General features: G+C 65.9%; 54 protein-coding genes and 1 pseudogene (1 of these 55 only partly in view). 43 read left to right on the forward strand and 12 right to left on the reverse strand.

Going from position 1 to position 56,609, the window contains the following annotated elements; all coding sequences use genetic code 11:
- Positions 1-129 precede the first annotated feature (129 nt).
- Positions 130-504, reverse strand: coding sequence for a hypothetical protein (locus ABUA28_RS12475; protein WP_349904512.1), 375 nt, complete (start codon positions 502-504; stop codon positions 130-132).
- Between the two features lie 233 nt (positions 505-737).
- On the opposite strand from ABUA28_RS12475, the gene ABUA28_RS12480 reads away from it, so the two are divergent.
- Entirely contained in the window at positions 738-1,727 is a 990-nt protein-coding gene (locus ABUA28_RS12480) for an aldo/keto reductase (RefSeq protein ID WP_349904513.1), read from the forward strand.
- Between the two features lie 86 nt (positions 1,728-1,813).
- Here ABUA28_RS12480 and ABUA28_RS12485 read toward each other — a convergent pair whose 3' ends face one another.
- Positions 1,814-2,437: a TetR/AcrR family transcriptional regulator gene (locus tag ABUA28_RS12485; RefSeq protein ID WP_349904514.1), complete on the reverse strand. Its 624-nt coding sequence runs from the start codon at positions 2,435-2,437 to the stop codon at positions 1,814-1,816.
- Between the two features lie 366 nt (positions 2,438-2,803).
- Here ABUA28_RS12485 and ABUA28_RS12490 point away from each other — a divergent pair, with 366 nt between their 5' ends.
- The gene (locus ABUA28_RS12490; RefSeq protein ID WP_349904515.1) at positions 2,804-4,159 is read left to right on the forward strand and encodes a M16 family metallopeptidase; all 1,356 of its coding nucleotides are present in this window, start codon (positions 2,804-2,806) and stop codon (positions 4,157-4,159) included.
- A 62-nt stretch (positions 4,160-4,221) separates the two neighbouring features.
- A complete protein-coding gene (locus tag ABUA28_RS12495) occupies positions 4,222-4,824 on the forward strand; it encodes a histidine phosphatase family protein (RefSeq protein ID WP_349904516.1) in 603 nt (200 codons plus the stop codon).
- Between the two features lie 73 nt (positions 4,825-4,897).
- On the opposite strand, the gene ABUA28_RS12500 is transcribed toward ABUA28_RS12495, so the two are convergent.
- Positions 4,898-5,404: a GNAT family N-acetyltransferase gene (locus ABUA28_RS12500; RefSeq protein ID WP_349904517.1), complete on the reverse strand. Its 507-nt coding sequence runs from the start codon at positions 5,402-5,404 to the stop codon at positions 4,898-4,900.
- A gap of 51 nt (positions 5,405-5,455) precedes the next feature.
- Between ABUA28_RS12500 and dapB the strand changes: the two genes are divergently transcribed.
- A complete protein-coding gene (dapB, locus tag ABUA28_RS12505) occupies positions 5,456-6,202 on the forward strand; it encodes a 4-hydroxy-tetrahydrodipicolinate reductase (protein WP_349904518.1) in 747 nt (248 codons plus the stop codon).
- Positions 6,199-6,651 (forward strand): hypothetical protein, encoded by a 453-nt coding sequence (locus tag ABUA28_RS12510; protein WP_349904519.1) that lies wholly within the window; start codon positions 6,199-6,201, stop codon positions 6,649-6,651. Before dapB ends, ABUA28_RS12510 begins: the two co-directional genes overlap by 4 nt.
- A gap of 20 nt (positions 6,652-6,671) precedes the next feature.
- On the opposite strand, the gene ABUA28_RS12515 is transcribed toward ABUA28_RS12510, so the two are convergent.
- The 3 genes from ABUA28_RS12515 to ABUA28_RS12525 are packed head-to-tail and all read right to left on the reverse strand — an operon-like array spanning position 6,672 to position 8,693.
- The gene (locus tag ABUA28_RS12515; protein ID WP_349904520.1) at positions 6,672-7,586 is read right to left on the reverse strand and encodes a TIGR01777 family oxidoreductase; all 915 of its coding nucleotides are present in this window, start codon (positions 7,584-7,586) and stop codon (positions 6,672-6,674) included.
- A 59-nt stretch (positions 7,587-7,645) separates the two neighbouring features.
- Complete coding sequence (locus ABUA28_RS12520; protein ID WP_349904521.1) at positions 7,646-8,203, reverse strand: DUF4395 domain-containing protein; 558 nt, start codon at positions 8,201-8,203, stop codon at positions 7,646-7,648.
- Positions 8,204-8,246: 43 nt separating this feature from the next.
- Positions 8,247-8,693 carry a TlpA family protein disulfide reductase gene (locus ABUA28_RS12525; protein ID WP_349904522.1) on the reverse strand — a complete coding sequence of 149 codons (447 nt, stop codon included), beginning with the start codon at positions 8,691-8,693 and terminating at the stop codon, positions 8,247-8,249.
- A gap of 81 nt (positions 8,694-8,774) precedes the next feature.
- Between ABUA28_RS12525 and dapA the strand changes: the two genes are divergently transcribed.
- Positions 8,775-9,767 carry a 4-hydroxy-tetrahydrodipicolinate synthase gene (dapA, locus tag ABUA28_RS12530; RefSeq protein WP_349904523.1) on the forward strand — a complete coding sequence of 331 codons (993 nt, stop codon included), beginning with the start codon at positions 8,775-8,777 and terminating at the stop codon, positions 9,765-9,767.
- 82 nt (positions 9,768-9,849) lie between these two features.
- Positions 9,850-11,526, forward strand: a complete 1,677-nt coding sequence (locus ABUA28_RS12535) for a ribonuclease J (RefSeq protein WP_349904524.1) — start codon at positions 9,850-9,852, stop codon at positions 11,524-11,526.
- 239 nt (positions 11,527-11,765) lie between these two features.
- On the opposite strand, the gene ABUA28_RS12540 is transcribed toward ABUA28_RS12535, so the two are convergent.
- The 3 genes from ABUA28_RS12540 to ABUA28_RS12550 form a co-directional block, all read right to left on the reverse strand.
- Complete coding sequence (locus ABUA28_RS12540) at positions 11,766-14,273, reverse strand: family 78 glycoside hydrolase catalytic domain (protein WP_349904525.1); 2,508 nt, start codon at positions 14,271-14,273, stop codon at positions 11,766-11,768.
- Between the two features lie 41 nt (positions 14,274-14,314).
- The gene (locus tag ABUA28_RS12545; protein ID WP_349904587.1) at positions 14,315-16,600 is read right to left on the reverse strand and encodes a glycoside hydrolase family 3 C-terminal domain-containing protein; all 2,286 of its coding nucleotides are present in this window, start codon (positions 16,598-16,600) and stop codon (positions 14,315-14,317) included.
- Positions 16,601-16,734: 134 nt separating this feature from the next.
- Positions 16,735-17,898 (reverse strand): MFS transporter, encoded by a 1,164-nt coding sequence (locus tag ABUA28_RS12550; RefSeq protein ID WP_349904526.1) that lies wholly within the window; start codon positions 17,896-17,898, stop codon positions 16,735-16,737.
- A 223-nt stretch (positions 17,899-18,121) separates the two neighbouring features.
- Between ABUA28_RS12550 and ABUA28_RS12555 the strand changes: the two genes are divergently transcribed.
- From ABUA28_RS12555 to dapF, 11 genes are all read left to right on the forward strand, one after another.
- Positions 18,122-19,105, forward strand: a complete 984-nt coding sequence (locus ABUA28_RS12555) for a LacI family DNA-binding transcriptional regulator (protein ID WP_349904527.1) — start codon at positions 18,122-18,124, stop codon at positions 19,103-19,105.
- 229 nt (positions 19,106-19,334) lie between these two features.
- On the forward strand, positions 19,335-22,064 hold the full coding sequence (locus ABUA28_RS12560) for an FtsK/SpoIIIE family DNA translocase (protein WP_349904528.1): 2,730 nt from the start codon (positions 19,335-19,337) through the stop codon (positions 22,062-22,064).
- 105 nt (positions 22,065-22,169) lie between these two features.
- Complete coding sequence (gene pgsA / locus ABUA28_RS12565; RefSeq protein ID WP_349904588.1) at positions 22,170-22,769, forward strand: CDP-diacylglycerol--glycerol-3-phosphate 3-phosphatidyltransferase; 600 nt, start codon at positions 22,170-22,172, stop codon at positions 22,767-22,769.
- Positions 22,762-23,268: a CinA family protein gene (locus ABUA28_RS12570; RefSeq protein ID WP_349904529.1), complete on the forward strand. Its 507-nt coding sequence runs from the start codon at positions 22,762-22,764 to the stop codon at positions 23,266-23,268. The genes pgsA and ABUA28_RS12570 overlap by 8 nt, the downstream gene beginning before the upstream one ends.
- A 173-nt stretch (positions 23,269-23,441) precedes the next feature.
- Entirely contained in the window at positions 23,442-23,750 is a 309-nt protein-coding gene (locus ABUA28_RS12575) for a helix-turn-helix domain-containing protein (protein WP_325519247.1), read from the forward strand.
- A 113-nt stretch (positions 23,751-23,863) separates the two neighbouring features.
- Positions 23,864-24,085, forward strand: coding sequence for a DUF3046 domain-containing protein (locus tag ABUA28_RS12580; protein WP_349904530.1), 222 nt, complete (start codon positions 23,864-23,866; stop codon positions 24,083-24,085).
- A 264-nt stretch (positions 24,086-24,349) separates the two neighbouring features.
- A complete protein-coding gene (gene recA, locus ABUA28_RS12585; protein ID WP_349904531.1) occupies positions 24,350-25,444 on the forward strand; it encodes a recombinase RecA in 1,095 nt (364 codons plus the stop codon).
- 2 nt (positions 25,445-25,446) lie between these two features.
- Positions 25,447-26,070, forward strand: coding sequence for a regulatory protein RecX (locus ABUA28_RS12590; RefSeq protein ID WP_349904532.1), 624 nt, complete (start codon positions 25,447-25,449; stop codon positions 26,068-26,070).
- A gap of 47 nt (positions 26,071-26,117) precedes the next feature.
- Positions 26,118-27,647, forward strand: a complete 1,530-nt coding sequence (gene miaB, locus ABUA28_RS12595) for a tRNA (N6-isopentenyl adenosine(37)-C2)-methylthiotransferase MiaB (RefSeq protein WP_407075447.1) — start codon at positions 26,118-26,120, stop codon at positions 27,645-27,647.
- Positions 27,622-28,569: a tRNA (adenosine(37)-N6)-dimethylallyltransferase MiaA gene (gene miaA / locus ABUA28_RS12600; RefSeq protein WP_349904534.1), complete on the forward strand. Its 948-nt coding sequence runs from the start codon at positions 27,622-27,624 to the stop codon at positions 28,567-28,569. The genes miaB and miaA overlap by 26 nt, the downstream gene beginning before the upstream one ends.
- On the forward strand, positions 28,562-29,437 hold the full coding sequence (gene dapF, locus ABUA28_RS12605; protein ID WP_349904535.1) for a diaminopimelate epimerase: 876 nt from the start codon (positions 28,562-28,564) through the stop codon (positions 29,435-29,437). The genes miaA and dapF overlap by 8 nt, the downstream gene beginning before the upstream one ends.
- Before the next feature lie 13 nt (positions 29,438-29,450).
- On the opposite strand, the gene ABUA28_RS12610 is transcribed toward dapF, so the two are convergent.
- On the reverse strand, positions 29,451-30,059 hold the full coding sequence (locus ABUA28_RS12610; RefSeq protein WP_349904536.1) for a class I SAM-dependent methyltransferase: 609 nt from the start codon (positions 30,057-30,059) through the stop codon (positions 29,451-29,453).
- Positions 30,060-30,100: 41 nt separating this feature from the next.
- Here ABUA28_RS12610 and hflX point away from each other — a divergent pair, with 41 nt between their 5' ends.
- The 3 genes from hflX (at position 30,101) to metE (ending at position 35,193) form a co-directional block, all read left to right on the forward strand.
- Entirely contained in the window at positions 30,101-31,633 is a 1,533-nt protein-coding gene (hflX, locus tag ABUA28_RS12615) for a GTPase HflX (protein WP_349904537.1), read from the forward strand.
- A 261-nt stretch (positions 31,634-31,894) separates the two neighbouring features.
- Complete coding sequence (locus ABUA28_RS12620) at positions 31,895-32,860, forward strand: methylenetetrahydrofolate reductase (protein WP_349904538.1); 966 nt, start codon at positions 31,895-31,897, stop codon at positions 32,858-32,860.
- Entirely contained in the window at positions 32,857-35,193 is a 2,337-nt protein-coding gene (gene metE / locus ABUA28_RS12625) for a 5-methyltetrahydropteroyltriglutamate--homocysteine S-methyltransferase (protein WP_349904539.1), read from the forward strand. Before ABUA28_RS12620 ends, metE begins: the two co-directional genes overlap by 4 nt.
- A gap of 227 nt (positions 35,194-35,420) precedes the next feature.
- Here metE and lexA read toward each other — a convergent pair whose 3' ends face one another.
- Positions 35,421-36,122, reverse strand: coding sequence for a transcriptional repressor LexA (gene lexA, locus ABUA28_RS12630; protein ID WP_349904540.1), 702 nt, complete (start codon positions 36,120-36,122; stop codon positions 35,421-35,423).
- 306 nt (positions 36,123-36,428) lie between these two features.
- On the opposite strand from lexA, the gene ABUA28_RS12635 reads away from it, so the two are divergent.
- The 6 genes from ABUA28_RS12635 (at position 36,429) to ABUA28_RS12660 (ending at position 40,828) form a co-directional block, all read left to right on the forward strand.
- Complete coding sequence (locus ABUA28_RS12635; protein WP_349904541.1) at positions 36,429-36,812, forward strand: LysM peptidoglycan-binding domain-containing protein; 384 nt, start codon at positions 36,429-36,431, stop codon at positions 36,810-36,812.
- Between the two features lie 102 nt (positions 36,813-36,914).
- A complete protein-coding gene (locus ABUA28_RS12640; protein ID WP_349904542.1) occupies positions 36,915-37,991 on the forward strand; it encodes a histidinol-phosphate transaminase in 1,077 nt (358 codons plus the stop codon).
- Positions 37,988-38,593 carry an imidazoleglycerol-phosphate dehydratase HisB gene (gene hisB, locus ABUA28_RS12645; RefSeq protein WP_349904543.1) on the forward strand — a complete coding sequence of 202 codons (606 nt, stop codon included), beginning with the start codon at positions 37,988-37,990 and terminating at the stop codon, positions 38,591-38,593. Before ABUA28_RS12640 ends, hisB begins: the two co-directional genes overlap by 4 nt.
- Before the next feature lie 2 nt (positions 38,594-38,595).
- The gene (hisH, locus tag ABUA28_RS12650; protein WP_349904544.1) at positions 38,596-39,237 is read left to right on the forward strand and encodes an imidazole glycerol phosphate synthase subunit HisH; all 642 of its coding nucleotides are present in this window, start codon (positions 38,596-38,598) and stop codon (positions 39,235-39,237) included.
- 26 nt (positions 39,238-39,263) lie between these two features.
- Complete coding sequence (gene priA, locus ABUA28_RS12655) at positions 39,264-40,010, forward strand: bifunctional 1-(5-phosphoribosyl)-5-((5-phosphoribosylamino)methylideneamino)imidazole-4-carboxamide isomerase/phosphoribosylanthranilate isomerase PriA (RefSeq protein WP_349904545.1); 747 nt, start codon at positions 39,264-39,266, stop codon at positions 40,008-40,010.
- On the forward strand, positions 40,010-40,828 hold the full coding sequence (locus ABUA28_RS12660; protein WP_349904546.1) for an SseB family protein: 819 nt from the start codon (positions 40,010-40,012) through the stop codon (positions 40,826-40,828). The genes priA and ABUA28_RS12660 overlap by 1 nt, the downstream gene beginning before the upstream one ends.
- Here ABUA28_RS12660 and ABUA28_RS12665 read toward each other — a convergent pair.
- Positions 40,825-41,163 carry a DUF1844 domain-containing protein gene (locus ABUA28_RS12665; RefSeq protein WP_349904589.1) on the reverse strand — a complete coding sequence of 113 codons (339 nt, stop codon included), beginning with the start codon at positions 41,161-41,163 and terminating at the stop codon, positions 40,825-40,827. The two genes, ABUA28_RS12660 and ABUA28_RS12665, sit on opposite strands and share 4 nt — an antisense overlap.
- A gap of 347 nt (positions 41,164-41,510) precedes the next feature.
- On the opposite strand from ABUA28_RS12665, the pseudogene infC reads away from it, so the two are divergent.
- From infC to argH, 16 genes and pseudogenes are all read left to right on the forward strand, one after another.
- Positions 41,511-42,140 (forward strand): annotated as a pseudogene (infC, locus tag ABUA28_RS12670) (translation initiation factor IF-3); the annotation flags it as partial.
- Positions 42,141-42,331: 191 nt separating this feature from the next.
- On the forward strand, positions 42,332-42,526 hold the full coding sequence (rpmI, locus tag ABUA28_RS12675; protein WP_349904548.1) for a 50S ribosomal protein L35: 195 nt from the start codon (positions 42,332-42,334) through the stop codon (positions 42,524-42,526).
- 33 nt (positions 42,527-42,559) lie between these two features.
- On the forward strand, positions 42,560-42,949 hold the full coding sequence (gene rplT / locus ABUA28_RS12680) for a 50S ribosomal protein L20 (RefSeq protein ID WP_349904549.1): 390 nt from the start codon (positions 42,560-42,562) through the stop codon (positions 42,947-42,949).
- Positions 42,950-43,013: 64 nt separating this feature from the next.
- Complete coding sequence (locus ABUA28_RS12685) at positions 43,014-43,838, forward strand: TrmH family RNA methyltransferase (protein WP_349904550.1); 825 nt, start codon at positions 43,014-43,016, stop codon at positions 43,836-43,838.
- Positions 43,839-43,931: 93 nt separating this feature from the next.
- Entirely contained in the window at positions 43,932-44,687 is a 756-nt protein-coding gene (locus ABUA28_RS12690; protein WP_349904551.1) for an amino acid ABC transporter ATP-binding protein, read from the forward strand.
- A gap of 34 nt (positions 44,688-44,721) precedes the next feature.
- The gene (locus ABUA28_RS12695; RefSeq protein WP_349904552.1) at positions 44,722-45,600 is read left to right on the forward strand and encodes a glutamate ABC transporter substrate-binding protein; all 879 of its coding nucleotides are present in this window, start codon (positions 44,722-44,724) and stop codon (positions 45,598-45,600) included.
- 73 nt (positions 45,601-45,673) lie between these two features.
- Positions 45,674-46,321 carry an amino acid ABC transporter permease gene (locus ABUA28_RS12700; RefSeq protein WP_349904553.1) on the forward strand — a complete coding sequence of 216 codons (648 nt, stop codon included), beginning with the start codon at positions 45,674-45,676 and terminating at the stop codon, positions 46,319-46,321.
- Positions 46,318-47,229 (forward strand): amino acid ABC transporter permease, encoded by a 912-nt coding sequence (locus ABUA28_RS12705; RefSeq protein ID WP_349904554.1) that lies wholly within the window; start codon positions 46,318-46,320, stop codon positions 47,227-47,229. The genes ABUA28_RS12700 and ABUA28_RS12705 overlap by 4 nt, the downstream gene beginning before the upstream one ends.
- Complete coding sequence (gene pheS / locus ABUA28_RS12710) at positions 47,213-48,289, forward strand: phenylalanine--tRNA ligase subunit alpha (RefSeq protein WP_407075448.1); 1,077 nt, start codon at positions 47,213-47,215, stop codon at positions 48,287-48,289. Before ABUA28_RS12705 ends, pheS begins: the two co-directional genes overlap by 17 nt.
- Positions 48,289-50,832, forward strand: a complete 2,544-nt coding sequence (gene pheT, locus ABUA28_RS12715) for a phenylalanine--tRNA ligase subunit beta (RefSeq protein ID WP_349904556.1) — start codon at positions 48,289-48,291, stop codon at positions 50,830-50,832. Before pheS ends, pheT begins: the two co-directional genes overlap by 1 nt.
- Before the next feature lie 281 nt (positions 50,833-51,113).
- On the forward strand, positions 51,114-52,160 hold the full coding sequence (gene argC / locus ABUA28_RS12720) for an N-acetyl-gamma-glutamyl-phosphate reductase (protein ID WP_349904557.1): 1,047 nt from the start codon (positions 51,114-51,116) through the stop codon (positions 52,158-52,160).
- Positions 52,157-53,314, forward strand: a complete 1,158-nt coding sequence (argJ, locus tag ABUA28_RS12725; protein WP_349904558.1) for a bifunctional glutamate N-acetyltransferase/amino-acid acetyltransferase ArgJ — start codon at positions 52,157-52,159, stop codon at positions 53,312-53,314. Before argC ends, argJ begins: the two co-directional genes overlap by 4 nt.
- Positions 53,314-54,255 (forward strand): acetylglutamate kinase, encoded by a 942-nt coding sequence (argB, locus tag ABUA28_RS12730; RefSeq protein ID WP_349904559.1) that lies wholly within the window; start codon positions 53,314-53,316, stop codon positions 54,253-54,255. The genes argJ and argB overlap by 1 nt, the downstream gene beginning before the upstream one ends.
- Complete coding sequence (locus ABUA28_RS12735) at positions 54,252-55,475, forward strand: acetylornithine transaminase (protein WP_349904561.1); 1,224 nt, start codon at positions 54,252-54,254, stop codon at positions 55,473-55,475. The genes argB and ABUA28_RS12735 overlap by 4 nt, the downstream gene beginning before the upstream one ends.
- Positions 55,472-56,395 carry an ornithine carbamoyltransferase gene (gene argF, locus ABUA28_RS12740; RefSeq protein ID WP_349904562.1) on the forward strand — a complete coding sequence of 308 codons (924 nt, stop codon included), beginning with the start codon at positions 55,472-55,474 and terminating at the stop codon, positions 56,393-56,395. The genes ABUA28_RS12735 and argF overlap by 4 nt, the downstream gene beginning before the upstream one ends.
- A 34-nt stretch (positions 56,396-56,429) precedes the next feature.
- Positions 56,430-56,609 carry the 5' portion of an argininosuccinate lyase gene (argH, locus tag ABUA28_RS12745; protein ID WP_349904563.1) on the forward strand. The gene runs 1,275 nt beyond the window's last position, so the window shows 180 of its 1,455 coding nt (coding positions 1-180); its start codon is at positions 56,430-56,432; the stop codon falls past the right edge of the window.

Here is a 56,609-nt window from a genome sequence, read left to right on the forward strand (position 1 = left end):
GGAGTCCTCTCACCGATCCCGCCGCGCCACCTCACCGCAGCACCCCACAAACCCACACGGGCCCGCCCGGGGGGGGCGGGCACTTCTGCGTTTGTGCGTTGCTGCGTTTCGGTGCCGAGGCGTGATCGGTCAGAGGACTCCGGCAGCGCGCCACTCCGTTGCGGCAACGACCCCTCCGCACACAAAAAAGGTGATCACGAGCAGGATCGTGAGGGCCGCGAGCGTCCAGAGCCTTGCCCTGCCCGGCTGCACCACGATACGAGTCACGATCATCAACGCGTACAGGACGATCACGATCACCAGTCCGGTGGTGGCGACGGCGGCAGGTGTGAGCCACTGCATGGCGAAGAGCAGCCCGCCACAGATCACGGTGAGGCCGGCACCGATGACGAGCCAGTTGGTGCCGCTCGCGATGGTCAGCGCGCGCTGTTCCGTGACTTTCGTCGAACTCGACTCCCGCTGCGCGCGGGTACCCATGGTATTCCTGGGCCTGCGCAAAGCCATGATCCCCTCCTCGCCCGTACCGCCTGAGTCAACGCTTGCACGGTTTCGTGGGAAAGGCCTCCGAGGGAAGGGACGTGGCACTCTGCCCCCGAACTGGGTGCAGGCGCGAATGTAACGATTCGCGCACCCTCCCCGGTTTCCTTGCCCGCCTGAACTAATCTCGGTCTCAGACGCGCACGCACCCGAATCGAGCTCGTGAAGGGACGGACGCGAGTGCTCGGGGGTTGGAAGTGATGCAGTTGCTACCGGATGTCGTATCCGCGGGGGCCTGGGAACCTGAATGGACCGCCCCCACTGCACTCTCGCGCCTGCGCAGGCTCGGGGAGTCTGAACTTCGGGTGTTCCCCCTCGCGATCGGGGGCAACGTCTTCGGCTGGACGGCCGACGCGGAGACGACCGAGGGCATCCTGAACCGTTATGCGGAACTCGGCGGAAACTTCATCGACACGGCAGACTCCTACGCGAGCGGTCGCAGCGAGATCATGATCGGCAACTGGATGCGGGAGCGCCGCAACCGCGCAGAGATCGTCGTTGCCACCAAGGTCGGTAAGAGCGCGGACAACCCCGGGCTGTCTGCGACGATGATCATGCGTTCCGTGAATGCCTCGCTCGAGCGACTGCAGACCTCGTACATCGACCTGCTCTACCTGCACATCGATGACACCGCCGTCGATTTCGCGGAGACCCTGCTCGCGGTCGACTGGCTCATCCGCTCCGGCAAAGTGCGGTACTTCGGTGTGTCGCACCACTCGGGCAACCGCCTGATCGAGGCGCGAGTCATCGCGGCACAACTGGGGATCACTCCGCTCGTCGCGGTCCAGAACCACTACAACCTGATGCACCGTGCGGAATACGAGGGAACACTTGCCTCGGTGGCCCACCAGCAGGGGCTCGGCGTCATGCCGCGATTCGCGCTGGCTGGCGGGTTCCTCACGGGCAAATATCGCACGAGGGCAGACGTCGTCCGGGGTGCGCGTGGCGTCAAGCCGACCGAGTACCTGGGCAAGCGAGGGCTGCGCGTTCTGGCCTGTCTGGATGGCGTCGCGGCCGTGCAGCAGTCGACCCCGGCCACGATCGCGCTGGCGTGGCTGCTGGCCAAGCCCGGCGTCGTTGCTCCCGTCGCGAGCGCGAGTCTGCCGGAGCAGGTCGATGAGCTCATGGCGGCGTCGGCCGTTCAGCTCACCAGACACCAGCTGGCTGCATTGGATCGTGCTTCCGCCTGACCCCGCGCACGCGCGATGCGAAGCATTGCCTCAGCGCTGTACCCCGCAGAAGGCCGTGCCATCGAGGACAGACGAGACTGTCTGGTCTAAGAATCGTCCTGCGCGCCGATTTCGGCCATGATCCTGGCCAGTGCGCGAGCGAGAGCGGCTCCGACCGCGACGAAGTCGCCGGCGTAGGCGCCGGCCATGGCGCCGTCCCTGATCAGCATGAGATCGTCTGCAGCGTCGCCGGGCAGCGGATGCTTGAGGTCCTTGAGTAGTGAGGCGAGCGTTGCCGTGTACCAGTCTCGATGTTCAGCGACGACCGCGCGCACGGGATGGCGGGGATCCGGGTATTCAGTCGCGGCATTGACGAACGGGCAGCCGCGGAATCCGTCTCGCTGGGTCTCGCGCTCGACCATGGCGAAGAGTTCCCTGAGTGCTGCTTCGGGATCGGTCGCGCCGGAGACGATGGGCTCGACGTTGGACTTCACGCTCTCGTGCCGGTGCTTGACGTACTCGAGGATGAGCTTGTCTTTGGCCCCGTAATGCTTATAGAACGTGGCCTTGGTGACACCGGACTCGCTGATGAGCCTGTCGATGCCCACGGTGTGGATGCCCTCATCGGAGAACAGTCGATCGGCTGTTTCGAGGATGCGCTGCTTGGCCCAGGGGCTTGAGCCAGCCGAGGGGGCACGCTGAGCGGTCGGATCGGACTCTACAACCGTCACAGCGTGGCTCCCTTCGGCAATTCGGCTAGGAATCCTCAAAGCCGTTTGGCAGCAAACCGGGCTGGAGGTGGGCCCGGCGTTCATACTCAACGCGAGAACGGGGGTGAACTCACGGTCGTGCGTGTTGCGCTCCGCCTTCGGGTGGCCGAGCACGCAAGCGGATTTCGGGGTGAATCCTTTTGCGTGTCTTTCGCGGATCACTCCGCTCAAAACTCCAACGTTTGGAGGCTAGCACAGAAAGTGCGACAGACAAATCTGTTTGTCCTCTTTTTATCCGACATTGATGTACCCCAATACGGGGGAGTGCTTTTCCACAGCCGGACTGCGCGGGCCACGCCGACACCTTCGGTGACGTAGGCTCGACACGTGAACGGCGCAGCCCAGCTTCCCCTCGGCGTGGCCGAACTCTCTTTCACCGCCTCGGGCGATTCGCTCGTGCGGCGCACGATCCTCCCGAGTGGCGTGCGTATCCTCAGCGAACAGGTGCCTGGGGCGAGGAGCGCGACCGTCGGCTACTGGGTTGCCGTCGGTTCGAGGGACGAACTGCCCGCGAGCTACGGAAGCACTCACTTCCTTGAGCACCTGCTCTTCAAGGGCACGGCCACGCGCAGCGCGCTCGACATCGCCGTGAGTTTCGATTCCGTCGGTGGCGAACACAACGCGATGACGGCGAAGGAATACACCTGCTACTACGCGAAGGTGCAGGATCGCGATCTCGAGATGGCCGTCGAGGTCCTCTCCGACATGCTCACCTCGTCCCTCCTCGACCCGCTCGAGTTCGAGAACGAGCGCGGCGTCATCCTCGAGGAACTCGCGATGGCCGATGACGATCCGGCGGATGTCACGAGCGAGCGATTCTTCGAGGCCGTGTTCGGCGAGCATCCGCTGGGGCGCCCGATCGGGGGCAACCCGGACACGATCCAGGCGGCCACGCGGGACTCCGTGTGGGAGCATTACCGGGCCAACTATGGCCCACGCGACCTCGTGATCACCGTCGCGGGCGCTGTCGATCACGACGCTCTCGTCGCCGGAGTGCAGAAGGCGCTCGTTGCCGCGGGATGGAACCTCGAGCGGGAGGCGACGCCGGTCGAGCGCCGCACCTCGAACGAGCAGCTCATCGAGCGCGGCAGCCCTCTCGTCGTGGTGCAGCGCCCGATAGAGCAGGCAAACATCCTGCTCGGCGTTCCCGGCATCTCGGCGACGGACGACCGCAGGAGCACCATGGCCGTGCTCAACTCGATCCTCGGCGGCGGGATGTCCTCCCGGCTGTTCCAGGAGATCCGCGAGAAGCGCGGACTGGCGTACTCGGTCTATTCCTTCTCGCCGAGCTATGCCGACGCAGGGCTCTTCGGGCTCTACGCGGGGTGCTCGCCGAGCAAGGCCGGCCAGGTCGCCGAACTGCTCCTCGGGGAGTTCAGGCGACTCGCCGACGGCGGGGTCACAGATGAGGAGATGCGGCGCGCCTCCGGGCAACTGAGCGGGGCGTCCGCGCTCGCGCTGGAGGACTCGGACACGAGGATGTCCAGGCTCGGCCGCTCGGAGCTCACCCACGGAGAATTCACCGACCTCGACGAGGCGTTGCGCAGGCTCTCGCTCGTGACCGCCACTGACGTCCGCGAGCTCGCCGGTGAACTCGCGTCCAGGCCGCTGTCGATCGCCTCGGTCGGCACGGTCGAGGAGTCGGCCTTCGCGGGGCTCAGCGACGAACCCGTCGCGGTCTGACCCGAACAGAACATCCACAAGAACACCCACACAGAACACGCACGACCGAAACAGGAACAACGATGTCCCACTTCATTTACCTGGTCCGCCATGGCGAGCAGCAGGACGCGGAGCACGGTCTGCCCGACGGGCCGCTGTCCGCCCGCGGCACGCGCCAGGCGCGGCTCATCGCCGAACGCCTGAGCGGGGTGCCCTTCACTGGCGCGTGGCACTCCCCGCTGCAGCGCGCGGAGGAGACGGCGTCCATCATGACCGCGCGCATGCCGGATCTTCGCGCCGAGCCATCCGCTCTCCTGTTCGACTGCATCCCCTCTGGCCCGACGCCCGACATGCCGCACGCGTTCCAGCCCTTCTTCGGCTCGGTCACCGAGGCTCAGATCGATGCGGGGCAGGCGCAGATGACGGATGCCGTGGCCGAGTGGCTCACGCCGTCACGCGAGGATCGCCACACCCTGCTCATCACCCACAACTTCGTGATCGCGTGGTTCGTGCGCGAGGTGTTCGAGGCGCCGGCCTGGCGCTGGATGGGGACCAACCAGGCCAATTGCGGTCTCACCATCATCCGCGTGCGCTCGGTGAAGTCGCCGGAGCTCATCACTCACAACGACCTCGGTCACCTGCCGCCCGAGCTGCGCACGGGCCTGCCCGTCGACCAGCCGTACTGACGTTCCGCCGGTCGAGTAGCGCGCGAGGAACGATCGCTCGATACGGCCGCAGGCGGCCTGCTCGGCCACCGCGTCAGTCGAGCGTCTTCGCGTACCAGGTCGTCGCGTTGGGGTTGTTGTTGTACGGCGCGATCGTGACGAAACCGCTGGAGCGATAGAGCCCGCCCGCGGCCGCGAGACTGTCGTTGGTGTCGAGCACGAGCTCGCGCGCGCCGAAGCCGCGCGCACGTCGCTCCAGCTCCTGCAGCAGGGCGCGGCCATAGCCGTGTCCGCGGGTGTGTGGCTCGAGCCAGAGGTGCTTCACCTCGAAGCGCACGAGGTCAATGTGCGCAGGGTCGCCCTCGGCGGTCTCGAGCCGTCGGATGCCGCCGCAGCCCACATCCGCCGCCTCGCCATCCGCCCCGGCGCCCTCGACCACGAGAAAGACGCCGCGCGGGGGCGTGAAGGCCTCCGCCGAGGGAAACACCGGGCGATACCGGCCCTGCGCCTCGGGAAAGCTGAGTTCGCGCGAGGCGAAGTACTCGGTCAGCAGGGTGTGTGCGGCGCCGCTCGTCACGAGCGTCTCCCTGAAGCCGACCATGGGTCAAGCCTAGGGGGATCGAAGCCGACGGCCGCTTGGTAGATTGAACGGATGACAACCAAGGTCGCCGTGATCGGCGCAACCGGCAAGATGGGCCAGCTCGTCTCGCAGATCATCCGCAGCACAGACGACTTCGAGCTCGTCGCCGAGATCGACTCCAAGGGCGAGCTCTCGGACATGCTCGGTGCCGACATCGCGGTCGATGTGACCCTCCCCGCGGTGAGCCAGTCCGTGGTGGAGTTCGCGGTCGCACACGGAATCAGCGTGCTGGTGGGCACCAGCGGCTGGTCGGCGGAGAGGATCGCGGGCCTTGAGCGGACCATCACCGGCAACCTCGCCCTCGGCGTCATCATCGTGCCCAACTTCTCGATCGGCTCCGTGCTCGCCACCGCGTTCGCGACCATGGCCGCGCGGTTCTACGACTCGATCGAGATCATCGAGGCGCACCACGCGTCCAAGATCGATTCGCCCTCGGGCACTGCTGTGCGCACGGCGGAGCTGATCGGCGCGGCGCGGACCGGGCTCGGTCCGGTCGCGGCCCCACACACCGACCAGAGGGCGCGCGGCCAGCAGGTCGCGAGCGTTCCGATCCACAGCCTGCGCATGCACGGCGTGGTCGCGAAGCAGGACGTGATCTTCGGCGGAAACGGTGAGACGCTCACCCTCAGCCACGAGACCCTCGCACCGAGCGCCTATGAGCAGGGCATCCTCATCGCGCTGCGCGCAACCGTCACCGCACGCGGCGTGATCGTCGGACTCGACCGGCTGATCGACCTGGGCGGGGCTGCATCCGAATGAAGGGTCGCATCGCGGTCGGCATCATGTCGCTGCTGCTCCTGCTCTATCTCGTCGTCGTCGTGCAACTGGCCTTCCGCCTGCTCGCCGTGGATGTCGTCGTCTCCAAGCTGATCGGCGTCGCGCTCCTGGTGCTTCCGCTGCTCGGGGCCTGGGCGCTCGTGGCAGAGCTGCTGTTCGGCATCCGCTGCGAACGGCTCATCGGCGTGCTGCGGTCGAGCGGTGGCCTGCCATCGGATTCCCTCCCCACTCGCGCGAGCGGCAGGCCGGAGCGTGCCGCAGCCGATGCGGCATTCCCGCGGTACCAGGCCGCCGTCGAGTCCGCTCCGGGGAGCTGGCAGGCGTGGTTCAGGCTCGGCCTCGCCTATGACGCCTGTGGTGATCGCAGGCGCGGCAGGCGCTCGATCGGGCACGCCATCCGGCTCGAGCGGGCCGAGCGCAAGGCCGCCTGAGCGCCCGAACACCTGACTGCTCAGCCATCGGCGAGCAGGGCGTCGATCGCCTGCTGGCTCGTCTCGTCGCGGAAGCTGAAACCGTCCGCGAGAAGCTTCTGCGGGAGCACCTTCTGGCTGACCAGCAGAAGCTCGGGTCCCGCCTCCTGCAGCGCAAGCGAGATCGCCCAGGACGGCACCGTGAACGGATACCAGCGGCGCATGCTGCGGGACAGCTGCGAGGTGATACGGTCCGAGCTCGTGGGGGTCGGCCCGGTGAGATTGACGACGCCGCTCAGTGTCGAGGTCAGGAGATGACGGATGGCCGCGGCCTCGTCGTAGAGGCTGATCCACGGCCAGATGTCGCCGCCGGTGCCGAGCCGGGAGCCGAGCCTGAGCTTCGTGAGCGTCATGAGCGGACCGAGCGCACCCCCGCGGCCGAGCACGAGGCCGGTGCGGAAGGTGACGAGTCTGGTCTTCGCCGGCCGGATCTGAGCTGCCTGTTCCCACGCGTCGACGAGGTCCGCGAGGAATCCCTCTCCCTTGGGCGACTCCTCGGTGAGGCGCTCACCCGGCCGATCGCCGTAGAAACCCACGGCCGAGGCGTTGAGGAACACCTCCGGCGGCCTGGCCGCCATGTTCATCGCCTCCGCGAGCGCTCGCGTGGTCTGCAGCCTCGAGTCGACGAGTTCCTTCTTGTATCTCGGGGTCCACGGCAGATGGCCGAGCGGTGCGCCCGCGAGGTTCACGACGGCGTCTGCCGAGTCGATCAGGCTGGAGTCGAGGATGCGCGCGGTCGGCGCCCAGTTGTGCTCGTGCTCCGCGGTGGGCTGCCGACGCACGAGCGTGTGGACCTCGTGGCCATCGGCACGCAGCCGCCTGCAGAGCTCCGTGCCGATCAGCCCGGATGCCCCGGCAACCAGAATTCGCATCGTGCGCTTGCCCTGCGCGGCCATCCTGCCCCCTCGAATCGACACTCCAGCCTAGGCCACCATCCTTGCCGGATTCTGCGCGGTCAGGAGACGGAGGTCGGGGCCCTGGCGAGGATTCGCGCGCGTACGAGCAGCAGGTAGATCTGGCAGCCGAAGCAGTAGTCGAAGACGGAGTTCAGGAAGGCCGCGACGAACGCGAGTGCCGCGGGAATGACGAGTCCGAACGGGACGCCGGCGAGGTGCAGTGCCACGCCCGCGATCGAGACGATGAACCCAACGCCCTGCGAGAAGGTCGGTGGCGTCGGGTCTTCGAGATGTGTGGGTGCCGCCAGGCGCGGGCGCACGACGGCGGCGAACAGGCGTCCGTACGGGTGCTTCTGCACTCCGGCGAACGCACCCCAGGCAAATAGAACGGTGATGATCGCCAACAGGATGAACCCCGGCTGCGTCGCTCGCCCGGCGACGTTCGGAGGGGCTGTCGCCGCGGTGCCGAGCGAGAGTCCGATCGTCACGAGCAGGAGCACGGAGGTGATGCCCGCGCCGAAGCGCGGGCCGCGCGGGTCGATGCCGGTGTGGCCGGGCCGCGCAAGGAGCGCAGCCTTCGATGCCGGAAGCGGTGTCGTGTGCTCGCGAGCGGTCATCGGGTCTCCCTTGGTGTGTGGCGGCGGATCGGGCGGCGGTGGATCAGGAGGTGACGGTGGTTCGCCCGAGGATTCTGCCCAGTTCCTCGGCGACCTCCGCCGGACGTGGCGCCCCTCCGATGCGGGCGCGGACGACACCCCGGCCGTCGAGAATGAGGGTGGTGGGGGACTGCAGAAGTCTGAACCTGCTGGCGAGGTCCGCCCGCCTGGTGATGTCGACATCCACGTGGGCGACCCCGCTGTGTCGCTCCGCAAGCGCGCCGAGCATGACGTGGGTGGCCCTGCACGGTGCGCAGACCTCGGTCGAGAACTGCAGCAGGGTCGCGCTGCTGCCGGCCACGGCGTCCGGCACGATGTCCGCGAGGTCGATCGTCCCTTCGCCGCTCGCGATCGCGCGCACGCGACCGGTTTGCGCGCGCCACAGCAGTCCGAGTGCCGTGGCGCAGGCCACGAGCCCGAACAGGGCGGAGAAGACGGCGAGAGCGTTCATGGTGGCAACACGCTATGCCCGTGCTCGACGAGGTGGAGGAGTATGACGTGAAATGACGGGTTCAACCGTTACCCTGTAAGCGTGCCAACACCTACAAGCGCAGTGCCCAATAATCCCTTCGGTCAGGTGCTCGTCGCACTCGTCACTCCGTTCACCCCGGACGGCGAAGTCGATTGGGCCGGCGTGGAGAAGCACATCGACGACGTCATCACCGCCGGTGCGGACGGTATCGTCGTCTCCGGTACGACCGGCGAGACGAGCACCCTCACCGACCCGGAGAAGATCCGTCTCGTCGAGGTGAGCAAGGCTGTTGCGGCCGGTCGGGCCAAGACCATCACGGGCGGCGGCTCGAACGAGACCGCGCACGCCATCGAGCTGTACAAGGCGAGCGAGAAGGCGGGCGCCGACGGCGTCATGATCGTCACGCCGTACTACAACAAGCCGACCCAGGCCGGGGTGCTCACCCACTTCCGCATGATCGCGGATGCCACGGACCTGCCGGTCATCCTCTACGACATCCCTGGCCGGGCGGGCATCCCGATCCAGTACGAGACGATCCTGCGCGCGGCCCAGCACCCGAACATCCGCGCGGTCAAGGATGCCAAGGGCAATTTCGCCGAGGTCAGCCGGGTTCTCAACCAGACCGACCTGCTCTACTTCTCCGGCGACGACACCAATGTGCTTCCGCACCTGTCCATCGGCGCGACGGGCCTCGTCGGTGTCACGGCGAACATCGCCGCGACCCCGTATCGGGTGATCATCGACGCCGTGAACGCGGGAGATCTCGCCACGGCCACCGCGGCGCACAAGCAACTGGAACCGCTCGTGCGCGCCGTGATGACCCACGTGCCAGGCACCGTCGCGGCGAAGTACATCCTGCACGGCCTCGGCCGCATCGGGTCGCCGCGCGTGCGGCTTCCGCTCGTGGGCCCAGAGGACTTCGAGGCGGCGAGGATCGAAGACGAGATCGCTCTCGTCGGGGAGATTCCCGGGCTCGACCTCAGCAACTTCCGACCGGATCGCAACGCCGCAGCGGGCGGGGCGCTTCCGAAGGTCGCCGGCACCACGCGGTAGCCACCCAACTTGAACCGGGGGCTCGAGGCCCCAAGAACCGATCTACGGTCATCCGATCCGGATCGCACAAACACTGGACGCCATGAACTCACCCATCTACCAACCCAGCAAGCTCGCCGCGGGAACCCTCCGCGTCACCCCGATTGGTGGCCTCGGCGAAATCGGCCGCAACATGACCGTCTACGAGATCGACGGCAAGCTCCTCATCGTCGACTGCGGCGTGCTCTTCCCCGAGGAGAATCAGCCCGGCGTCGACCTGATCCTGCCCGATTTCGGCTCGATCCGCGACCGCCTGGGCGACGTGCTCGGCGTCGTGCTCACCCACGGCCACGAGGACCACATCGGAGCGGTCCCCTATCTGCTCAAGCTGCGCCAGGACCTTCCGCTGATCGGTTCGACCCTGACGCTCGCGCTCGTCGAGGCGAAGCTCAAGGAGCACCGCATCACCCCGTACACGCTCACGGTGCACGAGGGGCAGAGTGAGACCTTCGGCCCGTTCGAGCTCGAGTTCATCGCGGTCAACCACTCGATCCCGGATGCCCTGGCGGTCGCCGTCAAGACGAGCGCCGGCGTCGTACTGCACACCGGCGACTTCAAGATGGACCAGCTTCCGCTCGACGATCGCATCACCGATCTGCGTGCGTTCGCCCGCCTCGGCGAGGCCGGCGTCGACCTGTTCCTGCCCGACTCCACCAACGCGGACGTCCCCGGTTTCACCGCGCCGGAGCGCAACATCGGTCCCGTGCTCGAGAGCGTCATCTCCAAGGCTCCGCGCCGGGTCATCGTAGCGAGCTTCTCCAGCCACGTGCACCGGGTGCAGCAGGTGCTGGACGCTGCCGCGGCGAACGGTCGCAGGGTCGCCTTCATGGGGCGCTCCATGGTGCGCAACATGAACATCGCCGCCGAGCTCGGCTACCTCAGGGTGCCGGACGGCGTGCTCATCGAGGCCAAGAAGGCTGTCGACCTGCCGGACAACAAGATCGTCTACATGAGCACGGGCTCCCAGGGCGAGCCGATGGCCGTGCTCGCGCGGATGGCGAACCTCGAGCATCAGATCGAGGTGGGAAAGGGCGACACCGTCATTCTCGCCTCGAGCCTCATCCCCGGCAATGAGAACGCCGTATACCGCGTGATCAACGGGCTCGTCAAGCTCGGAGCCAACGTGGTGCACAGGGGCAACGCGAAGGTGCACGTCTCCGGCCACGCCGCCGCGGGCGAACTCCTCTACGTCTACAACATCCTCAAGCCGAAGAACGTGCTGCCGGTGCACGGCGAATACCGCCACCTCGTCGCCAACCAGCAGCTCGCGATCGCGACGGGCGTGTCAGAAGAGAACACGATCATCGGCGAGGACGGCACGGTCGTCGACCTCAAGGACGGCGTCGCGACCGTCGTCGGCCAACTCGACCTCGGGTACGTCTACGTCGACGGCTCGACCGTGGGCGAGATCACGGATGCCGACCTCAAGGACCGCAGGATCCTGGCAGAAGAGGGCTTCATCTCGATCTTCGCCGCCGTCGACCCGCAGACCGGCCGTGTCATCGTCGGGCCGGAGATCCAGGCCCGCGGTTTCGCGGAGGACGAGGCGGTGTTCGACGCGGTCAAGCCGCTCATCATTCGCGCGCTCACCGATGCCGCGGAGAACGGCACGCGAGACACGCACGCGTTCAGCCAGGTCATCCGTCGCACTGTCGGCCGCTGGGTCAACACGCAGCACCGGCGTCGACCCATGATCGTCCCGGTGGTCATCGAGGCTTAGGCGCAACTCACGACGGGCGCTTATGTCTCACACGTTCTATGGCAAAAAGAGCCATGGATGCGCACCATTCGCGAAGCAAACACCTCCGATGTCGACTTCCCGGTCGAGGCGTATCTGCTCGCCGCGACTGGTGCGGTACCGGTGATCGCCTCCGCTCCTCATGAATCGTCGGCTTCGTGTTCGGAAAATATCTCTATGGGTGGGGAGGTCGTCGTCTCCCATCTCAAGCTCATCGTTCATCATGCCGCGACGAGCTCGCACTGGAACTCGTGGTGCCCGCTGGCACGCATATGCTCAGTGCCATCGGGCAACACGATGATGCAGGATGTCGAGACCGGCACGTCGACGGCAAGGGTGAAGAGTCCATTCGTGATGCTCCACTCAGATGCGGCCCGCCCGTAGGGGGTTGTCACACTGCCCTGTGCGGATGTCAATCCACCTCCCATGAGGGGCGCGACCCGGAAGCTGCGGTATCCGCCTTCGATTGGTTCGATGCCTGCTACGCGCCGATAGAGCCAGTCGCCCACGGCACCCGCGGCATAGTGGTTGAACGACACCATTCCGCCGTCGGAGCTGTCGTCGTCTCCGGCTGCCGTGAGGCTTGATGTGTTGACGGTGCCGTCGGGTCGCAGCGCGTCCCAGCGCTCCCAGATCGTCGTGCCGCCGGACTCGACCATATACAGCCAGGACGGGCTCGACGTTTGCTGCAGTAGTCGGAACGCGTCATCCACCCGACCGTTATCGGACAGGGCGAACAGGATGTAGGGCGTGCCGGGGAAACCCGTAGCCAGGTGTCCACCCGCGTCGTCGATGAGTCGAACAAGATTGTCCGCCATCTTCTCCGTTTCACCACCTGCGGTCATGCCGAAGTGCAACGGCAGCACGTAGCCCGTCTGGAACTCTTTGGCGAGAGTGCCATTCCCGTCCGTGAACTTCGCGCGGTAGGCATCGATGACCTCCCCGCGAAGCGCTCGATAGCGCGCAGCGTCGTCGGACTTGCCGAGCAGCTCGGCGATGTCGGCCACGATCCCGCAGGAGTTGGCGAAGTACGCCGTGCCGATCCACTTTCCTTTCGCAAGCCAGTCCCGCACAGCGCCGTCCGGCGCAGCCCAGTCACCAAAATGGAAGGGAAACCGCCAGATACGCCGTGCGCGCTTTGTCACCGAGAAGAGTCCAGACCACCACAAGGCTGCGCCTAGAAACTTCGTCATCGTTGCATACTGATCGCGCAGCAGCTCGAGATCGCCGCGCGCGAGGTACTCGGCCCAAGGGGCGAGTACGCACACATCCCCCCAGCACGAAGTGGCCATCACAGGGAAGCCATTGCCCGCTCGAGGAACGACCATGGGGATGCCGCCACCCGGACTTTGCTCGGACGTCAGATCGCGCAGCCATTTGCGCAGGAAGCGGCTCATGTCGAAGTTGTAGGACGCTGTCGCTGCGAAGACCGCGTAATCCCCTGTCCAGCCCTCACGCTCATCGCGCTGGGGGCAGTCAGTCGGGATGTCGACGAAGTTCGAGCGCCCACCCCATCGGATTGCGGACTGCAGTTTGTTCAGCAACGGGCTAGACGAGGAAAAGAACCCGGTTTCGGTTAGGTCGGAATGCAACACCAGGGCCGTGAGGTCCAGATCCTCCGCATCGATTCCGCTCACGCCCACGTACCGAAAGCCCATGTAGGTCAGCCGAGGCGAGTAGCTCTGCTCGCCGTCGACACAGACATAGGTGGCCGTCGCTTTCGCGGTGCGAAGAGACTTCACGAAGAGTTTGCCTTCGACGAGCACCTCCGCATGCCGGAACGTCACCGTCTGACCTCGCGTACCACGGAGCACTGCGCTGATGACGCCAGCAAAGTTCTGCCCGAAGTCGAAGATCAGCTCGCCACTCGACGACAACGACTGCGCGACAGGATGCATCACCTTCTGTGCACGGACCGGTGGGCCGTACTGCGCGAGCAAGGTCGGTGTTCCTCTTGGCGCGGTGAGGGATGCGGGCTTCCATGTCTGCTGCTCGTGGCCGACGGTTGCGTCGTAGGTCTCGCCGTCGTACCACTCGGCCATCCTTACGGGACCGTCGATGCTGACCTCCCAGTCGGTTCCGGTCGCGACAATCTCGGCAGTCCCGTCGGTGTATTCCAAGTGGACCTCGCACAGAAACGCTTGACGATCGGCGTAGATCCTGTTCTTGCGAGTGTGCGTGAAGGATCCCACGGCCCAGCCTCCGGCCACGGTCGCCGTAATCGTGTTCGACCCGTCGCACAGCGGATCAAGGTCGTATGTCTGGTACTGGATCTGGTGCTCATACGACGTGAATCCTGGCGCGAAGTAGTCTTCGCCGACTTTGATCCCGTTGAGCTCGAGCTCGTAGACGCCGAGGGCGGTGGCTTCCAGCCATGCTCGCCGCAGCCCCGGGCCTACGGCGAAGGTTTTGCGGAACACCATCGGCACGGGCGACTGCTTCTTGGGTGTGCGGTAATCGCGATCGGTGATCCACCGCGCCGACCAGGGTGTGTCCAAACGGCCTACACGAAACGAAGTCGTCGCCTCGGCGAGATCCCCGCTCGTGCCTGTGGCCGCGACGCGCACCGGGTACTCGGTGAACGGCTCTAGGCGGCCGCCGTGGACGATCCCGATCTGATCGCGAGTTTCGACCTTCCAGTTGCCGATAGTGACAACAGCACGCTGCAGGCTATCCCCAGGGGTGTTCGATTCCAATGCGAAAGAGATGCGGGGAGCTTCGTCGGTCACGAGCCCTGATTCGAGCCCATCAACGGTCAATGAGGAGATCTTCAACGCGTACCTTTCCGCCATGCGGCGAGGACTTTGAGAGCGCGGACCGGGTGGCCAGTCGCGAGGAGCTCGAGCGTCTTCGCCACGTCGTAGGGGAATGTGCCTCCTGAGGACATCGCGAGGGATCGCATCGACGAATTGGGCATCATCCTCAGTACGAAGTAGCTGTTCTTCACGCGCGAGTCGCGGTCGAGCGATTCGGGCAGCTTTAATGCGGCGCGGTAGTTCTTGGCGACGGAGCCGATGATAGCTCCACTCACGAGTCTGCCCAGCAGGGTACGGCGCGCGTCAATCAGTCGTGTGTTCATCGTCAACCGCCGAGCGTCGTAGAGATCGGCAATGGGGTGACCGACGAGGCTGGGGAAGGCTGCGGGAATTGTTCGCGGTGGAGTCGAGTAGCTTGTGTCGACCGCTGCAGAGTATGGCGACCTCGAGTCAGCTTGATCCTGCACGCTCAGGACTTCCACCAGACGGATGTCAGCGGCAGATGCCGCGACCTGAATTAGGTAGTCACCGTTCTCCAGCACCCAGTCGTGCGCTCCGACATCCCAGTACGACAGCTCGGATAGCGGGAAGCTAATGGTGGCGACACGGGCTTGGCCAGCGGGAATCTCTATGCGAGCAAAGCCGCGCAGTTCCTTTTCTGGTTTGAATACCGCGCTGGAGTTGGCACCCACGTAAAGCTGGACGATCTCCGCACCGTCGCGATGCCCCATGTTGGTGACCGTCGTCTGGCAGGTGACGACTCCGTCTTTCACCGAGATGATGAGGTCACTGTAGGCGAAGGAGGTGTAGGACATCCCGAAGCCGAACGGGTAGGCGAGATCGGTCTTGGCCGCGTCGTGGAAGCGGTACCCGACGTAGATCGATTCGTAGTATCGGGCCAGGGCTCCCCGGTTGTAGTCGCCATATGGGCTGGAGTCCTCGATCTTCTTCACCCATGTTTCGGCCAGCTTGCCCGAAGGGTTGGCCTCACCAAAGAGCAGTGCCGCGGTCGCGTCTCCTCCATGCATTCCGGGAAGATTCATGTTCAGCACCGCGGCAAGTCGATCTGCCATAGGCAGCTCGACAGGCGTTCCGGCAAAGAGCACAAGAACGACCGCAGCGCCGGCCTCTATGAGCGCCTCAAGGAGCTTGAGCTGCCCGTCTCCGAGTCGCATATGCGTGCGGTCGAAGCCTTCGCTCTCTTCCAGGTCAGTCAGCCCACCGAAGAACAACACCGTCTGGGAGTCGCGGGCGGCTCGAACGGCCTCGTCGATCATCTCAGCCGTGGTTGCTCCGTCGAAGGCGCGGTAGCCGGGCACGTAACGATAGTCGATGGCACGCTGGTCAAACGCGACTCGTGGCGAGATGACCTCGGGTGGAGTGATCAGTGAGGAGCCAGCGCCCTGGTAACGCATGACCTCGAACATCTCGCCGACGACCAACAGTTCGCCGTCTCCCGCGGAGAGTGGGAGGGTGCCGTTGTTCTCCAGAAGCACTGCACCCTGCCGGGCGATCATTCCAGAAAGTGCGGCGTGCTCCATAAGGTCATAATTGGCGGCTTCCCCTTGTGGCGTGCAGTGGCGTGCCACAAGATCCAGCACACGGCCGACGGCTATGTCCAACACACTGGCCGAAAGTCTGCCGTCGCGGACCCCGTCAAGGATCATTTGTCGGTTGTGGGGTACCTGGCCAGGCATGTCGAGATCAGCGCCTGCGAGGATCGCCGCAGGACGGTTGTCGGTCGCGCCCCAGTCAGTCATCACCACACCGGTGAATCCCCACTCGTCTCGGAGGATGTCGGTGAGCAACTCACGGCTCTCAGACGCAAAAGTGCCGTTGAGTCGGTTGTATGAACACATGACCGTCTCGGGCTGCGCTTCTGTGACGACGCGTTCGAAAGCGCGCAGGTAGATCTCTCGGAGGGCTCGTTCGTCGACGATGCTGTCTCCGACGAAACGGTAGTTCTCGTTGGAGTTCGCTGCGAAGTGTTTCACTGACGCTCCGACGCCCTGGCTTTGCAGACCCCTCACGAACGCGCTCCCCATCACCCCGGAGATGAGTGGGTCCTCGGAGAAGTACTCGAAATTGCGCCCACACAGAGGGCTGCGTTTGATATTGACACCAGGCCCGAGGATCACATCCACGCCCGCGCTGCGCGCCTCTCGACCGATCGCCTCCCCCATCAGGCGAGCATTCTCCGGATTCCAACTGCTGGCAACCGTGACGGCCGGGGGGAAGGCGGTGGATTCTTCGTTCTCGCCGATTGCGAACCCGCCCGTAGCCTGGCGCACTTTTCTCACTCCGTGAGGGCCGTCCGTGATGAAGAGCGACCGAATTCCCCGGTCCGGCAGAGTGTTTGTTTGCCACGCGTCGACGCCCTCCAGGAGTAGCGCCTTCTGCTCCGGGGTGAGGTCTGTGGCGGTGATGGGGATCGTCAACGCACACCCTTCACGAAGCCAGCCGTGATGCCGACACCGAGCGCTAGCAATGCTCCGACGAGGAACAATGCGGTGTAGTTGCCACCAGCGCTCGGACCAAGCAGCAGCAGGCCAGCGCCAATTACTGGAGCGACCGCGCCCGACAGGGTTGCGGAGAGGTTGTAGATCGACATCCATCGCCCCGCTTGCTCACGATCGGGCACGAGGTCACTGGCCATGGCCACATCCACAGAGCCGAACATTCCCGCGGCGCCAAGAATGCACAGCACCGCCGCGAAGAAGAGACCAAACCCGTCAGCAAATGCCATCAGCGCCAGCCCGATGGCCGTGAGCCCCGACGCACCATAGATGAAAGCCTTGCGGCGTTTGAGCCGGTCGGAGAGCATCCCTGAGACGATGGCGAAGGTCATGGTGATGAGGATGCCCAGGCCTCCCACCAAGGCGAGTTTTGACCCGGCCTCCTCGGCTGTGAATCCGAGCCGATCCAGCAGGAAGTACAACTGATAGGTGGTGAGGAAGGCCAGCGCGGTCTGCATGAGCAGCTTGCCAAGCCACACCAGGGAGAAGTCACGGTGCTTGCGGGGATTGAAGACAAGCAGCCGGAAGGTCTGGGCAAGCGTGGTCTTGGGGAGTTCAACGATCGGATCGGAAATGAAGACCATGAAGATGGCACCAAAAACGGCCAGCGTGATCACTGGGATGAGGAACATCAGGAGCAGGTTCGTGGTGAGAAGGCCGCCGATCGTGTAACCGAGCACTCCGCCAAGCTGGGTAGCGACACCAACAATCGCGCCCATGATTCCGCGCTGAACCTCCGGCACCCGTTCTGCGACAATCGGTGTAATTGCTGCCGCGTTGCATGCGCCACCGATCGAGACGACGGTCCACCCCAGGATCAGCATGGGTACGGAGCCGGAGACAGCAACTGCGACCGACCCGATTGCGAGTACGAAAATGCCACCGATGAGCCAGGGCCGACGACGACCGATGCGCGTGCGGGTACGGTCGCTGAGAACGCCCGCGACCGGACCGGCGATCAGACCGACGACGGCACCCACTGTTGCGACCACGCCAAGAAGAGCGGCTTTACTGTCCGGGGCAAGCACGCCGACTTTATAGGGAAGGCTAAACAGGGCAGGCATCATGACGGTCAGATACAAGCCGAAGTTGAGCAGCCCGAAGAGGATTGTGAATCGCCGCCCGACTCGCTTCTCTGGCTCAGGCAATGCCGGTGCGGTCTGGGTCTGAGGTTCAGCGGAGAGTGCGTCGGATGTGGGCATTGTGACTCCATTGTCGACAGGAGAAAAGCAACTAGCGCGTGCTAGCAATTGAGGGCGATGCTACCGTGATGGAACTAGCGCGCGCAAGCCGGAAGGAGAACCGATGTCTGAGCAGCAAGTGAAGCGGCGAGTCACCGCTGCTGACATTGCCCGGTCTCTTGGCATTTCGCGGGCCACGGTTGGATTCGTCCTCAACGACACGCAAGGCCAGACGATCTCTCCCGCGACGCGCGAACGTGTCCTCGGGGAAGCCGCCCGACTCGGATACCGACCGCACCTGGGTGCTCGAGCTCTGGCCAGTGGTCAAAGCAAGATCATCCTCCTTGTGCTGCCGGATTGGCCGATCGACTACACCATGCGGGCGCACATCGACGAAGCCTCTTCGGCGCTGGACGAAGCGGGCTACTCACTGGTCACCATGACCCCGCACGCTAGCGGGCATGCTCGACCGTTGTGGGAGACTCTCCAGCCAGATCTTGTGATGGGGATGGTGCCGTTTTCGTCCCAGCAGGCGGAAACCATTCGGGCCTCCGGAGCCCAAGTGGTTTCCCCGGAGTCGGCGCCACCTGGCATTGGGGCGGACCTCGAGCATGCGCTTGGCCCAGAAATACAGGTCGAGCACTTCGCCGGTCGGGGGCACAAACATATCGCATTCGCCACTACCGCAGACCCCCGTCTAACATCCCTTGCGGGCGATCGCGAAGCACTGGCACGAAGGACGGCCGCCCGTATGGGCCTGAGGTTCTCGGTTGCCGCGGTGAGCGAGGAGAACGCCATGCTCTGCGTCGACAGCTGGCGAAAAGAGGGCGTCAGCGCGGTGGCCGGATATAACGACGACATCGCCGCCACCGTCCTCGGAAGCGCGCTCCGGAGTGGACTCAGCGTGCCCGGGCAACTTGCCGTGATCGGTCACGATGACACCCCACTTGCTCGTCGCCTGGTGCCGTCTCTGTCGTCGATCCATGTGGATGCTGCAGGTCTTGGCCGGTACTTCGCGGAGCTCGCACTGCACGCTGTCGAGGGCAGGGAAGCGCCGGTCGCCACTCCGATCACGAAAGCAACCCTGGTAGTGCGCGAGTCAAGCTAGACCGCCCCGCCGGGACTAAACCAGCTCTCCCGGTCGCGCTTCCTGAGCTTCACGAATAGCCCGCCCGAGATTCACCAGGAAGGTCCGCGTAAACGTTTGCCTCATGGGCGTGGAGCGGGTAATGGTCAAATGGTAATCGGCCATATCGATCCCGTCTGAACTTGCTCGCGTACTGACACGCGCCCTGGCCAACCGTGCTCTGACGGGCCTCCGCGCTAGCGTTGATCGCATGGCTACGAGCACCAGGTCGACGTCGCGCACGCGCGCGACGAAGCCGCGCGCTCGCGCGGGCACGGCCCCCACCAAGCGCCTGCCCACGGCCAGGTCGAGGGCGAAGTCCGCGCCGGTCACCGAGCAGAGCGCGTTCGTCAAGGTCTGGATGGGTCTCGCCCACACGGCCGGGGGAGCGGCTCGCGTGCTCGGCCGTGAGTCCCTTGCCGCCGAGGAGCGCCGCGACGGTGTGCCGTTCTTCGTCCTCCTGCTCGCCGTCATCGGCGCGATCGTCGAGTGGTTCCAGCCGACCGATCCGGTGGCCGTGGCACTCGACGCGTTCACCTTCGGGGGGCTGTTCGGCCGGGTCGCCTTCGCGCTGCCGGTCATCATGCTCGTGTTCGCGGCCTGGCTGTTCCGACATCCATCGTCCGTTCACGACAACGGGCGCATCGGCATCGGCTTTGCGCTTCTGCTCGTTTCGATCAGCGGGCTGTGCCACGTCTTCGGCGGCCAGCCACAGCCATCCGACGGGATGGTTGCACTCGCGCGCGCCGGCGGAGTGCTCGGCTGGGTCATCGCCGCGCCCCTGCTCACCGTAGGCACCGCGTTCCTCGCGACGCCCGTGATCGTGCTGCTGCTCATCCTCTCGATCTTCATCCTCACCAAGACCCCACCGAACAAGATCGGGGACCGCCTGCGCGAGCTCTACTCGTACCTGTTCGGAGCCCAGCTCGCGGATGCCGACCAGCACGGACACAAGAACGACACCGATGCGCTCGTGTTCAACGAACTCCCGGACGACGACGACCCGGCGTCGATTCCGTGGTGGCGCCGCAACAAGACCAGGCGCGAAGACGATCCGGCCTTCGACAGCCCGGTGATCTCGCGCGACGACAACGCCACCGAGGTCATCGACCACAGCAAGCACGAGGAGGGCTTCGGAGTCGAGCTCCTCGAGGAGCTGCTCAACGCCGAGGATGCCGTCAAGCGCTTCACCGGTGAGGTCGAGGGTGTCATGCCCGCGACGGGCATCCGTGACGACGGAGGTCCGCTCATCGCAGGTCTCCTGCCCGGGTTCTCCGACAAGGCTTCCGTGAAGGGTGAGCACGGCGAGTTCGACAGCGACAGGCAGCCCACGCGCGACCAGCCCACTGCTCCGTACCGGCTGCCCGCCGCATCCACGCTGTCCCAGGGCACTCCGCCCAAGGCCCGCTCGGAAGTCAACGACGCGATTGTGCAGTCGATCACCGGGGTACTCGGGCAGTTCAACGTCGACGCGAAGGTCACCGGCTTCAGCCGCGGCCCGACGGTCACGAGATACGAGATCGAGCTCGGCCCCGGCGTCAAGGTCGAGCGGGTCACCGCGCTCAGCAAAAACCTCTCCTACGCGGTTGCGAGCAATGAGGTGCGCATCCTCTCGCCCATTCCCGGCAAGAGTGCCATCGGCGTCGAGATCCCCAATTCCGACCGCGAGATCGTCTCCCTCGGCGATGTACTGCGGTCCAGGGCGAGCACGAGCAGCAGGCACCCCCTCACCATCGGGCTCGGCAAGGATGTCGAGGGCGGCTTCGTGGTGGCCAACCTCGCCAAGATGCCCCACCTGCTCGTCGCGGGGTCGACCGGCTCGGGTAAGTCGAGCTTCGTGAACTCGATGATCACCTCCCTGCTCATGCGGGCGAAGCCCGCAGAGGTGCGGATGGTGCTGATCGACCCGAAGCGCGTCGAGCTCGCCGCGTACACCGGCGTTCCCCACCTCATCACGCCCATCATCACCAATCCCAAGAAGGCGGCCGAAGCGCTCGCCTGGGTGGTCAAAGAGATGGACATGCGCTACGACGACCTGGCCAGCTTCGGCTTCCGCCACATCGACGACTTCAATGCCGCCGTCGTCGCGAACGAGATCACGCTTCCGGTCGGCAGTGAGCGCAAGCTCAAGCCGTACCCATATCTCCTCGTCGTGGTCGATGAGCTCGCCGACCTGATGATGGTGGCGCCGCGGGACGTCGAGGACTCGATCGTTCGCATCACGCAGCTCGCACGGGCATCCGGAATCCATCTCGTGCTGGCCACCCAGCGTCCGAGCGTGGATGTCGTCACCGGGCTCATCAAGGCCAACGTCCCGAGCCGCCTCGCCTTCGCCGTGAGCAGCATGACCGACTCGAGGGTCATCCTCGACCAGCCGGGTGCCGACAAGCTCATCGGCCAGGGTGACGCGCTGTTCCTGCCCATGGGCGCATCCAAGGCGATCAGGGTGCAGGGCGCCTGGGTCACCGAGAGCGAAGTGGCCGCTGTCGTGCAGCACGTCACTCGCCAGGCCAGGCCGGAATATCGCAACGATGTCGCCGCCGTCACGGAGCACAAGGCCGTCGACGGTGACATCGGAGACGATCTCGAGGTGCTCCTTGCCGCTGCAGAGCTCGTCGTGAGCACCCAGTTCGGTTCGACCTCGATGCTCCAGCGCAAACTGCGGGTCGGTTTCGCCAAGGCCGGCAGGCTCATGGACCTGCTCGAGTCACGCGAGATCGTCGGCCCGTCTGAGGGATCGAAGGCGCGCGACGTGCTCGTTGCGCCCGAGCAACTGGCCGGCGTTCTTGCGAAGCTGCGCGGCGAGGATGTCGCTCCGGCGGCTCCGCAGCGCACGGAAGACCGATACCGGGGAGACCCCGTTGCGCAGCAGGGTGCCGGGTACGATGTGGTCGAGGGCGCTTCCGACGAGGACGCCTGGAACCTCACCGATCGGGAGTAACGCGTGACCCTGCCAGATCCGAGCGAGTCGCACGAGGCCGGACCCGGGGGATCGATGGGCCTCGGGGGATCGATGGGCTCAGGGCGGGCACGGCCTCGCAGTTCGATGCGGGGCAGGATCGCTCGCAGCGGTGACACGCCGGCGAGCAACGGGAACGTGGCGAATATCATCACGGTGGTGCGTATCCTGCTTGCTCCACTGTTCATCTGGATGCTGCTTGACGACGCCGGCGACCTCGGCACGATCCGCTATCTTGCGGCGGCGTTGTTCATCATCGCCATCGTCACGGACAGTGTCGATGGACTGCTCGCCCGTCGTCAGAACCTCGTCACCGACTTCGGCAAGATCCTCGATCCGATCGCGGACAAGGTGCTCATCGGTGGCGCGCTCGTCTCGCTGTCGATCCTCGGCGAGCTGTGGTGGTGGGTGACGATCGTGATCATGGTACGCGAGATCGGGATCACGGTGTTCCGTTTCGTGATCATCCGCACCAGGGTGGTTCCCGCCTCCCGCGGCGGCAAGCTCAAGACCGTCTTCCAGGCCGTGGCGATCTCGCTCTATCTCGTTCCGACCTGGCTTCTGCTCGGCGACTGGATGCACTGGGTCAATGCGGTCGTTATGGCGATCGCGCTCGTGCTCACGGTTGTCACGGGTGTCCAGTACCTGGTGAACGCGGCACTCCGCAGCAGGAGTATCCATGACTGATTCCTCGCGATCCGCAGTGCTGTCCACGCGCGTGGTCGGCGCGCTCATCGAGCGAGGGCTCACCATCTCCGTCGCGGAGTCGCTCACGGGCGGACTTCTCGTCGCGGAGCTCATCCGCACCCCGGGGGCATCGGCCGCGGTGTTGGGCGGGGTCGTTGCGTACAACACGGAACTCAAGCACAACCTGCTCGGAGTCGAGGTGGCGCTGCTCGCGGAGTATGGCCCGGTGCATCCGGAGGTCGCTGTGCAGATGGCGCAGGGAGTGCGAACCGCGCTCGCCGTCGGGGGAACGCCCGCGGACATCGGAGTCTCCACCACGGGTGTCGCGGGTCCGGATCCTCAGGGCGGGCATCCGCCGGGCACCGCGTTCATCGGCATCGCGACCGCGGACGGGGCACGCGCAATGGGTGTCACTCTCACTGGGGATCGACAGGCGATTCGCGATGGTGTTGTCTACGAATCACTGGTGCAACTGGGCGAACTGTGGGGAATCAGTTGATCGTGGAATGTCGGGAATCTTTCTCGCAACGATCCCGTTACAGACTGAGATTCACAAGAGGCACACAGATCGCACTGGCTAGAGTTTGTTGCAAGAGGTTGTAGTGTTGCTCAACCTGGCACGTTTGTCAGCGGTGTAGTTCGGTGTAGTCGTCATACATGGAGGAGGGTCCTATGGTTCTGGTACGTGAAGAAATCGGAGATGTGCTCCGGGACTTTCGTCTGCAGAAGGGTCGCACCCTTCGCCAGGTCGCAAGTAAGGCCAGCGTCGCTCTCGGGTATCTCTCTGAGGTCGAGCGCGGGCAGAAAGAGGCCAGCTCGGAGATTCTTGCCTCGGTCGCGGATGCGCTCGAGACACCCATCTCAGTCATCATGCGCGAAGTGGGAGACCGCCTTGCCGTGATCGAGGGAATCACCGTGATTCCCGACACCGTCCCCGACGACCTCGTCGCGGACTTCGACGCGGACCTGGTCGTCAGGTAAGCAATTCGATCGAGACTTCTACCGGGTCGGTGTGGCCTGGTGGACGGATGCCCGGCTCAGTGAGCCGGGCATCCGCATTTTCCCGTCGGTTCTTTTTCCTTTAGGTTGGCCCCATGCGTTTGAGTGAGTTCTGGATTGCCATGGGCGAGGAGTTCGGCGATTCGTACGGGCAGATGCTCGCGCACGACCTTGTCCTGGGCGAGCTCGGCGATCTCACGGCCAGGCAGGCCATCGCGAAGGGCGTCGAGACCAGGACGATCTGGCTCGCTCTGTGCCGCGCCATGGATGTTCCGGAGAATCGCTGGCACGGTGCCGGCCAGGTGCGCAAGGCCTGAGGGGCCAGTTCGACACGCCGCCACCAAATATTCGAACATCTCTTCGGATGTCGCTAGGCTCCTCAACAGCGGCTCTCGAAAACGAGTTGTGAACAGAATGCCCGGCGGTCCGACGGAATGTCGTCGGCCGGGCGTACCGTCGCACTTGTCAACGAAATCCGTGACAACCAGCCTTTGTCAGGAGGTTGTGGGCCTTGCCTCATCGGCCCTCAGCGGAGTGACAGCCTATGGGCAGCAACCACGAAGACCCCGGAGGAGCCGGAAATGCCATCAGTAGCAGATCGCGAAAAGTCCCTGGAAACAGCACTCGCCCAGATCGATCGCCAGTTCGGCAAGGGCTCCGTCATGCGCCTCGGCAGCGATGAGCGCGCCCCCGTCGCCGTGATCCCCACCGGATCGATCGCGCTGGATGTCGCGCTCGGCGTCGGCGGGCTTCCCCGTGGTCGCATCGTGGAGATCTACGGTCCGGAGTCCTCCGGCAAGACCACGCTCACGCTGCACGCCATCGCGAACGCCCAGCGGGCGGGAGGCATCGCCGCCTTCATCGATGCGGAGCACGCACTCGACCCGGAATATGCCAGAGCGCTCGGCGTCGACATCGATGCGCTGCTGGTCTCCCAGCCAGACACGGGGGAGCAGGCGCTGGAGATCGCCGACATGCTCGTCCGTTCGGGATCGATCGACCTGATCGTCGTCGACTCGGTTGCGGCGCTCGTGCCACGCGCCGAGATCGAGGGCGAGATGGGAGACTCCCACGTCGGTCTCCAGGCGCGCCTGATGTCCCAGGCCCTCCGCAAGCTCACCGGTGGCCTCAGCCAGACCAACACCACCATGATCTTCATCAACCAGCTGCGCGAGAAGATCGGCGTGTTCTTCGGCAGCCCGGAGACCACGGCGGGAGGCAAGGCGCTCAAGTTCTACGCCTCTGTCCGCCTCGACATCCGCCGCATTGAGACACTCAAAGACGGCACGGAGGCCGTGGGTAACCGCACGAGGGTCAAGGTCGTCAAGAACAAGATGGCGCCGCCGTTCAAGCAGGCGGAGTTCGACATCCTCTACGGAACGGGTATCTCTCGCGAGGGCAGCCTGATCGACTTCGGAGTCGAGCACGAGATCGTACGCAAGTCCGGAGCCTGGTACACCTACGACGGCGACCAGCTCGGGCAGGGCAAAGAGAACTCGCGCAACTTCCTGCTGCAGAACCCCGCGATCGCGGAAGAGATCGAGCGCAAGATCAAGATGAAGATGGGCCTGATCGCTGATCCGGAGGCGGTTGCAGCGGCTGCCGAGGCGGCCGCGGGCGACAACGTCGAGTCGCTCAGCGACAAGCTCGCGAGCCGCAAGGCAGCGGGGGCCTGACGATGACCTCCGGCAATGGCCTGGCCCGGGTGAGTTTTCTGCCCGGCGTTCTCCCCCCGACCACGGGCGACTCGGGGCCAGAGCCATTGCCGGAATCGTCCCAGCCGAGTTCGTCTCAGCGGGAAACGCTCCAGCAGCAGCGCGACGAGGCGGAGAAGATCAGCATGCGCGCGCTCACCCGGCGCGGACAGTCCCGGTGGGAACTGGGCAACGCGCTGTCGCGTCACGATCTTGACGCGGAGATCGTGGAGGCGGAGCTGGATCGGCTCGAACGCGTCGGCCTGATCGATGACGCGGCGTTGGCGAACGATTTCGTCCGGACACGGCACGAACGCAAGGGACTCGGTCGCTCGGCCCTCACCGCTGAGCTGCGGGCTAAGCACGTCGACCAGCAGTACATCGATGCGGCCCTTGAGCAGGTCGACGATGACGAGGAGCGGTCGAGGGCAACCGAGCTCGCTGTGCGCAGGGCGGGCCAGTTGCGCTCGCTCGACTCGGAGACGGCGAAGCGCCGGCTCACCGGATTCCTTCTCCGCAGGGGATATGCCGGCTCTGTTGTACGTGCCGCCGTCGACACCGCGCTCGTCGGCCGCGGCGGCGCCACCTCGCGGGTGCAGTTCCGCTGATCCCTGTTCCGGCCGCCACTCGCTCGCGAGTTATGCTAGCCAGCATCATGACGCTGACCGATACTTCCCCCGCACCACGCACCTACGAGGTGCGCACCTACGGCTGCCAGATGAACGTGCACGACTCCGAACGCATCTCGGGTTCTCTCGAGGCTGCGGGGTACGTGCGCGCGGAAGGCGGCCAGGCGGATGTCGTGGTGTTCAACACCTGCGCCGTGCGTGAGAACGCCGACAAGAAGCTCTACGGCAACCTCGGGATGCTCGCCTCGGTCAAGAAGAGCCACAAGGGCATGCAGATCGCGGTCGGCGGTTGTCTTGCGCAAAAGGACCAGGGCGTGATCCTCGAGAAGGCACCCTGGGTCGATGTCGTCTTCGGGACCCACAACATGGGTTCCCTTCCCGCCCTGCTGGAACGAGCGCGCCACAACGGCGATGCGCAACTCGAGATCCTCGAGTCTCTTGAGGTCTTCCCCTCCACGCTCCCCACGAGGCGCGAGTCCAGCTACAGCGGCTGGGTCTCGATCTCCGTGGGGTGCAACAACACCTGCACCTTCTGCATCGTGCCGACGCTGCGCGGCAAGGAGAAGGATCGCCGCCCCGGTGACATCCTCGCCGAGATCCAGGCCCTGGTCGACGACGGTGCGGTCGAGGTCACGCTCCTCGGCCAGAACGTCAACTCCTACGGTGTCGAGTTCGGCGATAGGCAGGCCTTCGGCAAGCTTCTGCGTGCGGCTGGCGCCATCCCCGGCCTCGAACGCATCCGCTTCACGAGCCCTCACCCCGCGGCGTTCACCGACGACGTGATCGACGCAATGGCAGAGACGCCGTCCGTCATGCCCCAGCTGCACATGCCGCTGCAATCCGGCTCGGACCGCATCCTCAAGGCAATGCGTCGGAGCTATCGCTCAGAGAAGTACCTCGGCATCCTTGACCGGGTGCGGGCGAAGATTCCGAACGCGGCGATAACCACGGACATCATCGTCGGCTTCCCCGGAGAGACCGAGGAGGACTTCCAGGAGACCCTTCGCGTTGTCGAAGCGGCCCGATTCGCCTCCGCCTTCACCTTCCAGTATTCGATTCGCGAGGGCACTCCCGCCGCGACGATGCCCGACCAGGTCCCCAAGGAGATCGTGCAGGAACGCTACGAGCGGCTCACCGCGCTCCAGGACCGCATCTCGTGGGAAGAGAACCAGAAGCTCATCGGAACACAGCTCGAGGTGCTCGTGACGGTCGACGGGCGAAAGGACGCAGACACGCACAGGCTCTCCGGCCGGGCCAGGGACAGCCGCCTCGTGCACTTCGAGGCACCGCAGGGTGGGGACGTTCCGCGACCAGGCGACATGGTCACCGTGACGGTCACGGAAGCCAAGCCGTTCCACCTCATCGCCGACTCGATCGATGGTGTGCCGTTCCCCGTCCGCAGAACAGCGGCTGGTGAGGCGTGGGATCGCGCGCAGGCCGCGTCCTGCGGCGCCCCATCGGCGTCATCCGGTGGCTCGGGGCGCGTATCGCTCGGGCTTCCGACGATCCGGGTGGCCACAACACCTCTCTATGACCCCGCGGACGATCAGCGCTGAGCACCCGCTCGTCGCCATCGTCGGCGCGACGGGCACCGGAAAATCCGAACTCTCGCTCGATCTGGCCGAGGCCATGGTGGCGCGCGGTGAGGCTGTCGAGATCGTCAACGCGGATGCCATGCAGCTCTACCGTGGCATGGACATCGGCACGGCCAAGCTCACCGTCGAGGAGCGGCGCGGCATCCCGCACCACATGCTCGACGTGCTTGAGCCGTCGCAGGACGCGAGCGCTGCGGCCTACCAGCGGGACGCGCGGGATGCGATCGTGCAGATCCGCTCCCGAGGCGCCGTTCCGATCCTCGTCGGCGGCTCCGGCCTGTACGTGTCCTCCGTGCTCTACGATTTCAGCTTCCCCGGAACAGACCCGGACATCCGCGCCAGACTCGAGGCGGAACTGGCCATCGAGGGTCCTGGTGCTCTCTACCGACGCCTGGAGGAGCTCGACCCTGCCGCGGCCGCGGGCATCGGTCCCCACAACGGACGACGTCTCGTGCGCGCGCTCGAGGTGATCGAGCTGACCGGTGAGCCCTTCGGCGCCGGCCTCCCCGACGAGGCGGCCTACTGGACACCGACACTCGTCATCGGGCTCCGTGCGCCGCGCGACGAGCTTGTCGCCCGGCTGAACACTCGCGTGGATCGGATGTGGGAAGCGGGCCTCGTGGATGAGGTGCGTGGGCTGACCGATGCCGCGGGCGGCATGGGGGTGACGGCGAGCAGGGCCATCGGGTATGCCCAGGCTCTCGCGCAGTTGAGGGGTGAACTGAGCCAGGCCGAGGCCATCGAGCAGACCGCGGCGCTCACGAGAAAGTATGCGCGCCGTCAGGTGAGTTGGTTCAAGAGGTATTCGCGGCTCCAGTGGCTCGACTACGACGACCATGCACGAGCCGAGGCCGCCCTCCAACTAGCATTGTCGTATGACTGAGCTTCAGTTCACCAAGGGCCACGGCACCGGGAATGACTTCGTACTGTTTGCGGACCCTGACGGAGAGCTCGAGCTCACCCCGGAGCAACTGCGACTTCTCTGCGACCGCCACTTCGGCATTGGAGCGGACGGCGTCATCCGCGCCGTGCGCTCCAGCACGCTGCCCGCGGGCTCGGCGTCTCTCGCAGAAGACGAGGCCGCGGAGTGGTTCATGGATTACCACAACTCTGATGGCTCGCCCTCGGAGATGTGTGGCAACGGCATCCGCGTCTACGCGAAATTCCTGATCGAGAACGGTCTCGCCACCCTCGGCAAGGGGGAGACCCTCGTGATCGGCACCCGCGGCGGCGTGCGCGACGTGCAGCGGAACACGGTCGGATTCCAGGCGGACATGGGTCGCTGGTCGCTCGACGGCGGAGAGCCGCTGGTTCGCGCGAAGAATCTCAAGGTCGCCCGCCCGGGCCTCGGCATCAACGTCGGCAACCCGCACGTGGTCGTGGCACTCTCCAGCATCGAAGAACTCGAGTCCGCAGACCTCAGCTATATTCCGGTGCTCGACCCCGAACCCGCCGATGGTGCCAACGTCGAGTTCGTCGTGCCACTGGAACCGCTGGTTCGCGACGGAGTCGGCCACATCAGACTGCGGGTTCACGAGCGCGGCTCGGGCGAGACCCTGTCCTGCGGAACCGGTGCGGTCGCCGCAGCGCTCGCCTTCCGGTACTGGGCGGGCGAGGGCGCACCGAACCAGTGGCGCGTCGAGGTGCCGGGCGGGACGCTCGGGGTTCGGATGTGGGCGGCAGAAGACGGCGAGCACGCCTCGCTGAGCGGCCCGGCCGAGCTGGTGTTCTCCGGAACGATCGAGCTCTAGGACCAGCGCAGCCCTACCGGCGACGCACTCGCAGCACGCGGTACCCCTTGTTGGTCGCGGCGCGAATCGTGGAGAACTCCGAGGGCAGCGTGGCCTCGAGCCAGCGGTGCAGCGAGTCGGAACCGAGGTTCTTCTGCACGACGAGCCAGGCATCCGACCCGGCCTCGAGGCGGGGAATCCACAGCTCCAGCATGTTGTGCAGCTGGTCCTTCCCGACGCGAATCGGGGGGTTCGAGCGGATGGTCGTGAACTCCAGTCCCGGGGGAACATCCTCGGGCGTCACGGCGTTGACATTGTCGAGGCCAAGCGCGGAGGCGTTGCGGCGCACCATGTCCAGCGCCCGCTCGTTGACGTCGACGGCCCACACCGTGGCGTGAGGGGACTGGAGTGCGAGGGTAAGAGAGATCGGTCCCCAGCCGCAGCCGAGATCGAGCAGGTTGCCGCCGGGAGGCGCCGCGGGACTGTGGGCCAGCAGCACCTGCGTGCCCACGTCGATGCGGTCCGGGCTGAAGATGGCGTTCGATGTGGTCAGTTCGTAGAACTGTCCGGCCAATTGCACGTGGATCTGTCGCAGTTTGAGCTCACTATCCGGGGTTGAGGAGAAGTAGTGCTCGCTGGCCATGCACAGAACCTACCGAATGATGAGGAACTAGGGTTAACCGAATGACTGAAGGTGAAGCTGTGGAGTCTGCGACGGACGACGTCGTCGATCGCGTGCTGGCGAGCGCGGTCGCGCATTCCGGCGGGTACGCGCTGTTCACCTCCGGAGAGGCACAGGCGCTGCAGAAGCGCCAGGCCGCCGGGAGTGACGGCGATGGCGAACAGCGCGATCGAGAAGATCGCCAGGCACTCCGCAGGGTCGCCGGGCTCTCGACCGAGCTCGACGACGTCACGGAGGTCGAATACCGGCAGCTGCGCATCGAGCGGGTCGTACTCATCGGCATCTACTCGCAGGGAGGCCTCGAGGAGGCCGAGAACTCCATGCGAGAGCTCTTCGCCCTCGCCGAGACAGCGGGTGCGGTCGTGCTCGACGGCCTGCTCCAGCGCCGTGTCACGCCCGATCCGAGCACCTATTTCGGCAAGGGCAAGGCGATCGAGCTGCGGGATGTCGTGGCCGCGTCCGGCGCAGACACCGTCATCGTCGACAGCGAGCTTGCCCCGAGCCAGCGGCGTGCCCTCGAGGACGTCGTGAGGGTCAAGGTCATCGATCGCACCGCCGTCATCCTCGACATCTTCAGCCAGCACGCCAAGAGCAGGGAGGGCAAGGCCCAGGTCGAACTCGCCCAGCTCGAATACCTTCTTCCACGCCTGCGTGGATGGGGTGAGTCCATGTCCCGACAGGCCGGTGGCCAGGTCGGAGGCGCGGGCGCGGGCATGGGCAGCCGTGGACCTGGTGAAACCAAGATCGAACTCGATCGCCGGCGCATCCACACGCGCATGTCGCGACTGCGCAAGCAGATCCTCGGATTCAAGCCGGCCCGCGAGGCCAAGCGCGCCAACCGCCAGCGCAACTCCGTGCCGTCCGTTGCCATCACCGGGTACACGAACGCGGGCAAGTCCTCGCTGCTCAACCGCATCACGAGGGCGGGGGCGCTCGTGGAGAACGCCCTGTTCGCGACCCTGGACACCGCGGTGCGCAAGACCGAGACGGATGACGGACGCGTGTACACGCTCGTCGACACGGTCGGGTTCGTGCGCAATCTTCCCCACCAGCTGGTGGAGGCGTTTCGCTCGACGCTCGAGGAGGTCGCAGACTCCGACGTCATCCTGCACGTGGTGGACGCGTCACATCCTGACCCGGGCAGCCAGCTGGCAACGGTGCGCGACGTGATCGGCGAGCTCGGTGCGAGACACATCGCGGAGTTGGTGGTCTTCAACAAGGCCGACCTCGCGGACGATACGCAGCGCCTGTTACTGCGCTCGTTGGCCCCCCACGCGATCTTCGTCTCCGCTCGCACGGGCGAGGGAATCGACGAATTGCGCGCGGCGCTCGCGGAGCTGTTGCCACAGCCATCGATCGAGGTGGACCTTCTGGTTCCCTACGATCGCGGCGATGTCATCTCAGCCCTGCACGACCACGCAACGATCCTGACGACCACGTACGAGCCGGAAGGCACGAGGGTCACGGCTCTCGTGACGGAGGAACAGGCGCCGGGACTGCTGGGGTTCGCGGCACCGACTCCGGCGGCACGATGACGGCCTCCGAGTGCGCCCGTAACAGGGGGCAACACACGAAACCTGCGTTGTTAGGCTGAATCCACTCGCGGGCGGGTAGGCGTCATCACACGGGGTGATACCAGTCCGACCGTGTTGAGCGACAGCCGAGCCCGGCACCCGCCCACCGGAGCCCTTGTGGCCCCGCCACCATGATCTGTGGTTGGCGTCCGGCGGTGCTGTGCGAGCGAAACGGCGCGTGGCACGAGACGGATTCCGGCCGAAGAGCCGATTGGATCCGACGTGTCGAACGAGCTGCGGCGAAGCGTGCCGTTCTCCTTCGAGATGTTTCCGCCCCGAACCGAGGCCGCGGGAGTGCAGCTGCGGGAGACGATCGAGGCGCTTGCGGCGACGGTGCCGGACTTCATGTCTGTCACCTACGGGGCCAACGGTTCATCGCGCGCGAGCTCGCTCGAGGTACTGAGGTACATCCACGAGCAGACGGACGCGCATCCGCTCGCGCACCTCACCTGTGTCGGCTCCTCCCACTTCGAGGCGAACCGTCTCGTGCGCGAGTTCCTGGACGCCGGGATCACGAGCTTTCTTGCCCTTCGCGGCGACCCGCCGAAGGGCGTGGAGGAGGGCGAGCAGTTTCTGGGAGACCTCGGCAGTGCCGCCGAGCTCGTGCAGCTGATCCATCGGGTGCAGACGGAGCGCGCGCAGTACGCGACGCTGCACTCCGCCACAGCACCGGGGAGGGGTGCGATCCCCAGTTCGCGCGAGAAGGTGCGGGTCGCCGTCGCGGCGTTTCCGAACGGGCATCCGCGTTCCTCCCGGGCCGCGCAGGACATCGACACGCTTCTCGCCAAGCAGGTCGCCGGTGCGACCTTTGCGATCACCCAGTTGTTCTTCCACGCGGAGGACTATCTCCGCTTCGTCGCCGAGGCGAGAGACGCGGGTGTGACGATCCCGATCGTCCCCGGGATCATGCCGATGACGACTGCAACGCGCCTGCAGCGCACGCTCGAGCTCACGGGCGAGCGACGCCCCGATGACCTGGCCAGGGCGCTCGAGTCCGCCTCGTCTCCCGAGGCGGGCTTCGAGGCAGGAACGGCGCACGCGATCGCCCTCGCGACGGAACTGCTTCGCGGTGGAGCGCCTGCGCTCCACCTTTACACTTTCAACCAGCACAAGGCGGTCCTCTCCGTGCTCGACGGGGTCGGACTGCTGCCTGCATCACCAACACGCAAGGATGTCGAATCACTATGAGCGTCACAGAATCCACGTCTGCTTCGTTTCCGGCCGGGACGATCCTCGGCTACCCACGCATCGGGCGACGCCGCGAGCTGAAGAGGGCCGTCGAGTCGTTCTGGGCGGGACGGATCGGCGCGGATGAGCTTGAGGCCGTCGCCACGGAGTTGCGGGCGGCGACGCGCGAGCGTCTGAAGGAGCTCGGCCTCGGCCGGACGGACTCCTCGATCCCCGAAGCGTTCTCCTACTACGACCAGGTTCTCGACGCCGCCGTCACCGTTGGTGCGGTGCCCACCCGCTTCACGCGATTCGTTGCCGCAGACGGCTCCGTCGATCTCGCCGGCTATTTTGCGATCGCCCGCGGTGACGGTGACGATGCCCCGGCCGAGATGACCAAGTGGTTCGATTCCAACTACCACTACCTCGTCCCGGAGATCGGACCGGAGACCGAGTTCCGACTGGCCTCGGATCGACTCCTTCGCGAAGTGGCCGAGGCGACCACGACCGGCTATCGCACCCGTCCGGTCATCGTCGGTCCGGTCACCTTCCTGCTGCTCAGCAAGCCCAGTGAGAGCGCCCCCGCCGACTACCGCCCGCTCGACCGCCTGGACGACCTGCTGCCGGTCTACGCCGAACTCCTCGCGGCGCTCACCGCCGTCGGAGCGGAGTGGGTGCAGCTCGACGAGCCGGCGCTCGTCAGCGAGAGCATCGAAGTCCCTCGGGATGTCGTGCTCGCGGCCACGAAGCGTGCGTACGAACTGCTCGGCGCGACTCCCATTCGCCCGCAGATCTTTGTCGCGACACCCTACGGAAGTCTCGATGACGCGCTCCCGGTGCTCGCGGCGACACCGGTGGAGGCGATCGGTCTCGACCTGGTCGAGGGCTCGGTGCCAGAGTTCTCGGATGCTGCGCTCGTCGGCAAGACGTTGGTCGGTGGCGTGATCAATGGCCACAACATCTGGCGCGGCGATCTCGAGGCCGCGCTCTCGACCCTCGAGACGCTGCGCACCCTGAGCCCGCACGTCTCCGTGAGCAGTTCGACGAGCCTGTTCCACACCCCGCATGATGTCGACGACGAGCCCCTGTTGAGCGACCAGTTGAAGAGTTGGCTCGCGTTCGCCGACCAGAAGGTGCGGCAGATCGCGACCCTCGCGACGGGACTCACGGACGGCAGGGCCGCGATCCAGTCGGAGTTGGATGCCGCATCCGCCGCCCTCGAGAACCGCAGGACCGCCGTGGGGGTTCGCGACGGTGCCGTGCGCGCACGGGCCGCCGGGCTCACCCCCGAGGACTTCAGCCGCGGAGGCTACGCCGCGCGCCTGGCCGCGCAGGATGCCGCGCTGAAGCTGCCGTTCCTGCCGACCACGACGATCGGCTCGTTCCCGCAGACCGGCGACATCCGTAGGTCCCGTGCCGCGTTTGCGAAGGGCGCCATCACCCAGCAGCAGTACACCGAGGCGATGCGATCGGAGATTCGCGATGTCGTCGCGCTGCAGGAGAAGATCGGCCTCGACGTGCTCGTGCACGGGGAACCCGAGCGCAACGACATGGTGCAGTACTTCGCGGAGCACCTCGACGGCTTCGCCGTCACTCAGAACGGGTGGGTGCAGTCGTACGGTTCGCGCTGTACGCGCCCGTCAATACTCTGGGGTGACGTGTCGCGCCCGTCGCCGATCACGGTCGAGTGGTCGAGCTACACGCAGAGCCTCACCTCGAAGCCGGTCAAAGGGATGCTCACTGGCCCGGTCACGATCCTCGCCTGGTCCTTCGTGCGCGATGACCAGCCGCTGCGGGAGACCGCCAACCAGGTCGCCCTCGCCCTGCGCGACGAGATCCGTGACCTCGAGGCTGCCGGTATCGGCATCATCCAGGTGGACGAGCCCGCATTGCGCGAACTGTTGCCACTCAAGAAGAAGGACCAGGGGGACTACCTCGACTGGTCTGTCGGTGCATTCCGCCTGGCGACGGCGGGAGTTGCCGATCGCACGCAGATCCACACCCACCTCTGTTATTCGGAGTTCGGCGTCGTCATCGACGCGATCAATCGACTGGATGCCGACGTCACGTCGATCGAGGCCGCGCGATCGAAGATGGAGGTCGTGCCCGACATCAAACGCAGCGGCTTTGCCCGGGGGATCGGACCGGGCGTCTACGATATCCACTCTCCGCGTGTTCCGAGCGTCGGTGAGGTGACCGAGCTGCTCGAGATCGCGCTGGGCTCCATTCCCGAGCGGCAGGTGTGGGTGAACCCGGACTGCGGTTTGAAGACGCGTGGCTACGAGGAGACCGTGGCCTCGCTCACGAACGTGCTGAACGCGACCCGTGCGGTGCGCGAGCAGCACGCCCACTAGACCACTAGCCACCGATCGTTGGTGATTTTCGCCCTAAAATTCGGGTTTTAGAGCGAAAATCGCCAACAATCGAAATCTTCTAGCGGGGCTTTCTGCTCAGTATCGCAGCGAGTCGCCGTCGTGCTGACACTCGCCTGGTATCTACTTCCGCGAAGGCGAGAGGTGGGAGCGAGCGAAGGCGGCGGCGCGGGACAGGCCCGGGTCGAAGAAGACCGAGCTAACCGCAGCTAGACCGAGCGGAGTACCGCGACGACTTTGCCGAGCAGCTCGGCGTAGTCGCCGAGGATCGGTGCGAAGGCGCTGTTGCGGGGGAGCAGCCAGGTATGGCCATCTCGCTGCTGGAAGACCTTGACCGTTGCCTCGTCGTCGAGCATTGCCGCGACGATGTCGCCGTTCTCGGCGGTCTTCTGCTGGCGAACCACGATCCAGTCGCCGTCACAGATCGCGGCGTCGATCATCGATTCGCCGACGACCTTGAGCATGAAGAGCTCTCCCTTGCCCACGAGCTGGCGGGGGAGCGGGAACACCTCGTCGACCTGCTGCTCGGCGGTGATCGGGATGCCCGCCGCGATTCGGCCGACGAGCGGCACCATCGCCGCGTCGCCCACCGGGGTCGGATTGTCTGAGGCGGTGGTCGCGTCCGATGGCTGCACCTCGATCAGCACCTCGAGCGCGCGCGGACGGTTGGGGTCGCGGCGCAGATAGCCGCTGAGCTCCAATTGGTTGAGTTGGTGGGTCACGCTCGACAGCGACGAGAGTCCGACGGCGTCGCCGATCTCCCGCATGCTCGGCGGGTATCCATTGGTCGACACCGCCCGCTGGATGGTCTCGAGGATCGCGAGTTGCTTGTCGCTGAGGCTCTTCCGGCGCCGGGTCCCCGGCTTCGACGCCGAGGAGGCGGATGCTCGTGCCGTGCTGAGGTCGTCCATGTCACTCCCGTAGTGCGCCGAATGTCAGTGGTTGCTGATGGTCTGTCTCCAGACAATCGAAACTGTATCCGCAGATTGGCGAATAAACAAACATCCGTTCGAGTGTGTTGGGTAAAAATATCGCGCAGCATTCGAAACTGGGGCTTGATATATCGTACAATCGAAGATACGTTCGGAACAAAGCTTCGTATCCGGCACTCCCGGCCGAGTGTCGGATACGGAATCTCTTCGGGAGACTGGCAGCCCAGGGACTGGCGGTTCAGGGTCTGGCAGTTCAGAGGATTGGGCAACGCAGGAGGTTGGACAATGAGCACAGCAGCACTGAATACGGCGACGTTCACCGGTCCGGTATTTTCCGGGGCGTCGCGCCCGGCTCCCCAGCCGCGTCTTCGGATGACCAAGCGCGGCCGTCGCGTCCTGATGTTCCTCATCGTCCTTCCCCTTGTTCTCGCGGCCGCGTCCTTCGCGCTCAACGGGGGCGTGGCTGCGGCTACGGACACCGTGGCGTCGCCCTCGCTCCAGTACGTCACCGTGCACGCCGGTCAGTCCCTGTGGCAGCTGGCCGGAGAGATCGCCCCTTCGGCCGACCCACGCGAGGTTGTCTCCGACATCGTTCACCTGAACCAGCTGTCCGGTGCCGACATCCAGGTCGGCCAGCGCATCGCGATTCCCGCCCAGTACTCCCACTAGCGAGGGCGTGGCCGACACCAGCCACGCTGCGTGCGCAGGCGAGTGCATGTGCACGGCGTAACGGGTATGAGTCACTGGCTGGCGGGCTAGTACAGTTTTGGGGTGGCTTCCCTCTCTGACTTACCCCTCCGTGACGATCTCCGCGGAAAGACGCCATACGGCGCCCCGCAGAAACCCGTCAAGATCGCTCTCAACGTCAACGAGAACAGCCACGGGATTCCCGAGCCCGTAGCGCGCGACGTCGTCGAGGCTGTCGCCGCCGCGGTTCTCACTGTCAATCGTTATCCCGACCGGGAGTTCACCGCCCTGCGAGAGAGCCTGGCGGACTACCTCGGTCACGGCCTGACGCGGGAGAACATCTGGGCCGCCAACGGCTCGAACGAGGTGCTGCAGCAGCTGTTGCAGGCATTCGGCGGGCCCGGACGCAATCTCCTCGGGTTCCCTCCGACCTATTCGATGTACCCGATTCTCGCGGCCGGAACGGGAACGCTCTGGCTGGAGGCCCAGCGAGATGCCGACTACGAGCTGTCGCCAGAAACCGCCGCGCGCGCGATTGAGCAGGCCGACCCCGGCCTGGTCGTACTGTGTTCGCCGAACAACCCGACGGGCACCCCGCTGTCGCTCGACACGATCGCCGCCGCCTATGACGCGAGCCGGGGGATCGTGATCGTGGATGAGGCCTACGCCGAGTTCACCCCGGATGGCGAACCGAGCGCGATCACGCTTCTCGAAGGCCGAGAGCGCCTCGTGGTGTCGCGGACGATGAGCAAGGCGTTCGCCTTCGCGGGTGCGCGCGTGGGATACTTCGCCGCGGACCCGGCCATCGCTGACGCGGTTCGACTCGTGCGGCTGCCGTACCACCTCTCCGCGCTGACTCAGGCCGCGGCGAGGGCGGCGCTCGCACACTCCGCGGAGATGCTGGCCACGGTCGACGACATCAAGGGCCAGCGCGACCGACTTCTTGCCGAGTTGCCGAAGCTTGGATACCCGACCCTGCGCAGTTGGTCGAACTTCGTACTCTTCGGTGGTGTCGCCGATCCGCACGCGCTGTTCGAGGCACTTCTCGAGCAGGACATTCTGGTCCGTGACGTCGGCATCCCCAATCACCTCAGGGTGACCGCGGGCACTGAAGCAGAGACGACCGCGTTCCTCGACGCTCTGGCTAGGATTGGACGATGACCGGACAGCGGGTTGCGAGCCTGAAGCGCGAGACGAGCGAGTCGAGCATTGACCTTTCCCTCGATCTCGACGGAACGGGAACCTCGCAGATCGACACCTCCGTGCCGTTTTTCGATCACCTCCTCACCGCCTTCTCCCGGCACTCGCTCATCGACCTGAACGTGCGTGCCAGCGGCGACACCGAGATCGACGTGCACCACACCGTCGAGGACGTCGGTATCGTCCTGGGCAAGGCGATCCTCGCCGCGCTCGGAGACAAGACCGGGATCTCACGCTTCGGCGACGCACTCGTGCCACTGGATGAGGCGCTCGTGCAGGCTGTCGTCGACGTCTCGGGGCGTCCATACCTCGTGCACTCTGGAGAGCCCGCCGGTTTCGAGTACCACCTCATCGGCGGACACTTCACCGGTTCGATGGTGCGTCACGTGTTCGAAGCGATCGCGTTCAACGCTGCGCTCACGGTGCACGTCACCGTGCTCGGTGGCCGCGATCCCCACCACATCGCGGAGGCAGAGTTCAAGGCCTTCGCCCGTGCTTTCCGTCAGGCGGTCAGTCCTGACGCGCGCGTGAGCGGCGTCCCGTCCACCAAGGGCGCCCTGTAGCCGTGACATCTCCCTTCGTCGTGGTGCTCGACTACGGCAGCGGCAACGTCCATTCCGCGGCTAAGGCCCTCGAGGTCGCCGGTGCGCACGTCGAACTGAGCGCCGACCGGGCGAAGATTCAGAAGGCAGACGGGCTCGTGGTTCCCGGGGTCGGTGCCTTTGCCGCGGTCATGGAGCAGCTCGACGCTGTCGGCGGGGCAGAGTTGGTCGACCAGCGCCTGGCCGGCGGACGCCCGGTGCTCGGCATCTGCGTCGGCATGCAGGTGCTGTTCGAACGTGGGGTCGAGGGCGGTACGACGACGGATGGCCTCGGTCAGTGGCCGGGAACGGTCACGAGGCTCGACGCTCCCGTGCTGCCTCACATGGGCTGGAACACCGTGGATGCACCGGCGGCGTCCGTGCTCTTCGATGGAATTGCGCACGAGCGTTTCTACTTCGTACACTCGTATGCCGCGCAGGACTGGGGCCTCGAGGTCACGCCTCCGTTCCCCGGGCCGAGCCTGACCTGGGCCACGCATGGCACGCGGTTCCTTGCCGCGGTCGAAAACGGCCCGCTGTCCGCGACACAGTTTCACCCGGAGAAATCGGGTGAGCCCGGAATACGCCTGCTGCGCAACTGGATTGCCAGCCTGCACGCACACTGACCACACCATCAACGAGAAACGACATCATGAGTGAGTTCAACAAAGCCCCTGCCCTCGTCCTGCTCCCCGCAGTGGACGTCGCCGATGGGAAGGCCGTTCGACTCACGCAGGGCGAGGCCGGCAGCGAGACGAACTACGGCGATCCGGTCGAGGCTGCGGCCGACTGGGTGGACCAGGGTGCGGAGTGGATCCACCTCGTCGACCTCGACGCCGCCTTCGGCCGCGGGAACAATCGCGGGGTGATCAAGCGGGTCATCAAGCAGGCCCGCGGCGTCAACATCGAGCTCTCGGGCGGCATCCGCGATGACGAATCGCTCGAGTCGGCGCTCGCGACGGGGGCAAAGCGCATCAACCTGGGCACGGCCGCCCTCGAGAACCCGGAGTGGGCATCCCACGTCATCGCCGAATATGGCGAAGCGATTGCGGTCGGCCTCGACGTGCGCGGCACGACGCTCGCGGCAAGGGGCTGGACCAAGGATGGTGGAGACCTGTACCAGGTCATGGACCGCCTCGAAGAAGCCGGATGCTGCCGCTACGTCGTCACGGACGTCACGAAAGACGGCACGCTGCAGGGCCCCAACCTCGAACTGCTGCGCGAGCTGGCCGATCGCACCGACAAGCCCGTGATCGCCTCTGGGGGCGTATCGAGCCTCGACGACATCGCGGACCTGCGGGAGCTCGTGAGGTTCGGCGTGGAGGGTGCAATCGTCGGAAAGGCGCTCTACGCGAAGGCGTTCACCCTCGCCGAGGCGCTGGACGTCGCCAGCGACTGATGACTGACCACCAGACACCACGCGAGCCGCACGGCCACGCCGATCACTCTCACATCGGAGGCCTTCACCCCGGCACGGACTCCGCCGGTGTTCCATGGGAGGGCCGACACTTCGAGCAGGAACCCTCGTCGAATGATGACGGCACGGCACCGGCCGCGCTGATCGAGGCGATAGCGCGGTTCCGTGCGGGCGACGGCGGGGAGCAGTCCGTTGTCGCCGCCATCGCGCAGTCGAGGCTTCTCGTTCCGCTCGTGGCGGCACTGGGGGAGACGGGCGTCGGGCCGCACGGCCACCTCGTCGACAAGAGCGCCGAGTTGTCCATCGTCACCGTTGCCGGCCCGGATGGGCGCGACGTGCTGCCCGCTTTCAGCTCGGTGGCGGCGATGCAGCAGTGGAATCCGAAGGCGCGTCCCGTACCCGCGGATGCCGTGCGCGTCGCCCTGGCCGCCGCGAGCGAGCAGACCGACCTCCTGGTGCTCGATCCCACCGCCTCGACCGAGTTCGCGATCCGTCGCCCCGCGCTGTGGGCGATCGCGCAGTCGCAGTCGTGGATTCCCAGCTATCTCGACCCGGAGGTGCTCGACGCGTTCATGGCGTCGGCGACAGAAGAGGCCAGCGTCGCCCGAATCGAGTTGGCACCCGGCGATCCGGATGCGCGGCTCGCCGGCCCCGAGTTGGTCGTGACCCTGGCGCTGACACCCGGCCTCGATCAGCCGTCACTGGACGCGTTGATCGCTCGCCTGCGGGGGCGCTGGTCCGCGAGTGAGCTGATAGCGGCCCGGGTGGACTCCCTGGCCGTCAAACTGATCGCCGCTTAGTTGACGGGCCCCGTCCATTTCTCACCCGCGCCCTGCCCGGGTGCATCCGGGAACGGGGAGGCCTCGCGGAACGCAAGCTGTACGGAACGCAGCCCGTCGCGCAGGGCCCGCGCGTGGTGGTCGCCGACGGCCGCTGAGCTCGCCGTCACGAGCCCGGCCATCGCGTCGATGAGCTTGCGCGCCTCGTCGAGGTCGAGCTGGTTCTCCGGGTCGTCGGCTAGGCCGCATTTGACGGCGGCCGCGCTCAAGAGGTGCACCGCGACGGTGTTGATGATCTCCACTGCGGGGACGTCTGCGATGTCGCGCGCGGCGTCGACACCCGAGTATTCGGTCATGGGCGGCGCCGACTCTGCTGAGTGAATGTGGCCGGTGTCGCTCATGGTTCTTCCTCTGTTAGACTTGGCGACGGCTTCGAGGCCATGCTGTCTCGAAACGAAAGTGGAGATTCTCCCACCCGCGCTTACCGCCCGGTGTCGGCCGATGATCAATCGACCAGCACTACTAAGGTTACCGGGTTGTTGGTGCCCCGCTCGTGTTCGTGCAAGCGTTCGCGCGTAGTCAGGGTGCCGTGCCGTGTTGTGGGCGACAAGCCCGCGATCGGCGCGTGATCTCCTCCTCTCGACCCCGGTTCGACATCCGTCGGCCGCTGGCCGCAGTAACTGAGTATCCAGAGGAGAAACGCATCAGCGATCCCCGTACCAATGACCGCATCCGCGTGCCGGAGGTCCGTCTTGTTGGCCCGAACGGCGAGCAGGTCGGTGTCGTGCGCATTGAAGACGCCATTCGTCTTGCCCAGGAAGCAGACCTGGATCTGGTTGAGGTTGCCCCCAACTCCAAGCCTCCCGTGGCGAAGATCATGGACTTCGGCAAGTTCAAGTACGAAACCGCGCAGAAGGCCAAGGAGGCCAAGCGCAACCAGTCGAACACGATCCTCAAAGAGGTTCGGTTCCGCCTGAAGATCGACGTGCACGACTACGAGACCAAGCGCAAGCGCGCCGAGGGCTTCCTCAAGACCGGCGACAAGGTCAAGGCCATGATCCTGTTCCGGGGTCGTGAGCAGTCGCGTCCAGAGCAGGGAGTCCGTCTGCTGCAGCGTTTTGCGGAAGACGTGGCGGAGTTCGGATCCGTCGAGTCGACGCCGACGATCGACGGTCGAAACATGGTCATGGTGATCGGTCCGCTCAAGACCAAGGCCGAGGTCAAGGCAGAGCACGACGCCAGGCAGCCCGCAAAGTCACAGCGCTCCGAGCGCGACCACGCGGATGCCGCCCCGGCGGCCGAGCCTGCAGCGACACCGAAGGCGGCACCGGCTGCGGCACCGAAGGCAGAAGCTGCGCCGAAGGCTGCAGCACCGGCCGCAACTCCCCAGGCCCCGGCAACACCGAAGGCCCCGGCACCGAAGGCTCCCGCGGCCAAGGCCGCACCGAAGCCGGCGGCGGCCACCAAAGATGTGACGACGGACTAGTCCGTCGGGCAACAGTAAGAACGTCAACAAGGAGAGAAATGCCCAAGCAGAAGACCCACTCCGGGGCCAAGAAGCGATTCAAGGTCACCGGCAGCGGCAAGATCATGAAGCAGCAGGCTGGCATGCGCCACAACCTCGAGGTCAAGTCGGGCAAGCGCAAGCGCAGCCTGAACCGGGACGAGACGGTGGCTCCGGCCAACGTGAAGACCATCAAGAAGCTTCTCGGCCTCTAAACCGCCGACCGAGACACAGAAGGAACCAGGAAGATGGCAAGAGTAAAGAGGGCGGTCAACGCCCACAAGAAGCGTCGTGTAATCCTCGATCGCGCCAGCGGCTACCGCGGCCAGCGTTCGCGCCTGTACCGCAAGGCCAAGGAGCAGGTCACCCACTCGCTGGTCTACGCGTACCGCGACCGTCGTGCCCGCAAGGGTGACTTCCGTCGCCTGTGGATCCAGCGCATCAACGCCGCGTCCCGCGCAAACGGACTCACCTACAACCGTTTCATCCAGGGCCTGAACCTGGCAGGCATCGAGGTCGACCGCCGCATCCTGGCCGACCTCGCCGTCACGGAGCCTGCGACGTTCGCCGCGATCGTTGCCACGGCCAAGGCCGCCCTCCCGGCAGACACGTCGGCACCGAAGGTGACCGCGTCCTGACCATTATCTGACCGGCGGGAGTCGGTGCGGCTGGATGCCATGGCGTCCGGCTAGCATTGGCCTCATGTTGGACAATCCGCGTTCCCCCAGGGTGCGAGCGGTGGCAAAACTTGCCAAGAGAGAAGCCCGGTCTCAGACCGGGCTCTTTCTGTTGGAGGGACCGCAGGCGGTGCGGGAGGCCCTGACCTTCCGACCGCAGCTCGTGGTGGAGCTCTTCGCGACGCCCACGGCGCTCGAGCGCCACAGCGACATCGCGCGAGCAGCGGAAGAGGCCGGTGTCGAGCGCGAATTCGTCACGGAGCACGTTCTCGATTCGATCGCGGACACGGTGACCCCGCAGGGCATCGTCGCGGTGTGCCAGCAGTTTCCAACCTCCGTCAAAGACATCCTGCGACCGGATGCGGATGGTCGCGGCCCGAGGCTGCTCGCGATCCTCGAGGAGGTGCGCGATCCCGGCAATGCGGGCACGATCATCCGAGCCGCGGATGCCGCAGGAGCCGATGGCGTGATCTTCAGCGGCCGCAGTGTGGACCTGTACAACCCGAAGGTGGTTCGCTCCTCGACCGGGTCGATCTTCCACGTCCCCGTCGCAGTGGGGGCAGAGCTGGAGCCGCTGATCGCGCGGGTGCACGAGGCCGGGCTTCAGGTGCTCGCCGCCGACATCAAGGGCGATGACCTGCTGACTGCCCGCGAGCGGGGCACGCTTGCGAAATCTACGGCGTGGTTGTTCGGCAACGAGGCGAGGGGGCTCTCCGACGAGCAACTGGCCCTCGCCGACGAGGCGATCACCGTTCCGATCTATGGCCACGCCGAATCGATGAACCTCGCCACTGCGGCCTCCGTCTGCCTCTACGAAAGCGCGTTCGCGCAGCGAACGCGGGTCGAGTAGTGGCTCTCGGCGAAACGCACCCGCGTGTAACGCCTGTATCACGAAGCCATGGCCTCGTTCGCATTTTCATCACGAGTGTGATTGTCTACCCTGATGGAGCCCTCACGCAGTGGTGACCCTCTGGTTGTCATCGATCATGTCAACAAGCACTTCGGCGAGCTTCACGTCCTAAGAGACATCTCCACCACGGTCGCGCGTGGTGAGGTCGTCGTCGTCATCGGACCGAGTGGCTCGGGCAAGTCCACCTTCTGTCGGGCGATCAACCGTCTTGAGACGATCGACGACGGCACCATCACCATCGACGGTCGACCACTGCCCGAGGAGGGCAAGGCGCTCGCACAGTTGCGCGCCGACGTCGGCATGGTCTTCCAGTCGTTCAACCTCTTTGCCCACAAGACGGTGCTCGAGAACGTCACCCTCGGCCCGCGCAAGGTTCGCGGCCAGTCGAAGGCCGTCGCGGACAAGCGCGCGATGGAGCTTCTCGATCGTGTCGGCGTCGCTAGCCAGGCGTCGAAGATGCCGTCGCAGCTCTCCGGCGGCCAGCAGCAGCGGGTGGCGATCGCGCGAGTGCTCGCGATGGATCCGAAGCTCATTCTGCTCGACGAGCCGACATCCGCACTCGACCCTGAGATGATCGCGGAGGTGCTGGATGTCATGGTGCAGCTCGCGCACGACGGTATGACCATGGTCGTCGTCACCCACGAAATGGGATTCGCCAGGAAGGCCGCCGATCGCGTGCTGTTCATGGCAGACGGAGAGATCGTCGAACAGGCGACTCCGGAGCAATTCTTCACTGACCCGAAGAGTGCGAGAGCGAAGGATTTCCTCTCGAAAATACTTACGCACTAGATCAGTGAGTAAGCAACACAGCTAGGAGACAACCATGAGACTCAAAAAAAGTCTGATGATTACCGCCATTGCCGCTGCAAGCGTTCTCGGGCTTGGCGCGTGCGCGTCGGGAGGTGACAGCGGCGCGGATGCCCCGGTCGCAGAATCGCCGAAGTTCGAGGCAGGCACCACCATGGCAAAACTCGCCAAGGCGGGCACGATCACGATCGGGACGAAGTTCGACCAGCCGCTGTTCGGCCTCAAGGGTCCGGATGGCAATCCGGTTGGATTCGACGTGGAGATCGGCAAGATCATTGCGGGCGAACTCGGAATCGCCGCAGACAAGATCAAGTGGGTCGAGACCGTGTCGGCCAACCGCGAGCAGTTCATCGAGAACGGTACAGACGACATTGTCATCGCGACGTACACGATCAACGACGCACGCAAGGAGAAGGTCTCCTTCGCCGGGCCGTACTACAACGCGGGCCAGGACATCCTCGTGCTGAAGGGAAACCCTGAGGGCATCACGGGCCCGGAAGACCTCAAGGGCAAGAACGTGTGCAGTGTCGCCGGTTCGACCTCGGAGAAGAACATCCTCGAGTACGGTGTGAACCTCATCACGACGGACACCTACTCGAACTGCCTCGAGCCGCTGCGTAACGGCAAGGTGATCGCGGTGACCACCGACAACGTGATCCTCGCTGGTCTCGCCGACCAGAACGAGGGTGAGTTCGAGGTGCTGAGCAACCCGTTCACCGAGGAGCCATACGGTATCGGGCTCGCGCACGATGACGATGCGTTCCGCACCTTCATCAACGACGTGCTGGAGAAGTCGTACAAGGACGGCTCGTGGAAAAAGGCCTGGGAGGCCACCGCGGGCAAGGTGCTGAAGACGCCGGAGCCGCCGGCCGTCAACCGCTACACGAACGACTAGTCCGTGGAGCGTGAGCCCGTCCGTCCAGGCGGACGGGCTCACCGCTCCCACCCAACAGCAGCGGAGGTGAAGTGTGGACGCGCTCATTGACGTGACCCCGATCTATCTGGCGGGCTTTCTTCAGACGCTCATTTTGCTCGTGATCTCGGGGTTCGGTGCCTTTGTCGTCGGCGTGATCATCGCGACGATGCGCATCTCGCCCGTGCCGTCGCTCCGGGTGTTTGCGACGGTCTACACGGAGGTGCTGAGGAACGTTCCGCTGCTGCTCGTCCTGATGTTCTGTGCCTTCGTGCTTCCGATCCTGGGCTCGGACCTCGATTACTTTCCCCTCGCCCTCATCGGCCTGATCGCCTACACCTCGCCCTTCGTGGCCGAAGCGATCCGGTCGGGCTTCAACGGTGTGCCCGTCGGGCAGGCAGAGGCGGCACGTGCCGTCGGAATGGGCTTCGTGCAGACCGTGACCCTCGTCATCCTGCCTCAGGCCGCACGGATGGTGGTTCCACCGCTCATCAATGTCTTCATCGCCCTCACCAAGAACACCTCGGTGGCCGGCGTCTTCTTCGTCAACGAACTCTTCAAGCAGACGAACGCCGCGACGCGTGACAATCCGAGCTCGGTCATCCTCGTCCTGCTGTACGCGGCCGCGCTCTACCTCGTCATCACGGTTCCGCTCGGCCTCATCGCCGGTGCGATCGAGAAGAGGGTGGTGGTCGTGAGATGAGCGTCAGCGTTCTTTACGATGCGCCTGGCCCCAAGACCAGGCGTCGGTCCACGATCGCGTCGATCATCGGCATCGTCGTGATCGTCGCGTTCTTCTTCTGGATGTACGTCACCCTCGCCGCACCGCGCGTCAACGCCAACGGCGCGACGACGCCGGGGATGTTCGACGCGTCTCGCTGGGACATCCTCGCCGAACCGGTCGTGTGGACCTCGTTCCTCAGCGCCACTTGGAACACGCTTCGAATGGCCGCGGCCGCGGCGGTACTCGCCGTCCTGATCGGCATCGTCTTCTCCTTCGGTCGCACGGCTCGCCAGAAGTGGATCCGCGTCGTGACCGGCGTCATCCTGGAGTTCGTCCGCGGGATCCCGTTGCTTCTCATGATCTTCTTCGTGTTCCTGGTCTTCACCGCTGGATCGTATTGGTCCGGGGTGCTGGGGCTTGCGGTGTACAACGGCGCGATCATCGGTGAGGCCCTTCGCGCGGGCGTGACCTCGCTGCCGCGTGGCCAGAAGGAGGCCGGGCTCGCCATTGGGCTCAGCCCGATGAAGACCTGGCGGCTGATCGAGTTTCCGCAGGCATTCCGCCAGATGCTGCCGATCATCCTCGCGCAGCTCGTCGTGCTTCTGAAGGACACCTCACTCGCCTACATCGTCAGCTACCCGGAACTCGCGCGCCAGATCAACGACAACAGGAATTTCTTCGGCAGCCGCTACATCTTCACGCTGTTCATCGTCGGGTTGGTCATCTACCTTGCGCTGAACCTCACGCTGTCCTGGATCGCACGGTTCGTCGCCAGGCGCAGCGGCCCGAAGCTCGGTGAAGTGACGGCCGTCGCACCGCGGCAACCCGGCGAGGACGGCACGAGGGCGATCACGCTTCCGGTCGGCCGAAATGGCCCGCCGGTGTAGCCCACTAAACTTGGGTCTCGTGTCTGAGACCTCTCCCATAACCGAACAGGCCGTCGCCTCGGCGGTGACCGCGGCTCTCACCGCTGCCGCAGAAGCACCGGATCTCGCCGGCTTCGCCAGAGTCAAGAGCGAGCACCTCGGTGAGGCGTCGACGCTCGCCAGGCTCAACGCCTCGTTGCGCGATGTCGCACCGGCAGACAAGGCGACGGCGGGCAAGCTCGTTGGGCAGGCGAGGGCGCGGGTGAACCAGGCGTTCGCCGCCCGCGAGAGCGAGCTGCACAGCGCGGAGGAGTCCGCTCGCCTCGCGCGGGAGTCGGTGGACGTGACCGCGGTCGCGAGCCGGTGGACCGCCGGTGCCCGGCATCCGCTCACCCTGCTCATGGAGCAGATCGGCGACATCTTCGTGGGCATGGGCTGGGAGATCGCGGAGGGCCCCGAGCTCGAGAACGAGTGGTTCAACTTCGACGCGCTCAACTTCGACGAGGACCACCCCGCACGCGCCATGCAGGACACCTTCTTCCTCGACCCGGTCGGCTCGCACCTCGTGCTGCGCACCCACACGAGTCCGGTGCAGATCCGGTCGCTGCTCACCCGCGAACTTCCGGTCTACGTGATTGCTCCGGGCAAGGTCTATCGCACCGATGAGCTCGACGCGACCCACACCCCCGTGTTCCACCAGGTCGAGGGCATCGCGATCGACAAGGGCCTCACCATGGCGCACCTGCGCGGCACTCTCGAGCACTTCGCGCGCCTGATGTTCGGCGACGAGGCCGAGATCCGCCTGCGCCCCAACTACTTCCCGTTCACCGAGCCGAGCGCCGAGATGGATGTCTGGCAGCCGAACGCCAAGGGCGGGGCACGCTGGGTCGAGTGGGGCGGATGCGGCATGGTCAACCGCAACGTGCTTCGGGCGGCCGGCATCGACCCGGACGAGTACCAGGGCTTCGCCTTCGGTATGGGCATCGAGCGCACTCTGCAGTTCCGCAACGACCTGAACGATATGAGAGACATGGTCGAGGGCGATATTCGCTTCAGCCAGCAGTTCGGAATGGTGGTCTGATGCGCGTCCCGCTGAGTTGGCTTCGCGAGTTCGTCGACGTCCCCGCCGATTCGACGCCCGAAGACGTCCACGCCGCCTTGGTCCGGGTCGGCCTGGAAGAGGAAGACATCCATCGCTTCGAGCTGAGCGGACCAATCGTGGTCGGCCAGGTGCTCGAGTTCACTCCGGAGCCGCAGAGCAACGGAAAGACGATCAACTGGTGTTCTGTGCGCGTCGCGCCGGCGGGCCAGACCGCTGCAGACGGGGGAGCGGACGTTCGCGGCATCGTCTGCGGTGCCCACAACTTCGTGGAAGGCGACAAGGTCGTCGTCACGCTGCCGGGCTCGGTACTGCCCGGACCGTTTCCGATCGCCGCGCGTAAGACCTACGGACACGTCTCCGACGGCATGATCGCCTCGGCGAGGGAACTCGGTCTGGGGGAGGAACACGACGGCATCCTGAGGCTCGCCTCCCTCGGTCTCGACCCCGAGGTGGGCACGGATGCCGCCGCCCTGCTCGGCCTGGACGACACGGCCGTCGAGGTCAACGTCACGCCAGACCGCGGTTATGCGTTCTCGATCCGCGGAATCGCCCGCGAGTACTCCCACTCCACCGGCGCCGCATTCCGCGACCCCGCCCACCGCGCAGACCTGCCCCTGGCCGCGGGGTCGGACCGCACGGGAGCATCGGAATTCCCCGTGGCGGTCGACGACCGCGCGCCCATTCGTGGCCGGGCCGGCGCAACGGCCTTCATCACCCGCGTGGTCAGGAACATCGACCCGACGCGGCCGACCCCACCGTGGATGGTGGCGCGGCTGAAGCTCGCCGGGGTCCGCTCGATCTCGCTCGTCGTCGACATCACCAACTACGTGATGTTCGAGCTCGGCCAGCCGCTCCACGGTTACGACCTCGATCGCCTGAACGGCGGCATCGTCGTGCGCCGAGCGCTCCCGGGCGAGAAGATCGTCACCCTCGACGAGCAGGTGCGTGCCCTCGACGCCGAAGACCTGCTCATCACCGACGACAGCGGGCCGATCGGTCTCGCGGGCGTCATGGGTGGTGCATCGACCGAGATCAACGAGTCCACGACGAACGTCCTCATCGAGGCCGCGAACTTCGATCCTGTGTCGATCGCGCGATCGGCCAGGCGGCACAAGCTTCCGAGCGAGGCATCCAAGCGTTTCGAGCGCGGTGTCGACCCGGAGGTCGCGGAGGCCGCGGCGGCTCGGGTCGTGCAATTGCTCGTCGGGCTCGCCGGAGGAACCGCCGATTCTCTCGGCTCGCGCTGGTTCGAGGCTCGGGCTCCGCGGCCCATCGAGCTGCCGGCCGGTTACGTCGAGTCGATCGTGGGCGCACATTACACGGAAGACGAGACCCGTTCCTCGCTCGTCGAGATCGGCTGTTCCGTCGACGACACGGCAAACGGATGGATGGTCACCCCGCCGAGCTGGCGTCCGGACCTCACCGACAAGGCAACCCTCGCGGAAGAGGTGGCCAGGATCGTCGGGTACGACCGCATCCCGTCCATCCTGCCGACGGCGCCTCCCGGGCGAGGCGTCACGAGGGTGCAGCGACTTCGCCGGGGAGCGGCGCAGATGCTCGCTGCGGGCGGCCTGACCGAGATCCTGTCGTACCCCTTCGCCTCCGAGAAGAGCAACGACACCTTTGGTTCGGCCAAGGCCGAGCATGTGCCCCAGTTGCGGCTCGCCAATCCGCTCGACGGTGAGGTGCCGTTCCTGCGCGCCTCCCTTCTGCCCGGGCTCATCGAGGCCGCCAGACGCAACCTGTCGCGCGGGCTCGTGGATCTCGCCGTCTACGAGATCGGCTCGGTGTTCCTCCCCGCGGCGGATAGGACCTACGCGAGTGGCACCCCACCGCTTGGCACTGAGCGACCGTCGCCCGAGGTTCTCGAGGCGCTGGGGGAGAGCATCCCACCGCAGCCCCTCCATCTCGCGACGCTGTTCCTGGGGTCCGCCGTGCACAAGCAGCCCGGCCAGCCCGCAATTGCACGCTCGCTCGGCGATGCCCTCGACGCCGTGCGCCAGCTCGGAATCGCACTCAGGGTCTCCATCTCGCCGCGACAGGGACACCACCAGGCACTGCACCCCGGACGCACCGCGGAGCTCTTCGTCGGCGAGCGAAGCGTTGGTTTCGCTGGCGAACTGCTTCCGGCGCTCGCAGACGATCTCGATCTTCCGCGGGTCGTCGTGGTGTGCGAGGTCGATCTCGGAGCTCTCATTGCGCTCGCAGAGACGGATGCCCGGCCGACGCCGATCTCGACGCTGCCCGCAGCCACGCAGGACCTGTCCCTCGTGCTCGACGCGGACATCCCCGCGGGAGATGTCCTCGCCGCGATCGTCGATGGGGCGGGCGAGCTGCTCGAGGATGCCAGGCTCGTCGACGACTACCGGGGCAGTGGAGTGCAGGACGGCACCAAGTCGCTCACCTTCGCACTGAGGTTCCGCGCGCCGGATCGCACCCTGACCGCGGCGGAGGCGACAGAAGCGAAACTTGCGGGACTCGCCGTCGCCACGCAACGATTCGGCGCGTCGCTTCGAGAATAAGCCTGCCGATGCGGCTCATCGCCGGTATGGACGGCGTTTACGGTCGCACACCCGCGCACGATTGCTGCGTCGGATTAGTGGGAGAGGCTGGCGAGGCGGTATGGTCGACGTCATGGACATACGCGGAACACGTCACGGCGAACTTCGCCGTTCCGTTCGCCGCGCGCGCCGATCGTGGGCGACGCCGCGCAGCTGAGATTTCAGCACGCTGAGTTCTTCAGCACAGAGCGCGCCGCCGCCGCTTCCGATCCCTGTCCGATCGATCACCCTAAGGTAGCGCTATGTCATACACCGTTGCCGTGGCAGGTGCCAGCGGTTACGCCGGTGCCGAGCTCCTACGGCTTCTCAGTCTTCACCCCGAGTTCGAGGTCGTGACGGTCACCGCACACCAGAACGCGGGCCAGCCGCTCGCCGCAGTGCACCCGCACCTGCGCAGCCTCTCGCACCTCACGCTCGAGGTGACGACGCCCGCGACGCTCTCCGGGCATGACATCGTCTTCCTCGCGCTTCCGCACGGCGCCTCGGGGGAGTTGACCGCGAAGCTGACAGACACCTCGCTCGTCATCGACTGCGGCGCGGACCATCGGCTCACGAGCGCAGACGACTGGGCCGCCTTCTACGGCGGCGAGTACCGCGGCGCCTGGAGTTACGGGCTGCCGGAGCTGGTGTTGTCCGGGGGATCGAGGCAGCGGGATGCGCTCGCCGGCGCCACGCGGATCGCCGTACCCGGGTGCAATGTCACGGCGGTCACTCTGGGGCTGGCTCCGGGCATCCACGCCGGGGTCATCGCGGCAGACGACCTCGTCGCAGTCCTCGCGGTCGGGACCTCCGGCGCGGGACGAAGCCTGAAGACCTCGCTCTTGGCGAGCGAGATCCTGGGCTCCGCCTCCGCCTACGCGGTAGGCGGCATCCATCGTCACGTCCCGGAGATCCGGCAGAATCTCGTGGCCGCGGGCGGCGCGGCCGTCTCGCTCTCCTTCACCCCCATGCTCGTTCCGCTCTCGAGGGGAATCCTCGCGACCTCCACCGCGAAGCTCGTGCCGGGCACGACGGCGGCCGAGGTGCGGCAGGCGTGGGAGAGCGCGTACGCAGACGAACCGTTCGTCCATCTGCTCCCAGAGGGGCAGTTCCCCGGCAGTGGAGACACCACGGGGGCGAACGTCGCGCTCGTCGGGCTCGCGATCGACGAGGCAGCGGGGCGGGTCGTCACCGTCACCGCCATCGACAATCTGGTCAAGGGCACGGCCGGCGCCGCGATCCAGTCCGCAAACCTGGCTCTCGGCCTTCCCGAGACCCTCGGCCTTCCGATGGATGGAGTAGCACCGTGAGCGTGACAAGGCCAGCAGGATTCGAGGCAGCGGGCTTCGCTGCCGGACTCAAGTCGACCGGGGCGAAGGATGTCGCGCTCGTCGTGAATCGCGGCCCCCGGCAGGCCGCGGCCGCCGTGTTCACGAGCAACCGCGCCAAGGCCAACCCGATCCTGTGGTCGGAGCAGGTCATCTCCGACGGCATCGTCTCGGCCATCGTGCTCAACTCCGGCGGGGCCAACTGCTACACGGGAACCTTCGGCTTCCAGACCACTCACGCCACGGCCGAGGCCGTCGGCGAGGCACTCGACGTCTCCGCCGGCGACGTGCTCGTCTGCTCGACGGGGCTCATCGGCTCGGGCGACCAGCAGTTCCGTGACCGCGTCCTCGCGGGTGTCGCGGGCGCGGCTCCGCTGCTCTCCGCCGAGGGGGGAGAGGACGCCGCGCAGGCGATCCTCACCACCGACACCCACGCCAAGCAGGCCGTCGTCGGCCGCGACGGCTGGAGCATCGGCGCGATGGCCAAGGGCGCGGGCATGCTTGCCCCGGGGCTCGCGACGATGCTCGTCGTCATCACCACGGATGCCGACCTCGGCTCGGCAGAGCTGGATCGCGCTCTCAGGGCGGCAACCAGGGTCACCTTCGACCGCCTCGACTCCGACGGCTGCATGTCGACCAACGACCAGGTCACGCTCCTGGCCAGCGGAGCATCCGGCATCGTCCCGGACGTGGACGAGTTCACGACTGCGCTCACCGCGCTCTGCGACGATCTCGCTCTGCAACTGCAGGGAGATGCGGAGGGCTCGAGCCACGACATCGCCATCACGACGATCAACGCGGCGAACGAAGACGACGCCGTGGAGGTGGGGCGTGCTGTCGCGCGCAATAACCTGTTCAAGGCCGCCGTGTTCGGCAACGACCCCAACTGGGGCCGGGTGCTCGCCGCGGTCGGCACAACGGGCGCAGAGTTCGATCCGTATGACATCGACGTGTCGATCAACGGCGTTCGGGTCTGCCGCTCGGGCGAGCCGGACGAGCCCCGCGAATCGGTGGACCTGACGCCCAGGAAGGTCGAGGTCGTCATCGACCTCAAGGCCGGGCAGGCCGAGGCCACGATCCGCACCAACGACCTCACGCACGACTACGTGCACGAGAACAGCGCGTATTCAAGCTGATGGGCGCCGATAGTTCTCTCGCGACCGCCAAGGCCGAGATCCTCCTCGAGGCGATGCCGTGGATCGCGCGCTTCCAGGGCAGGGTCGTCGTGGTCAAGTTCGGCGGAAATGCCATGGTGGACGATGAGCTCAAACGCGCCTTCGCCCGGGACATGGCCTGCCTTCGCCGGCTCGGCATCCACGTCGTCGTCGTGCACGGGGGAGGACCGCAGATCTCCGCCGAGCTCACGAAGCGCGGAATCCCGAGCGAGTTCCGCGGCGGCCTGCGCGTGACCACGCCGGAGGCGCTGACCGTGGTGCGCGAGGTGCTCACCCTGCAGGTCGGCTCCGAGATCGCCGAGTTGCTGAACGCCGAGGCTCCCTCGCGGGAGCAGCCGCTCGCCCAGCCGATCTCCGGCGAGACGGATGGCCTGTTCGGCGCAGAGAAGCGCGGCACCGTCATCGACGGCGAGACCGTGGATCTCGGACTGGTCGGTGACGTCGTGGAGGTCGACCCGACGCGGGTGCGCGCCATGATCGCCGCGGGTCAGATCCCGGTGGTGTCGTCGATCGCGCCCGATCGCCAGGTGCCTGGTCAGTCCCTCAACGTGAACGCCGATTCCGCGGCGGCCGCGCTCGCCGTGGCCCTCGGCGCGGAGCGGCTCATCATCCTCACGGATGTCGCGGGCCTCTACAGCGACTGGCCGAACCGGGGCTCCCTCGTGCCCAGCATCACGACCGACGAGCTCGCCGCGCTCATCCCTAGTCTCGAATCCGGGATGATCCCCAAGATGACGGCCTGTCTCGATGCCGTGACCGGCGGGGTCTCCTCCGCTGCGGTCATCGACGGCCGAGTCCCGCACTCCGTGTTGCTCGAGGCCTTCGCCGGTGGCAGCTCGGGCACAGAGGTCACGAACTCTCAGACATCCGCACCATCCCCTCAAATGAAAGCAGTGAAGTGAGCACAGAATCGCACGTTCCCGCCGTCGGTACCGACGCGACGGAGAACTGGCGCGAGCGATTCGGCGGCGCCATGATGGGCGTCTACGGGAGGCCCCTCGCGCTCCTCGTGCGTGGCGAGGGCTGCTACGTGTGGGACGCGGACGGCAAGCGCTACCTGGACTTTCTCGCCGGCATCGCCGTGAACGCGCTCGGCCACGCGCATCCCGTGCTCGTGGATGCGGTGAGTCGCCAGGTTGCCGCCGTCGCCCATGTCTCCAACTACTACGCGACCCCACCGCAGCTCGAACTCGCGGAGAGACTCCTCCGGCTCACCGGTGCGGGGGAGTCCGGCCGGGTGTTCTTCGGCAACTCCGGCACGGAGGCCATCGAAGCCGGACTCAAGCTCGCGCGACTCAATCGCGCGGGCGGGGTCAGGCCGCGCATCCTGAGCCTGCGCAACTCCTTCCACGGCCGCACCATGGGGGCGCTCTCGCTCACGGGCAAGCTGTCGCTGCGCGAGGCGTTCGAACCGCTCGTTCCCGGCATCGAGCACATCGACAGCACGTTCGAGGCGCTTGAGGCAGCGATGGACGACACGGTCGCGGCCCTCTTCGTCGAGCCGATCAAGGGGGAGGCCGGCGTCCTCGACCTTCCGGAGGGGTATCTCACGCGGGCACGCGAGCTCACCACGAAGCACGGCGCGCTGCTCATCCTCGACGAGATCCAGACCGGGGTCGGCAGAACCGGAAGCTGGTTCGCCTTCCAGCAGGAGGGGGTCGTCCCAGACGCCCTCGCGCTGGCCAAGGGAATCGCCGGCGGCGTGCCGATCGGTGCACTCATCACCTTCGGCTCTGCCTCCGAGCTCTTCACGCCCGGCCAGCACGGGAGCACCTTCGGCGGTAACCCGCTTGCCACCGCCGCCGGTAACGCGGTGCTCGGAGAGATCGAGCGGGCCGGGCTCATCGACAACGCCGTGACCCGAGGCGCACAGTTGCGCGAGCTCATCGCCTCGCTGGATTCGCCGCTCATCACCGAGGTGCGAGGCCAGGGCCTGCTCATCGGGCTGGGCCTGTCGAAGCCGGTCGCCCATCCACTCGCGGATGCCGCGCTCGAGCTGGGCCTGATCGTCAATGCCCCGAACGACTTCAGCATCCGCATCGCGCCGCCGCTCATCGTCGGTGACACCGAACTCGCCGAGTTCCAGGAACTGTTCGCCCAGGCTTTGGAGGCCGTGAAATGACCAGACACTTTCTGCGCGACGACGACCTGAGCCCGGCGGAGCAGGCCGAGATCCTCGACATCGCCATCGAACTCAAGAAGGATCGCTTCTCGGCCAGGCCGCTCTCCGGGCCACAGACTGTCGCGGTGATCTTCGACAAGTCGTCCACACGCACGCGGGTCTCCTTCGCCGTCGGAATCGCGGACCTCGGCGGTATTCCCCTCATCATCAGCACGGCGAACAGTCAGCTCGGAGGCAAGGAGACGGCGAGGGATACCGCTCGCGTTCTGGAGCGGCAGGTCGCGGCCATCGTCTGGCGCACCTTTGGGCAGGCGGGCCTCGAGGAGATGGCGGAGGGAACGACCGTGCCCGTCGTCAACGGCCTGTCGGACGACTTCCACCCCTGCCAGCTGCTGGCAGACCTGCTCACCATTCGCGAGCACCGCGGGGCGCTCGCGGGCCAGACGCTCACCTTCATCGGCGACGGCGCGGACAACATGGTTCACTCCTACCTGCTCGCGGGGGCGACCGCGGGAATGCACGTGCGCATCGCCTGCCCGGTCGACTACCTGCCAAAGGATTCCGTCGTCGCGGATGCCGATGCGATCGCCGCGAAGACCGGGGGATCGGTCGCGATCTACACCGACCCGATCGAGGCAGCAGCGGGCGCGGATGTCGTCGTGACGGACACCTGGGTGTCCATGGGCAAGGAAGACGAGAAGGCGCAACGCCTGGTCGATCTCGCCCAGTATCGTGTCGACACGGACCTTATGGCGCTGGCGAAGCCCGACGCGCTGTTCATGCACTGCCTGCCCGCAGATCGCGGCTACGAGGTCACGGCCGAGGTCATCGACGGGCCCCAGAGCGTGATCTGGGACGAGGCCGAGAACCGGCTGCACGCCCAGAAGGCCCTGCTGGTCTGGCTGCTGCGTCAGCAGTAGGCGCCTAAACTTTTCCCATCACCGAAGGAGCACGATGCCCGAGCACACAGACCCGCACGAGTCCGGCTCGGTCGGAAAGACCGCCGACGGTGCCCTGTGGGGCGGCAGGTTCAGCAGCGGCCCGTCACCCGAGCTCTCGCAGCTGAGCAAGTCGACGCACTTCGACTGGCAGCTTGCGCCGTACGACATCGCCGGTTCGCTCGCGCATTCCAAG

The organism is Parafrigoribacterium humi, from assembly GCF_040227205.1.
Classification (GTDB): Bacteria; Actinomycetota; Actinomycetes; order Actinomycetales; family Microbacteriaceae; genus Parafrigoribacterium_A; species Parafrigoribacterium_A humi.

Excerpts from the sequence above, each read along its gene's own strand:
- metE (WP_349904539.1), top strand. The coding sequence starts at position 32,857 with ATGAGCGTCACAGAATCCACGTCTGCTTCGTTTCCGGCCGGGACGATC.
- pgsA (WP_349904588.1), top strand. The coding sequence starts at position 22,170 with ATGCGGGGCAGGATCGCTCGCAGCGGTGACACGCCGGCGAGCAACGGG.
- hisB (WP_349904543.1), top strand. The coding sequence starts at position 37,988 with ATGACCGGACAGCGGGTTGCGAGCCTGAAGCGCGAGACGAGCGAGTCG.
- ABUA28_RS12665 (WP_349904589.1), bottom strand. The coding sequence starts at position 41,163 with ATGACCGAATACTCGGGTGTCGACGCCGCGCGCGACATCGCAGACGTC.
- ABUA28_RS12705 (WP_349904554.1), top strand. The coding sequence starts at position 46,318 with ATGAGCGTCAGCGTTCTTTACGATGCGCCTGGCCCCAAGACCAGGCGT.
- ABUA28_RS12555 (WP_349904527.1), top strand. The coding sequence starts at position 18,122 with ATGTCTGAGCAGCAAGTGAAGCGGCGAGTCACCGCTGCTGACATTGCC.
- ABUA28_RS12580 (WP_349904530.1), top strand. The coding sequence starts at position 23,864 with ATGCGTTTGAGTGAGTTCTGGATTGCCATGGGCGAGGAGTTCGGCGAT.
- ABUA28_RS12535 (WP_349904524.1), top strand. The coding sequence starts at position 9,850 with ATGAACTCACCCATCTACCAACCCAGCAAGCTCGCCGCGGGAACCCTC.
- ABUA28_RS12690 (WP_349904551.1), top strand. The coding sequence starts at position 43,932 with ATGGAGCCCTCACGCAGTGGTGACCCTCTGGTTGTCATCGATCATGTC.
- ABUA28_RS12520 (WP_349904521.1), bottom strand. The coding sequence starts at position 8,203 with ATGACCGCTCGCGAGCACACGACACCGCTTCCGGCATCGAAGGCTGCG.
- ABUA28_RS12495 (WP_349904516.1), top strand. The coding sequence starts at position 4,222 with ATGTCCCACTTCATTTACCTGGTCCGCCATGGCGAGCAGCAGGACGCG.
- ABUA28_RS12635 (WP_349904541.1), top strand. The coding sequence starts at position 36,429 with ATGAGCACAGCAGCACTGAATACGGCGACGTTCACCGGTCCGGTATTT.
- ABUA28_RS12610 (WP_349904536.1), bottom strand. The coding sequence starts at position 30,059 with ATGGCCAGCGAGCACTACTTCTCCTCAACCCCGGATAGTGAGCTCAAA.
- pheT (WP_349904556.1), top strand. The coding sequence starts at position 48,289 with ATGCGCGTCCCGCTGAGTTGGCTTCGCGAGTTCGTCGACGTCCCCGCC.
- lexA (WP_349904540.1), bottom strand. The coding sequence starts at position 36,122 with ATGGACGACCTCAGCACGGCACGAGCATCCGCCTCCTCGGCGTCGAAG.
- ABUA28_RS12575 (WP_325519247.1), top strand. The coding sequence starts at position 23,442 with ATGGTTCTGGTACGTGAAGAAATCGGAGATGTGCTCCGGGACTTTCGT.
- ABUA28_RS12560 (WP_349904528.1), top strand. The coding sequence starts at position 19,335 with ATGGCTACGAGCACCAGGTCGACGTCGCGCACGCGCGCGACGAAGCCG.
- ABUA28_RS12685 (WP_349904550.1), top strand. The coding sequence starts at position 43,014 with ATGTTGGACAATCCGCGTTCCCCCAGGGTGCGAGCGGTGGCAAAACTT.
- argB (WP_349904559.1), top strand. The coding sequence starts at position 53,314 with ATGGGCGCCGATAGTTCTCTCGCGACCGCCAAGGCCGAGATCCTCCTC.
- ABUA28_RS12480 (WP_349904513.1), top strand. The coding sequence starts at position 738 with ATGCAGTTGCTACCGGATGTCGTATCCGCGGGGGCCTGGGAACCTGAA.
- rplT (WP_349904549.1), top strand. The coding sequence starts at position 42,560 with ATGGCAAGAGTAAAGAGGGCGGTCAACGCCCACAAGAAGCGTCGTGTA.
- ABUA28_RS12500 (WP_349904517.1), bottom strand. The coding sequence starts at position 5,404 with ATGGTCGGCTTCAGGGAGACGCTCGTGACGAGCGGCGCCGCACACACC.
- priA (WP_349904545.1), top strand. The coding sequence starts at position 39,264 with ATGAGTGAGTTCAACAAAGCCCCTGCCCTCGTCCTGCTCCCCGCAGTG.
- ABUA28_RS12695 (WP_349904552.1), top strand. The coding sequence starts at position 44,722 with ATGAGACTCAAAAAAAGTCTGATGATTACCGCCATTGCCGCTGCAAGC.
- argF (WP_349904562.1), top strand. The coding sequence starts at position 55,472 with ATGACCAGACACTTTCTGCGCGACGACGACCTGAGCCCGGCGGAGCAG.
- dapB (WP_349904518.1), top strand. The coding sequence starts at position 5,456 with ATGACAACCAAGGTCGCCGTGATCGGCGCAACCGGCAAGATGGGCCAG.
- miaB (WP_407075447.1), top strand. The coding sequence starts at position 26,118 with ATGACGCTGACCGATACTTCCCCCGCACCACGCACCTACGAGGTGCGC.
- recA (WP_349904531.1), top strand. The coding sequence starts at position 24,350 with ATGCCATCAGTAGCAGATCGCGAAAAGTCCCTGGAAACAGCACTCGCC.
- hflX (WP_349904537.1), top strand. The coding sequence starts at position 30,101 with ATGACTGAAGGTGAAGCTGTGGAGTCTGCGACGGACGACGTCGTCGAT.
- ABUA28_RS12510 (WP_349904519.1), top strand. The coding sequence starts at position 6,199 with ATGAAGGGTCGCATCGCGGTCGGCATCATGTCGCTGCTGCTCCTGCTC.
- dapF (WP_349904535.1), top strand. The coding sequence starts at position 28,562 with ATGACTGAGCTTCAGTTCACCAAGGGCCACGGCACCGGGAATGACTTC.
- ABUA28_RS12525 (WP_349904522.1), bottom strand. The coding sequence starts at position 8,693 with ATGAACGCTCTCGCCGTCTTCTCCGCCCTGTTCGGGCTCGTGGCCTGC.
- ABUA28_RS12660 (WP_349904546.1), top strand. The coding sequence starts at position 40,010 with ATGACTGACCACCAGACACCACGCGAGCCGCACGGCCACGCCGATCAC.
- ABUA28_RS12515 (WP_349904520.1), bottom strand. The coding sequence starts at position 7,586 with ATGGCCGCGCAGGGCAAGCGCACGATGCGAATTCTGGTTGCCGGGGCA.
- ABUA28_RS12570 (WP_349904529.1), top strand. The coding sequence starts at position 22,762 with ATGACTGATTCCTCGCGATCCGCAGTGCTGTCCACGCGCGTGGTCGGC.
- miaA (WP_349904534.1), top strand. The coding sequence starts at position 27,622 with ATGACCCCGCGGACGATCAGCGCTGAGCACCCGCTCGTCGCCATCGTC.
- rpmI (WP_349904548.1), top strand. The coding sequence starts at position 42,332 with ATGCCCAAGCAGAAGACCCACTCCGGGGCCAAGAAGCGATTCAAGGTC.
- ABUA28_RS12475 (WP_349904512.1), bottom strand. The coding sequence starts at position 504 with ATGGCTTTGCGCAGGCCCAGGAATACCATGGGTACCCGCGCGCAGCGG.
- pheS (WP_407075448.1), top strand. The coding sequence starts at position 47,213 with ATGGCCCGCCGGTGTAGCCCACTAAACTTGGGTCTCGTGTCTGAGACC.
- ABUA28_RS12590 (WP_349904532.1), top strand. The coding sequence starts at position 25,447 with ATGACCTCCGGCAATGGCCTGGCCCGGGTGAGTTTTCTGCCCGGCGTT.
- argC (WP_349904557.1), top strand. The coding sequence starts at position 51,114 with ATGTCATACACCGTTGCCGTGGCAGGTGCCAGCGGTTACGCCGGTGCC.